The organism is Mycobacterium sp. 1245801.1, from assembly GCF_001673055.1.
GTDB lineage: Bacteria > Actinomycetota > Actinomycetes > Mycobacteriales > Mycobacteriaceae > Mycobacterium > Mycobacterium europaeum_A.
The window spans coordinates 1-44610 of sequence record NZ_LZKY01000153.1; the positions used below are offsets into that span (position 1 = coordinate 1).

A 44610-nucleotide genomic window follows, 5' to 3' on the forward strand; every position below is an offset into this window, starting at 1 on the left:
GGGTGCGGGACCGCCGCGAGTTGACCGTGCTCGGCTGGATGCGTCCGGCGTCGATCATCACCGACTCGATCGGCGCGATGTCGCCGTTGTCGACGTCGGCGAGGTCCCAACCCTGCGCCATCGTCGGCCCGCTGAACGCCGAGGTGTCCACCTGCACCGCGGTCGGCGTCACGCCGCTGCGCCGGATCTGCTCGACGAGGTCGCTGATCCGCGCCGATCCCCGGTACCAGGTGGGCACGTCGGGCGGCGCCGCCGATAACGCCGGATCGCCCGCTCCCACCAGCACGACGGGGCCCTGGGCGTTCTGGCTGCCCGCCACCACCCGGGTGCTGATCCGCGCCTGGCGGTCCAGCGTCAGCAACGCCGCGGCCGCCGTGAGCACCTTATTGGTGGACGCGGGCACCAGCGGCAGGTCGTCGGCCACCTGCCACAGCTCTTTCCCGGTGATGGCGTCGGTGACCCGGCCGCCGAGGCGGCCCAGGTTGGGGTCGCCCGCCACCGGCGCCAGCATGGCGGCCACACCGGGTCCGCTGGGCAGCTCGGCGGTGTCGCTCACCGGGACCATGCCCGGCTTCACCGTCGGCGCGTGCGGCGGCGGGATCAGGGCATGCGCGCTGTTGGCGCCGTGCCCGGCCGTGGTGAAAAACGCTGCCGCCACCACGACGGCGACGACAAACGCCAGCACGCCCAACCCGATGAACACTGGGGTGGATTTTTGCCAGCGAGTACGGGCCATGACTCTCCTGACTGTCTGCGACCCATTCTGCCGAATCGGCGCCGAGGCGCTCGACTAGGGTGTAGCAGAGCAAAATTGGCCTGCCTAATCAGACAAGGAGCCGACGCGGTGGAATTCGACGTGACCATCGAGATTCAAAAAGGCCAGCGGAACAAGTACGAGGTCGACCACGAGACCGGTCGGCTACGTCTGGACCGCTACCTCTACACCGCGATGGCCTACCCGACCGACTACGGCTTCATCGAGGACACCCTCGGCGAGGACGGCGACCCGTTGGACGCGATGGTGCTGCTGCCGCAGTCGGTGTTCCCCGGCGTGATCGTGGAGGCCCGCCCGGTGGGGATGTTCCGGATGACCGACGAAAAGGGCGGCGACGACAAGGTTTTGTGCGTGCCGGCCGGCGACCACCGCTGGGACCACATCCAGGACATCGGCGACGTTCCCGAGTTCGAGCTGGACGTGATCAAGCACTTCTTCGTGCACTACAAGGACCTGGAGCCGGGCAAGTTCGTCAAGGCCGCGGACTGGGTCGGCCGCGAGGACGCCGAGGCGGAGATTCAGCGCTCGATCGAGCGGTTCAAGGACCAGGGGCACTGACGCGCGGAGGCGCGCACTGATCACGCTGGGCGCTGGCGACGCGCCGATTGCGCAGGATGCTCCAGCCCAGCGCGGCCGCGATGAACACCACCCCGACCGAGCCGGTGATCGCCTCGGGGATCTCGAACCGCGGCTCGATCGAGGCCAGCATGATCACCGCCAGCGCCCCGATCGCCCAGTGCGCGCCGTGTTCCAGGTACACGTACCGGCCCAGCGCTTCCTGACGAACCAGGTAGATGGTGATCGACCGGACGAACATCGAGCCCACCAGGCCCAGCCCGAGCGCGATGACGACGGGGTCCGAGGTGATGGCGAACGCCCCGGTGACACCGTCGAATGAGAAGGCGGCGTCGAGGACTTCCAGGTAGAGGAACAGCGTGAGGCCGGCCCAGCCGGTCGCGGGGCTGGGGGCGGTGCCGGCCTCGGGGTCGGACGGCCGAAAGGCTCGGCTCAATCCGTTCACCACCAGGTAGGTCACCATGCCCAGCAGCCCGGCGGTCAGCACCGTCGCCGCCTCGTCCGCCGAGTGCGTCAGCCGCGTGCCCACCGTGACCAGCGCCAGTCCGGTGACCACCAGCGACACCTGCCCCAGCCGGCCGATGCGTGCGAACGGGATCTCAATCCATTTGAGCCACTTGAGGTCTCGGTCATAAAACAGGAAATCCAGGAACAGCATCAACAGGAAGATTCCGCCGAACGCCGCGATCTGCGGGTGAGCCGCGATGACGAGCTTTTCGTAGCTGGGCGACCCGTCCGCGAACTCCAGCGCGCCGTGCGGCGGTGGATGCAGCGCCAACGACATCGCCCGCACCGGATCCAGGCCAGCGGTCGCCCACACGATGAGCAGCGGGAAGAGCAGCCGCATGCCGAACACGGCGACGAGGATCCCGATGGTCAGGAACATCCGCTGCCAGAAGCGGCTCATCCGCTTCAGGATCGAGGCGTTGATGACCGCGTTGTCGAACGACAACGACACCTCGAGGGCGGCCAGCACCAGCAGCAGGTAAAGACCCTTGAAGCCGCCGTAGGCGTATCCGAGGCCGAGTGCCGCCGCGGTGACCAACAGCGAGACCCCGAAGGTGCGCAAAGCGGACATGGATCCTTTCCGGCCGCCGCCCACACTAGCCAACCGGATCGTCGCGGCCGGCGTCCACTGCGGGCCGCATAGAATTTTCAAATTGTGGCGAAAAATCGGGGCAGTCGGCCGAAAGCGCCGCCGCCCCGATGACCGAGATCAGCGCCTCGCAGGGGCCGGTGGCGCGCGGCAGCATGGCCAGGGTCGGCACCGCCACCGCCGTGACCGCGCTGTGCGGTTACGCGGTGATCTACCTGGCCGCTCGTGACCTGGCGCCGAGCGGCTTTTCGATATTCGGGGTGTTCTGGGGGGCGTTCGGGCTGGTCACCGGCGCCGCCAATGGCCTGCTGCAGGAGACCACCCGCGAGGTCCGCTCCACCCCCTATGTCAGCGACCTGGCCGCGCTGCCGGTGCCCGGCGAACCGCGCACCCACCCGATGCGGGTCGCCATGCTGGTGGGCGTGGCCGCGGCCGTCGTGATCGCCGGCAGTTCGCCGTTGTGGAGCGGGCGGGTGTTCGTCGAGGCGCGGCTGCTGTCGGTGGCGCTGCTGTCGGTCGGCCTCGCCGGATTCTGCGTGCACGCCACCCTGCTGGGCATGCTGGCCGGCACCAACCAGTGGACCCGCTACGGCGCGCTGATGGTGACCGACGCCGTCATCCGGGTGGCGGTGGCCACGGCCACCGTGGCGCTCGGGTGGCGGTTGGTCGGCTTCCTGTGGGCGACGGTGGCGGGGGCGGTCGCCTGGCTGATCTTGCTGGTGGCCTCGCCGGCCACCAGGGCCACCGCCCGGCTGCTCACCCCGGGCGGGACGGCGACCTTCCTACGGGGAGCGGCACATTCGATCACCGCGGCCGGCGCCAGCGCCATCCTGGTGATGGGATTTCCGGTGCTGCTGAAGCTGACCAGCGCCGAGCTCGGCGCGCAGGGCGGGGTGATCATCCTGGCCGTCACGCTGACCCGCGCGCCGCTGCTGGTTCCGCTGACGGCCATGCAGGGCAACCTGATTGCGCATTTCGTCGACGAGCGCAGCGATCGGATTCGCGCGCTGCTCGCCCCGGCCGCGATCGTCGGGGCGATCGGCGCGGTCGGCGTGGCCGCCGCGGGCGTGCTGGGCCCCTGGCTGTTGCGGGTGGCCTTCGGGCCGCAGTACCACGCCAGCAGCGCGCTGCTGGCGTGGCTGACCGCGGCGGCGGTGGCGATCGCCATGCTGACGCTGACCGGGGCTGCGGCGGTGGCCGCCGCGCTGCACCGGGCCTACTCGCTGGGCTGGGTGAGCGCCACGGTCGCCTCGGGGCTGCTGCTGTTGCTGCCGTTGTCCCTGCAGACCCGGACCGTGGTCGGGTTGCTGTGCGGCCCGGTGGTGGGCATCGGCGTCCATCTGGTGGCGCTGTCGCGCGCCGCGCGCTCTACCGGCTGATTCGGCCTGCACCAGCGTGTACCTTGTGGGCTTAGATGGGTACTGAAACGCATTATTCGGTCGTCTGGGTCGTCATTCCCGCCTTCAACGAAGCAGCTGTCATCGGCGAGGTGGTGGCCGATGTGCGCTCGGTATTCGACAACGTCGTCTGCGTGGACGACGGCAGCGCCGACGACACCGGTGAGATCGCCCGGCGGGCCGGGGCTCACCTGGTGCGCCACCCGATCAACCTCGGGCAGGGCGCGGCCATCCAGACCGGCGTGGAGTACGCCCGCAGGCAGCCGGGCGCCCAGATCTTCGCCACGTTCGATGCCGACGGCCAGCACCGCGTCAAGGACCTGGCGACCATGGTCGACCGGTTGCGCGCCGGGGACGTCGACGTCGTGATCGGCACCCGGTTCGGCACGCAGCAGGGGGCCCGGCCGCCGCTGGTGAAACGGATCGTGCTGCAGACCGCCGCGCGGCTGAGCCGGCGCGGCCGCCGACTTGGCCTGACCGACACCAACAACGGGCTGCGGGTGTTCAACAAGAAGGTCGCCGACGGGCTGGACATCACCATGAGCGGCATGAGCCACGCCAACGAATTCGTCATGCTGATCGACGAAAACCATTGGCGCGTCGCCGAAGAGCCGATCGAGGTGCTCTACACCGAGTACTCGAGGTCCAAGGGGCAGCCCCTGCTCAACGGTGTCAACATCATTTTCGACGGATTCCTGCGAGGGAGGACTCCATGAACTGGATTCAGGTGCTGCTGATCGGGTCGATCGTCGCGCTGCTGGTCTATCTGCTGCGCTCGCGGCGTAATTCGCGGTCAAAGGCCTGGGTGAAGGTCGGCTACGTGGTGTTCGTGCTGGGCGGCATCTATGCGGTGCTGCGCCCCGACGACACCACGGTGGTGGCCCAGTGGTTCGGGGTGCGCCGCGGCACCGACCTGATGCTCTACGCGCTGATCATGGCGTTCTGCTTCACCACGCTCAGCACGTACATGCGGTTCAAGGACTTGGAGCTGCGCTACGCGCGGCTGGCCCGTGCGGTGGCTCTGGAATCCGCGCAGGCTCCCGAAACGACCTAGCGGGCCTGCGCCCGGCGGAAGTACTCCACCGTGCGGGCCACCCCGTCGGACAGCTCGACCTTCGGCTTCCACCCCAAAACCTCTGCGGCAGAAGCGATGTCGAGGCAGGACCGCTTGAGGTCACCCAGCCGCGGCGGCGCGAACTCCGGGTCGTCGGGCGCCCCGACGGCGGCCGCCACCGCCGAATGCAGTTGGCGGTCTGAGGTTTCGATGCCGGTGCCGACGTTGAAGCGCTGCCCGCCGCCGGCGTCACCGGAGGCCTTGACGAAGGCGTCCACGACGTCGTCGACGAAGACGTAGTCGCGGGTGTTGCCGCCGTCGCCGAAAACCTTGGTGGGCTTGCCCGATAGCAGCGCCTGGGCGAAGATCGCCACCACCCCGGCCTCACCGTGCGGATCCTGGCGCGGCCCATAGACATTGGCCGGCGCGATGTGCGAGCAGTCCAGGCCGTAGAGGTGCCGGAAGGTGTTCAGGTAGATCTCGCCCGCCACCTTACCCGCGGCATACGGCGACGCCGGGTCGGTCGGCACGCTCTCGGGAGTCGGGTAGCGCGGCGGGATGCCGTAGATGGACCCGCCCGAGGAGGTGTGCACGATCTTGCGCACCTGCGCCCGGCGAGCGGCCTCGGCCAGGCGCACGGTGCCGATCACGTTGACCGACGCGTCGAACTGCGGGTCGGCCACCGAGTGCCGCACGTCGATCTGGGCCGCCAGGTGGAACACCACCTCCGGGCGGTGCTCGTCGAGGATTGCCTGCAGGTCGGCGGTCACGATGTCGGCCTCGACGAAGACGTGGGCCGGGTTGTCGGCCAGATGCTCGAGGTTGGTCGCGCGGCCCGAGGCGAAGTTGTCCAGCCCCACCACCGCATGACCGTCGGCTAACAGACGGTCGACTAGCGTCGAGCCGATGAATCCGGCTGCCCCGGTAACCAGTGCACGCACCGGCCCACCATACATAGCGGTCGTGGCGGTCGCGCTCATCGCGGTGCAGCTGGCCGTGCGCGCGGTGCTGGCCTTCGGCGGCTACTTCTACTGGGACGACCTGATCCTCATCGGCAAGGCCGGCACCCACCACCTGCTGGCGCCGTCGTACCTGTTCGACGACCACGACGGGCACGTCATGCCCGGGGCATTTCTGCTCGCGGGCACCATCATCCGGCTCGCGCCACTGGACTGGACCTGGCCGGCGGTCAGCCTGCTGGTGCTGCAACTGCTGGCCTCGCTGGCGTTGTTGCGCGCGCTGCACGTCATCTTGGGCTGGCGGCCGGTGCTGCTGATCCCGTTGACGTTCGGGTTGTCCATCCCGTTGGCGGTGCCCGGCTTCGCGTGGTGGGCGGCCGCGCTGAATTCGTTGCCGATGCTGGCCGCGCTGGCCTGGGTGAGCGCCGACGCCGTCGCACTGGTGCGCACCGGCAAACAGCGCTACGCGGTGACCGGCGTGCTGGTCTACCTCGGTGGGCTGTTGTTCTTCGAGAAGGCCGCGGTGATCCCGTTCGTCGCGTTCGCGGTGGCCGCGCTGCTGGGCCACGTGACCGGCGATCGCAGCCTGGGATCGGCGGTGGCGACGGTGTGGCGGGCCGGCCTGCGCTTGTGGATCGCCGCGCTGGCGCTCACCGCCGCCTGGATCGCGCTCTATCTGGCCGTGGTTAATCAGCAGCGGTGGAGTTCGGACCTGTCGATGACGGGCCGGCTGCTGGCGCGGTCGATCACGCACGGCATCGTGCCGGGGCTGGCCGGCGGGCCGTGGCACTGGGACCGTTGGGCGCCCGCCTCGCCCTGGGCCACGCCCCCGCCGTCGGTGATGGCGCTGGGGTGGCTGGTGCTGGCCGCGACGCTGGCGGTGTCGCTGGTGCGCAAGGAGCGCATCGGGCCGGTGTGGGCGATCGCCGTCGGCTACGCCGTGGCCTGCCAGGTGCCGATCTATTTGATGCGGTCGTCGAAGCAAACCGCGCTCGAGCTGGCGCAGACGCTGCGCTACCTGCCCGATCTGGTCGTGGTGCTGGCGCTGCTGGCCGCGGTGGCGTTGTGCGCGCCCAACCGGCAGGCCGGGCCGCGCTGGCTCGACGCTTCACCGAAACGCGCCGCGGCGGTCGCGGTTTTGGCGGTGCTGTTCGTGGCCAGCAGCCTGTACTCGACGGCCACGTTCCTGACCAGCTGGCGCGACAACCCGGCCCAGCCCTATCTGCGCAACGCCCGGGCGTCGCTGGCCGCGGCCCACGCGGCCTCGGACGCGCCGCTGCTGGATCAGGAGGTCGACCCGTTCGTGTTGCAGCGGGTGGCCGCGCCGGAGAATCTGGCCAGCCACCTGTTCGCCCTGCTGCGGGACAGGCCCGAATTCGCGCCGGCCACAACACAATTGCGCATGTTCGACCCCTCGGGGCGGCTGATCAAGGCGCGGGTGACCTGGGTCCGGACCATCGCGCCCGGGCCGATGCCCCAGTGCGGTTACTTCGCCCAGCCGGACCGCCCGGCGCGCCTGGCCCTCGACGGCCCGCTGCTGCCCGCCGACTGGACGGTCGAACTGAACTACCTGGCCAACAGCGACGGCTCGATGACGTTGTCGATGACGCAGGGTCCCGAGGTCAAGGTGCCGGTGCATCCCGGACTCAACCGGGTCTTCGCGCGGCTGCCGGGCGCCGGCGACGCGATCACGGTGCGCGCCAACACGACCGCGCTGGCGTTGTGCCTCGCGTCGGGCCCGGTGGGGTTCGTCGCGCCGGCGTGAACGCGTCGGGTGAAAAGATGGAGCCGCCTGGGGGAATCGAACCCCCGACCTATTCATTACGAGTGAATCGCTCTACCGACTGAGCTAAGGCGGCATACCCGCACGCCGGGCGGCACGAGTCTACGGCAGGCGGGCGGGCAGACCCAAGCCAGGCGGTTAGTCGCGCAGTTGCTGGCCGATGGTGGCGACCATGGCGTCGACGGCGAACTTGGGCTTGACGTTGATCGCCAGCGCCTCGCGGCACTCCAGCACCGCTTCGATGCAGCGCAGCAGCCGCGCGGGCGGGGCGTGGGCGGCCAGCGCGGCCACCCGCTCGGCCATGTCCGGGTGGTTGGCCCGCACCGCGGCTCCCCCTTGCAGGGCGGAGGCCATCAGCGCGTCGCGGAAGTAGGTCGCCAGGTCGATCAGCGCGCGGTCCAGCGCATCGCGCGAGGCCCGGGTCTGACGCGACTTCTGGCGTCGCTCAAGGTCCTTCATCGCCCCGGCCGCGCCGCGCATGGCGCCCGCGGTGCCCTTGCCGGTGCCGCCCGCGCCCAGGGCCGTGCGCAGCTCTTCGGTCTCGGCCTCGGCGCGGTCGGCGGTCAGCACAACGGCCTCGGCCTCGGCCGCCGCCACCAGCTCCTCGGCTGCGGCGTAGGCCCGCGACGGGGTCGCGGCGTCGCGCACCAGCGTCAACGACCGCTCCCGGCGCGCCCGGGCCTCGGGATCGGTGGCCAGCCGTCGCGCCCGGCCCACGTGCCCGCCGCTGACCGACGCCGCCCAGTTCGCCGTGTCGGGGGTCAGGCCGTCGCTGTCGACCAGCACCCGCGCGATCGCCTCGGCCGAGGGCGTCACCAGCGCCACATGCCGGCACCGGGAACGCAACGTGATCGCGATGTCCTCGGGATCCACCGACGGCGCGCACAGCAGGAACACCGTCGACGGCGGCGGTTCCTCGACCACCTTCAGCAGGGCGTTGGCGGCGCCCTCGGTCAGCCGGTCGGCATCTTCGATCACCACGATTTGCCAGTGCCCGGTGGCCGGGCGCCGCGACGCGATCTGCACGATCGCGCGCATCTCGTCGACGCCGATGGACAGGCCCTCGGGGATCACCCGCCGCACGTCGGCGTGGGTGCCGGCCATGGTCGTCGTGCACGCGTGGCAGCGCCCACAGCCCGGCTCGCCGTCGTCAGAGGCCGACGTGCATTGCAGGGCGGCCGCGAAGCACAGCGCCGCCACCGAGCGCCCGGAGCCCGGCGGGCCGGTGATCAGCCACGCGTGTGTCATAGTCCCGGCGCCAGACCCACTGTGGTCGGCGTCACCACGGGCGGCTCGGGCGGCGGCCAGCAGCTCGGCCGTCACCGCGTCCTGGCCTACCAGCCGCGTAAACACCCCGGACATCACCGGTAACAGTAGTGGCGGTGCCGACAGATACCGAACGGCCACCGTACCGCGACCATTCCGTTATCTTCGGCGCCGGTTGGGCATCGCGGGCGACCTGCCGAGATCGCTATTAAGTTTCCGAGACGTCGCCGCCGCCCGATACGGTGGGTAAGTGACTACGGCGGCGGCACTACCGGGGCGGATCAGCGCATTCGTCCGCTGGGTGATGCGCACGCCGTGGCCGCTGTTCTCGCTCAGCATGCTGCAGGCCGACATCATCGGCGCCCTGTTCGTGCTCGGCTTCCTGCGCTACGCGCTGCCGCCCGAGGACCGCATCCAGTTACAGGACCTGCCGGTGCTGAACGTGGCGATCTTCGCCACCGCGCTGGTCGTCGTGTTCCTCACCGGTTTGGCCGTCACGCTGCGGCTGCTGCTGCCCGTGTTCCGGTGGCAGCGCCGCGACAACATGCTCGCCGAGGCCGACCCCGCCGCCACCGAACTGGCCCGCAGCCGCGCGCTGCGAATGCCGTTCTACCGCACCCTGATCAGCATCGTGGCCTGGGCCATCGGCAGCGTGGTGTTCATCATCGCCAGCTGGTCGGTGGCGCGATACGCCGCGCCCGTGGTGGCGGTGGCCACCGGGCTGGGCGCCGCGGCCACCTCGATCATCGGCTACCTGCAGTCCGAACGGGTGCTGCGGCCCGTGGCGGTGGCCGCCCTGCGCAGCGGGGTGCCCGAAAACGTCAAGGCGCCCGGCGTCATCCTGCGCCAGATCCTGACGTGGATGCTGTCCACCGCCGTGCCGGTGCTGGCGATCGTGTTGGCGGTGGTGGCCGACAAGACCTCGCTGCTGCACGCCACACCGGAGAAGCTGTTCACCCCCATCCTGTTGCTGGCGGTGGCGGCGCTGGGCATCGGCGGAGTCAGCACGCTGCTGGTGGCCATGTCGATCGCCGACCCGCTGCGCCAGCTGCGCTGGGCGCTTTCCGAAGTGCAGCGCGGAAACTACAACGCGCACATGCAGATCTACGACGCCAGCGAGCTCGGCCTGCTGCAGGCGGGCTTCAACGACATGGTGCGCGACCTGTCCGAGCGGCAGCGGCTGCGGGACCTGTTCGGCCGCTATGTCGGTGAGGACGTGGCCCGCCGGGCGCTGGAGCGCGGCACCGAGCTGGGCGGCCAGGAGCGCGACGTCGCGGTGCTGTTCGTCGACCTGGTCGGGTCCACCCAGCTGGCCTCCACCCGGCCACCCGCCGAGGTCGTCCACCTGCTCAACGAGTTCTTCCGGGTGGTGGTGGAAACCGTTGGCAAGCATGGCGGTTTCGTCAACAAGTTCCAGGGTGACGCCGCGCTGGCCATCTTCGGCGCGCCGATCGAACACCCCGACTCGCCCGGCGGAGCGCTGGCCGCGGCCCGGGAATTGCACGACGCGCTGCTGCCGGTGATCGGTTCGGCGGAGTTCGGCATCGGGGTGTCCTCCGGGCGGGCCATCGCCGGTCACATCGGCGCGCAGGCCCGCTTCGAGTACACGGTGATCGGCGACCCGGTCAACGAGGCCGCCCGGCTGACCGAACTGGCCAAGCTCGAGCCCGGCCACGTGCTCGCGTCGGCGATCGCGGTCAGCGGCGCGCTGGACGCCGAGGCCCTGTGCTGGGACGTCGGCGAGGTGGTCGAGCTGCGCGGCCGCCGCGCGCCCACCCAGCTGGCACGCCCGGTGCACCTGGCCGGAACGACCGACCCCGCGCCCACCCGGCCGCGGACCGAGGAGATGTCCGGCGAGGCCATCGGCCCGGGCTACTGAGAGCCGGGCTCAGCTGCGCTTGGCGGCCTTCTTCGCCGGCGCCTTCTTGGCCGGCGCTTTGCGGGTCGTCTTCTTGGCCGGACGCTTGGCCGGGCCACGAGCCCGGCGATCGGCCAGCAGTTCGGCGGCGCGCTCGTCGGTGATCGATGCGACGTCGTCACCCTTGCGCAGGCTGGCGTTGGTCTCACCGTCGGTGACGTACGGACCGAACCGGCCGTCCTTGATCACCATCGGCTTGCCCGTCGCCGGATCGGCGCCCAGCTCACGCAGCGGGGGCGCGGCGGCACCCTGTCGGCCGCGGCGCTTGGGCTCGGCGTAGATCTTCAGCGCTTCCTCGAGGGTGATGTCGAACATCTGCTCCTCGGTCGCCAGCGAGCGAGAATCGGTGCCGCGCTTGAGGTATGGGCCATACCGGCCGTTCTGCGCGGTGATCTCCTCGCCGGTGGCGGGGTCCACACCGACCACGCGCGGCAGCGACAGCAGCCGCAGCGCGTCCTCGAGCGTGACCGTCTGCAGGTCCATCGTGCGCAGCAGCGAACCGGTGCGGGGCTTGGGGCCGGTCGGCTTCTTGCCCTTCTTGGCCGGCGCGGCGCTGCCGTCGTCGTCGGGCGGCGGCTCCGGCAGGACCTCGGAAACGTAAGGGCCGTACCGGCCGTCCTTGGCGACGATCTCGTGTCCGGTTTCCGGGTCCACCCCCAGCACGCGGCCCTCCTGCGGCGTGGCGAACAGCTGCTCGGCCACCTCCAGCGTGAGCTCGTCGGGGGTCAGCGAGTCGTTGAGGTTGGCCCGCTGCGGCTTGGGCTCGCCGTCATCACCGGTCACCATGCGTTCCAGGTAAGGCCCGTTCTTGCCCACCCGGACGTAGACCGGCCGGCCCTGTTCGTCATCAAATAGCCTGATGGAGTTGACTTCTCGGGCGTCGATGCCTTCCAGGTTGACGCCGACGAGCTTCTTCAGGCCGCCGGAGCGGGCCACCGAGTCGGCCACCCCGTGCTCGCCGCCGAAGTAGAAGTTGTTGAGCCAGTCGGTGCGTCGCTCCTGCCCCGAGGCGATCGCGTCGAGCTCGTCTTCCATCGCCGCGGTGAAGTCGTAATCGACCAGGCGGCCGAAATGCTGTTCCAGCAAACCGGTTACGGCGAACGCCACCCAGGACGGCACCAGGGCGCTGCCCTTCTTGTGCACGTAGCCGCGGTCCTGGATGGTCTTGATGATCGACGAGTACGTCGACGGGCGGCCGATGCCCAGCTCTTCGAGCGCCTTGACCAGTGACGCCTCGGTGTAACGCGCCGGGGGATTGGTGGCGTGGCCGTCGGGGGTGAGTTCGATGGCGTCCAGCCGCTGGCCCTTGGTCAGCTGCGGCAGCCGGCTCTCGGCGTCGTCGGCCTCGCCGCCGGCCAATTCGTCCACCGTCTCCACATAGGCCTTCAGGAAACCCGCGAAGGTGATGGTGCGACCGCTGGCCGAGAACGTGACGTCGCGGCCCGCCGACTGACCGTTGATCCGCAGGCTCAGCGTGGTGCCGCGGGCGTCGGCCATCTGCGAGGCCACCGTGCGCTGCCAGATCAGCTCGTAGATGCGGAATTCGTCGCCGTCGAGCTCGCGGCGCACCGCGTCCGGGGTCGCGAAGGTCTCGCCCGCGGGGCGGATCGCCTCGTGCGCCTCCTGGGCGTTCTTGACCTTGCGCGTGTACTGCCGCGGCGACGGGGACACGTATTCCGCGCCGTAGAGCTGGCGGGCCTGCGTGCGGGCGGCGTTGATCGCGGACTCCGACAGCGTGGTGGAGTCGGTACGCATATAGGTGATGTAGCCGTTTTCGTAGAGCCGCTGGGCGATGCTCATGGTGCGCTCGGAGGAGAACCGCAACTTGCGGCCGGCCTCCTGCTGCAGCGTCGAGGTCATGAACGGCGCGTAGGGGCGCCGCGTGTAGGGCTTCTCCTCCACCGACGCGACGGACAGCTGCGCCCCGCGCAGGCCCGCGGCCAGCTGCGTGGCGCTCGCCTTGTCAAGAACGGTCACCTCGTCGGCTTTGCGCAGCTGACCCAGCGAGTCGAAGTCGCGGCCGGAGGCCACGCGCAGGCCGTCGACGCCGGTCAGGCGGGCGGTGAAGGTGGGCGGCGAGGCCTGCGGGTCGGACACGCTCGCGTCCAGCTGGGCCACGATGTCCCAGTAGGAGGCGCTGCGGAACGCCATGCGGTCGCGTTCGCGCTGCACGATGATCCGGGTGGCCACCGACTGGACCCGGCCCGCCGACAGCTTGGGCGCGACCTTCTTCCACAGCACGGGGCTGACCTCGTAGCCGTACAGCCGGTCCAGGATGCGCCGGGTTTCCTGCGCGTCGACCAGATCGATGTCCAGGTCGCGCGGGTTTTCGGCGGCCTCGAGGATGGCCGGCTCGGTGATCTCGTGGAACACCATCCGCTTGACCGGGATGTTCGGCTTGAGGGTTTCCAGCAGGTGCCAGGCGATGGCTTCGCCCTCGCGGTCACCATCCGTGGCCAGGTAGAGCTCGTCGACCTCCTTGAGCAGGCCCTTGAGTTCGGTGACCGTGCTCTTCTTCTCGGGGCTGATGATGTACAGCGGTTCGAAGTCCGCGTCGACGTTGACCCCGAGGCGGGCCCAGGGCTCCGACTTGAACTTCGCCGGCACGTCGGCGGCGGCCCGGGGCAGGTCGCGGATGTGGCCGCGCGAGGACTCGACGATGTACCTGGAGCCCAGGTAGCCGGCCAGTTTGCGCGCCTTGGTGGGCGACTCGACAATCACGAGTCGCCGGCGGCTGCCATTCCCGCCGCTACTGGTGTCCTTTAGTTTCGGGTCAGCCAACTGCCCTTACGCTCCATCCGTGATTGGTCCCCCCTGCGAGACCACCTGCAGGAAGAATGACAGGTCGGCATCGAAAATTCCGGTGAAATTCAGGTACGCGACCGTTCCTTCGCCCTGCGGCACCTGACAATTTCGCACCCTTGGGCGGGCCTGCGCAAACTGACCTTCGCGAAAACGGCGGAATTTCGGCCGCCATCCGCCGGCTAGACGCGCGGCCAGCGGGCGGACGCGTCGGCGCCGTCGGGCGGTTCCCCCACGTTTTCTACCAGGCGCGATAGCCTGCGGCGTCCGCTGATCCGCAACGCCGGGCGCCCGCCGCGGGTGCCGATCAGGGTGGGCGCGATCCCCACGCGCATCAACGCCGACGCCAGCGGCGAGTGCGTGTCCGGCGCGTGCGGGTCCAATGCCAGCAGGTAATGCTCGCCCTCCGGGTTTCCGGCCGCCAGCGTCCACGCCCGCAGCTCGCGCGGGCCGGGCAGCCAGCGCGGCGGCACGGTCTTGACCGCCCCGCGCGTCCATTCGGCGGCCAGCGTGCTCAGCGAGGGGTCCACGGCGGTGCGTACCAACGGGGTGTCCTCGTCGGTACGGCCGATCTCGGCGACCAGGCCCGCCTCCCGGATCATCTCGGCCAGCGCCGAGGCCCGCCAGGGCTGGTCCACGACCACCGACAGCCGAGCACCCGCAACGGCGTTTTCACCGGTGGCACCGACGGTGACGATCTGCCCGGACGCCGCCAGCACCCCGGAAAGATCGGCGACCGCAGGCGGCACCGACTCCGCTGTAAAGAAGGAAAGCTGGCTCACGCCACCGACAGTAGGCCAGGGGGCCCGCCCGCGTCTTGAGGCAACCGGCGCGCCGCGGGGCGTCGACGGGCATGCACGCCTGGTTGCCGCAGTAAAAGAGGAAACCCCCCGGCTGAACCCGCTTTGGGCGGGTCTGCACGGGGGGTATCCGTTCAGGTCTGCTCTCGTTTAGACGGAGCGGACTCCGGTGGCCTGGGGGCCCTTAGGGCTATGGCCGATCTCGAACTCGACCTTCTGGTTCTCTTCGAGGGTGCGGAAGCCCGAACCCTGGATCTCCGTGTAGTGGACAAACACATCCGCGGAACCGTCTTCAGGGGCGATGAACCCGAAGCCCTTCTCCGCATTGAACCACTTCACAGTTCCCTGTGGCATCTCTCGATCTTTCCTTTTCTTCTGGGTGCGGGGCATCGCTTTTCGATGCCCCGGGCCTGGTACGACCGCCATACCTCGCTGAGTCGCCGGAACTTCACCCGACCGATTAACCTCGCAGGAACCGCGGCCGCAACGTCGATCCTGCGAAAGTTTGACACGAACACAGAAGCTGCGACCGCAAATAGTCAACCATGTTCATCGCGTCGGCGACAGACTTGTGTCATCCGCCGATTCGAAGGCCGATTCGCAGGCCGATTTCACAATCGGATCCCGGAGGAAGTGAGATGGCGAGTTTCGGCAGCGAACTGCTGGCCGCCGCACTCGCCGGAACCGCGGCCGACGAACATCCGCTGCGTCACGTCGCCGAACTGCCGGCGCGCAGCGGCCGGCCGCACGATTGGCCGGACTGGGCCGAGTCCGACGTCATCGGCGCGTTCGCCGAACGCGGGATCAAATCACCGTGGTCGCATCAGTTCGCGGCCGCCGACCTGGCGTACTCGGGCCGTCATGTCGTGCTCAGCACCGGTACCGCCTCGGGAAAGTCACTGGCCTACCAGCTTCCGGTGCTCAACGCGCTGGCGACCGATCCGCGCGCCCGGGTGCTCTACCTGTCACCGACAAAAGCGTTGGGCCACGACCAATTGCGCGCCGCGCACGCGCTGACGGCGGCGGTTCCACGGTTGCACGATCCCGGTTTCGGGGTCGCCCCCACCGCGTACGACGGTGACAGCCCGACGGAGGTCCGCCGCTTCGCGCGGGAACGCTCGCGGTGGTTGTTCTCCAACCCCGACATGATCCACTTGTCGATCTTGCGCAACCACGCCCGCTGGGCCGTCCTGCTGCGTGGCCTGCGGTTCGTGGTGGTCGACGAATGCCATTACTACCGTGGGGTATTCGGCTCGAACGTGGCGATGGTGCTGCGCCGCCTGCTGCGGTTGTGTGCCCGCTATTCGTCGTCACCGACGGTTATCTTCGCCAGCGCCACAACGGATTCGCCGGGCGCGACGGCCGCCGAGCTGATCGGGCTGCCGGTCGAGGAGGTCACCGAGGACGGGTCACCGCAGGGCGCCAGGACCGTGGCGTTGTGGGAGCCCGCGCTGCGGGCCGACCTGACCGGCGAGAACGGGGCGCCGGTGCGTCGGTCCGCCGGTGCCGAGGCGGCGCGGGTGATGGCCGACCTGATCGCCGAGGGCGCTCAGACGCTGACGTTCGTGCGGTCCCGCCGCGCAGCGGAACTGACCGCGCTCGGCGCGCAGGCGAGGCTGGACGACATCGCTCCGGAGCTGTCCCGCACGGTCGCGTCGTATCGGGCCGGCTACCTTGCCGAGGACCGCACCGCGCTGGAGCGCGCGCTGGCCGAGGGCCGGCTGCGGGGGCTGGCCACCACCAACGCGCTGGAGCTGGGCGTGGACATCGCCGGCCTCGACGCGGTGGTGCTGGCCGGTTTCCCCGGCACGGTCGCCTCGTTCTGGCAGCAGGCCGGCCGGTCCGGGCGGCGCGGCCAGGGTGCGCTGGTGGTGCTCGTCGCCCGGGACGATCCGCTGGATACCTATCTGGTGCACAACCCCGCGGCGCTGCTGGACAAGCCGGTCGAACGGGTCGTGATCGACCCGGGCAATCCGTACATCCTGGGTCCGCAGCTGCTGTGCGCGGCAACCGAACTTCCGCTGGACGAGGCCGAGGTGCGCACCCTCGGCGCCACCGAGGTGGCCGACGGCCTGGTCGATGACGGGCTGCTGCGCCGGCGCAGCGGAAAGTACTTTCCGGTGCCCGGCCTGGAACCTCATGGCGCGGTGGACATCCGGGGCTCGGCGGGCGGCCAGATCGTCATCCTGGAGGCCGACACCGGAAGGTTGCTGGGCAGCGCCGACACGGGTCGGGCGCCGGCCACCGTCCACCCCGGCGCGGTGTACCTGCACCAGGGCGACAGCTACGTGGTCGACTCGCTGGACACCGAGGAAGGCATCGCGTTCGTGCACGCCGAGGACCCCGGTTACGCGACGTACGCACGGGAGATCACCGACATCGCCGTCACCGGCGCCGGCGAGCGCCTGACGTACGGGCCGGTCGCCCTGGGCCTGGTGCCGGTGCGCGTCACCCACCAGGTGGTGGGGTATCTGCGCCGCCGGCTCTCCGGGGAGGTGATCGATTTCATCGAACTCGACATGCCGGAGCACACCTTGGCCACCATGGCGGCGATGTACACCATCACCGAAGATGCGTTGCAGCGCAACGGTATTGAGGCGATCCGGATCCCGGGCGCCTTGCACGCCGCCGAACACGCGGCGATCGGGTTGCTGCCGCTGGTGGCCAGTTGCGATCGCGGCGACATCGGCGGCCTGTCCACGGCCGTCGGGCCCGATCCCCTTGGCCTGCCCAGCGTCTTCGTCTACGACGGCTATCCCGGCGGCGCGGGTTTCGCCGAACGGGGCTTTCGCCAGGCCCGCACCTGGCTGGGCGCAACGGCCGCCGCCATCGAGGCGTGCGAGTGCCCCAGGGGATGCCCGTCGTGTGTGCAGTCCCCCAAGTGCGGCAACGGCAACGACCCCCTCGACAAGGCGGGCGCGGTGCTGGTGCTGAAGCTGGTTCTCGCGGAACTGGCGCGGGGGCCACGGAAGGGCGAGCCCGGCGGGTGACGACCGCCCCCGGGTGATGTGGCGAAGCCCGCACTCCCACTGATCCATGCCCTCACCGTAAAATCGGCCGCATGGCCCACGACTGGTTGCTCGTGGAGACACTCGGGGGTGATCCCACCGTTGTGGCGCAGGGCCGCCAACTCAAGAATCTCGTCCCCATCACCACGTTCCTGCGCCGAAGTCCCTATCTGGCCGCGGTGCGCACCGCGATCGCGGAGTCGGTGCAGACCGGCCAGGCGCTGACCAGCATCACGCCCAAGCGAGACCGCATCATTCGCACCGAACCGGTGGTGATGTCGGACGGATTCATCCACGGCGTGCATGTCTGGACCGGCCCCGCCGACGCCGAACCACCCGAGCGGCCGGTCCCGGGGCCGTTGAAATGGGACCTGACGCTCGGCGTGGCCACCGATACCCGCGAATCGCTGATCAACAGCGGCAAGAACCCCGAGGTCGAGGTCACCTTCGGCAGGGCGTTCGCCGAGGACCTGCCGTCGCGGGAACTCAACCCGAACGAAACCAAAGTCCTGGCCATGGCGGTCAAAGCCAAGCCGGACCAAACCCTGTGCAGCACCTGGGATCTCACCGACTGGCGGGGAGAGTCGATCCGGATCGGTTTTGTCGCGCGCACGGTTCTGGAACCGGGGCCCGACGGCCGGGAGCATTTAGTGGCGAGGGCCATCAACTGGCAATCCGAACTCAAGGGCCCGGAGGTGTCGACCGACGATCTCGCGCAGCGAATCCTCAGCGGCCTGGCCCAGGCCGGGGTGCACCGCGCGCTGATCGATCTCAACACCTGGTCGCTGCTGAAATGGCTCGACGAGCCCTGCACCTTCTACGACTGGCGCAGCAGCGAGACGGGCAAGCCCCGGGTGCACCCCGACGACCAGGACCTGATGTCCACCATGACAAGGGAATTCAGCGGCGGTGCCACCAGCCGGGTGTTGCGGATGCCCGGGCACGACGGGGATTGGGTGCCGGTGCACGTCACCGTCAACCGGGTGGAACTGGAACCGGATACCTACGCCGGACTGGTCTCCCTGCGACTGCCCACCGACGACGAGCTGGCCTCCGCGGGATTGTCGCCGACGCCGGACGCCGCGCCCTAGTCGGATCCCCCGGCCGCGGGCCCCGCCCGTGCGGCGGCCTTCGCCGCGCCGCCGAGCGCGACCGCCACCCGCGCAGTGACGACGACATCGAGACCGTCGACCACACAGCCGATGTCGTCGACCCGCATCCGGTGGGCCAGCACGCTGGCGCCCGCGCACGCCGTGTCCGCTCCCGAGCTCAGCCTTGCCGCCGCGGCCAAGGCGGCCAGGTCGGCCACCGCCTGCGCGCGGTGGCGGGCCACCACCGCCGAGCCCAGGTACACACCCGCGCCGGTCGCCGTCAGCAACACCACGATCATCCAGGCCGCGACCAGCGTGGCCGAGCCTCGATCACCGCGACGGCTCGGCCGCCGAGACCGCACTGGCCGCAATGTCGATGGCGGGCAACACCTTCGAATGAGCGACGACCGTGACCACCAGGAATTCCCCGTCGCGGCGCAGGTCCACTCGCGCACCGGCCGGCGCGAGCCGACGAGCGGCAGCCGCGGCGGAGCGTTCGTCGCCACGGGCCGCCAACCGGGCGGCCTCGCGGGCGGCGTCGATGCAACGAACCTGCATCGACACCGCGGTGACACCGGCCAGGCACAGCACCAGCACCACAACCAGGGCGGCGATGCCCAGTGCCGCCTCGACCGTGCTGGCACCGGCACTTCCGGTCAGACCTTGGTGTTGAGCGCGCGACCGATGATGTTGGTCAGCGCCGAGACGATGGAATCGCCGGTGACGACGGTGTACAGCACGGCGCCGAACGCGGCCGCCGCGATGGTGCCGATGGCGTATTCGACCGTCGACATGCCCGACTCGTCGGCGGCCAGCACGGCCAGCCGCGCGGAGATTTCGCGAAACAGGTTGAGTATCAATGACTTCCTCTCTTTTCATAGCAGACCCGATTGCAGAACCTGACCGGCCAGACCGGCCACCACCGGGACGATGCCCAGGCAGACGAACGCCGGCAAAAAGCACAGGCCCAACGGTCCGGCGATCAGTACGCCGGCCCGCTCGGCAGCCGCACTCGCCGCGTGCGCGGCGCCGTGGCGAGAGTCCTCGGCCAACTCGGCGACGCCACCGGCCAGCGCCGCACCCGAGGACGCCGAACGTCGGGCCAACCGCAGCAGCGCATCGATCTGCGGGTCGGTCGCATCCTGCGCGCCGGACGGAACGGACCATGCGACAGCGGGATCGGCGCCGAGCGCCAGCAGAGCGGCGGCGCGGCGCAGCACCCTGGCCAGATTCGGCGGCGCCGACGGGGCGGCGGCGGCCGCGGCGCTCGACACCGCCATGCCCGCTGCCAGGCACACGGCCAGCACGTCCAGACAGGAAGCGACGGCCAGCGGATCCGGGCCGCGCGGCGACCCGGTGCTTCGCCGCAGCCGACCGCCGCGCAGCGGCACTCCGGCGCGACCGCGCACCAGGGTTGGCCCGGGTCCGATCCACAGCGCCGCCGCCAGCAGCACCGCCGCCAGATTCATGCGCCGCCACCCGATCGGTTCACGACGCCACCCGATCGGCGATGCGGTCCGACCACAGCAGACCCACGCAGACCAGCGTCGAGCCGATGAGCAACAACCAGCCGCCCGCGCGCCCGCCCAGCAGGAAGCCCAGCGGCTCGGCCCCGATCAGCTGGCCCAACAGCACGCCGAGCGCGGGCAGCGCGGCCAGTATCGCCGCGGTCGCGCGGGCACCGGCCATGCTCGAGGTCACCCGGTCCGAGAACCGTTGCCGCTCAGCGATATCGCGTTGAGCGGCGCGCATCAGGGTGGCGATGCCCAACCCGTTGTCGCTGGCCAACCGCCAGCACAGTGCGAGCCGCTCCCAATGGCCGGGCAGCGCCGAGGCGCGGCCCGCCGCGACCAGACCGGCCGCGACGTCGGCGCCCAGGCGGGCGCGCGCCGCCACCGAACGCAGCGAAACCGCAACCGCGCCGGCGGTGTCGTCGGCGGCGACGCGGAACGCACGCACCGGATGCGAGCCGGCCCGCAATTCACCGACGAGCACCTCGAGCGCGGTCTGCAGCGCGCGGCCCTCGGCCGTCGCGCGCCGGATGCGCCGGCGGCGCCGATACCGCAGCAGCGCGGTCGCCCCGACGACCGCGCTGCACAGCACGGTGGTCGGCGGCAGCGCGATGGCGACGGCGCAGCCGATACCCGCGGCGGCGCAGCCCGCCGCACGAAGCCAGGCCGCCGGGAGCTGCCGGTGCCGGGACGTCGACAGTCGCCGTCGCGGCGAGGGCCCGGCGACGACGAGCGCCAGCGACAGCAGTAGCGCACCCGCGGCTGGGCCGTTCATGCCGGCATCCGGCTGCACACCAGGCGCTGCAGCTGCGGGGCGGCATCGGTCATGCCCCGGTCCGCATGCCAAACGGTGACCGCCCGCACCTGGCCCTGATCTTGTTGCAGCGCAGCGATTTCGCCGAGTCGCCGCCGCCCGGCGGGGCCGCGCTCGACGTGCAGCAGCACCTGCACGGCGGCGGCGAGCTGGCTGTGCAGCGCGGCCCGGTCCAGGCCGCCGAGCGCGCCCAATGCCTCGAGCCGGGCGGGAACCTCACCGGGCTTGTTGGCGTGCACGGTGCCCGCGCCGCCGTCATGGCCGGTGTTCAGCGCGGCCAGCAGGTCCACCACTTCGGCACCCCTGACCTCGCCGACCACGATGCGGTCGGGCCGCATCCGCAGCGCCTGCCGGACCAGCTGGCGGACCGGTACCTCGCCGACGCCTTCGATGTTGGCGCAGCGTGCGACCAACTTCACCAGATGGGGGTGCCGCGGCGCGAGCTCCGAGGCGTCCTCGACGCAGACGATCCGTTCGGCCGGCGACACCGCGCCCAGCATCGCGGCGAGCAGTGTCGTCTTGCCGGCGCCGGTGCCACCGCTGACCAGGAACGCCAGCCGGGCGTCGATGATGTCGGTGACCAGCGCGGCCGCCGGCGGCTCGATCGCCCCGGCGGCGATCAGCGCCGCCAAATCCTGGCTGGCCGGCCGCAGGACACGCAGCGAAATGCAGGTGCCCCCGGCCGCCACCGGCGGCAGCACGGCGTGCAGCCGCACCGCGAACCCGCCGGCGCCGACGCCGGTCAATTCGCCGTCCACCCAGGGCTGCGCGTCGTCCAGGCGGCGGCCGGCGGCCAACGCCAGCCGCTGCGCCAACCGCCGCACCGCCGCGTCGTCGGGGAAGCGAATCTCGGTGCGCCGCAGGCCGGTGCCGTCGTCAACCCACACCGCATCCGGGGCGGTGACCAGGACGTCGGTCGTCCCGTCGGCGCAGAGCAGCGGATCGAGGATGCCGGCACCGGTGAGCTCGGTCTGCAACACCCGCAGATTGGCCAACACTTCGGTGTCTCCGAGCATCCCGCCGGACTCGGCCCGGATGGCCGCGGCCACCACCGCCGGTCCGAGCGGGCCGGGCTCGCCGGCCAGTCGCTCACGGACGCGGTCGATCAGCGAACCGCTCACGCCGCCTTGCCCTTCGGCACGCCGGCCGCCGGCAGCACGCCGAGCACCTGGCCGGCCGCCGCGGCGAGCGGTGAGCGTCGCCCCAGCCGCAGGCCACTGCGGTCGGCCTGTTCGGCGAGTTGCGGCTGCGCTTTGACCGCGGCCAGCAACGGCACTCCGGCGAGATCGGCGATCTCGGCCGCCCGCAGTCCTCCCGGCGACGGGCCCCGCACCACCAGGCCGACGTTGGGGTTGACGGACGCCAGCACCGGGGCCAGCGCCCCGGTCGCCGCGCACGCGCGCACGTCACAGCGGGTCACGACGACCACCAGGTCGGCCGCGCTCAGCGCCGCTTGGGTCGCGTCGCTGAGACGACGGGGAAGGTCGCAGATGACGCTGACCGACCCACGCCGGCCGGCGTCGACGACGGCGTGCACCGGCGCGGCCTCCAGCTCGTAGCCGCGGCGAGTGCCCGACAGCACGCTGACTCCGCGGTGGCGTGGCAGCGCATCACGCACCGCCGACCAGGTGAGCCGCCCGCCCTGCAACGCGACGTCCGGCCAGCGCAACCCCGGAGTGGTCTCGCTGCCCAGCAACAAATCCAGGCCGCCACCCCACGGGTCGAGGTCCACCAGCAGCGCCTCGCCGGCGGTCCGGGCCAGGGCGACCGCCAGCGAGGAGGCACCCGCCCCACCGCAGCCGCCGATCACGGCGACCGCGTGGCCACGCGACCCGTCGTCGCGCGTGGATTCGGCGGCGTCGGCCAGCGCGCCGACCAACTCCGCTTCCTGCCCGGGTAGCCGCAACACGTGCGCGGCCCCGACCCCGACGGCGGCCGCCCACGTCGCCGTGTCGGGTTCGGCCGGGGTCAGCACCATCACGTAATCGCGACGCGGCAGCGCCCATCGCGCGCAGCGAGCGGCCGCCCCCGCGTCCAGCACGACGGCCGCGGCCGCGGCCCACGTCTTGCGGCTGACCGGAGACGCGTCGCCGGCGTGCACCACGCGAACGCCGGCGGCCGCGGCCACCCGATCCAACTCGGCGCGCAGGTCGGGGTCCGCCAGTACCGCCAACACTCCCGCCGAATCGGCCGCTCCGGAGACGCTGGTCATCCGACCACTGTGCGGGGCCGTGACCTTGGCACAACAGTCCCAAACGGGGATTTGTGGATAGAGACGCGAGTGTGCACAAACGCGTCGCGGGGCCATGCCGCCAGCGACGACGCACGCGCTTTCCCGCAACGCACGCAGAGCCGAGCCCGACGCCGCGAAGCGAGAAAACTGACCGTAGAAAAGGGACGACCCCCGCCAGGGGGGGAGGAGGCGAGGGTCGTCGTGCATCAGCCCCGGGGGGTCGGGCTGATACACCCTCGGCTCAAGGCCGAGTAATGCTTACTATACACATGACAAGCCGGAGTAACGCAAGAGATCATTTTCTGGAAAACCAGCTTGAGCCGCGTAAACACCGCTTCGCCCGCGTCCCGAACCCCCTGAGCGGCCATTTCCGGTGCGGGATGGCGGCCTTGCCGGACCCCCGACCTATGCTGGTTCCGTGACCGTCTTCGACCCCACCGCGGAGCAGTCGGCCTCGGATCATTCGGCGTCAACCACCGCTTCTCATGCCCGCACGGCGGCCTTCTTCGACCTGGACAAGACGATCATCGCCAAGTCCAGCACCCTGGCGTTCAGCAAACCGTTTTTCAACCAGGGCCTGCTCAACCGCCGCGCCGTGCTCAAGTCGAGCTACGCGCAGTTCATCTATCTGCTCTCCGGTGCTGATCATGACCAGATGGATCGGATGCGCGCCCACATGACCAACATGTGCACCGGCTGGGACGTCGAACAGGTCAAGTCGATCGTCAACGAGACGCTGCACGACATCGTGACTCCGCTGGTCTTCGCCGAAGCCGCCGACCTGATCGCGGCCCACAAGTTGTGCGGGCGCGACGTCGTGGTGGTGTCGGCCTCCGGGGAAGAAATCGTCGCGCCCATCGCCCGCGCGCTCGGCGCCACCCACGCGATGGCGACCCGGATGGTCGTCGAGGACGGTCGGTACACCGGCGAGATCGCGTTCTACTGCTACGGCGAGGGCAAGGTCCAGGCGATCCGCGAGCTGGCCGCGCGCGAGGGCTACCCGCTAGAGCACTGCTACGCCTATTCCGACTCGATCACCGACCTGCCGATGCTCGAGGCCGTCGGCCATCCCAGCGTGGTCAATCCCGACCGCGGGTTGCGCAGGGAGGCCGTGGAGCGCGGTTGGCCGGTGATCTCGTTCTCCCGGCCGGTGTCGTTGCGTGACCGCATCCCCGCGCCCTCCGGTGCCGCTATCGCCACGACGGCCGCGGTGGGCATCAGCGCGCTGGCCGCCGGCGCGGTGACGTATTCGTTGTTGCGCCGCTACGCCTTTTAGCGCGTTTTAGCGACCCAGCAAACGTGCGCCTGTCGCCATGGGATTTCCTTCGCAATTGGGCCTTGCTGTGCTAGGGGTCTAGTAGTACAAAGGAACCACGGAAGCCCGGTAAGGCCAAGGTCGAGCCGGAAGAGAAGGTTCGTTCTCCCGACCCGGGCGCCCAGCACGGTGCTCGGCACCCACGCGGAGTCATAGCCGCGAAGATGGCAGAAGTGTTGCGGGCCTGCGAAATTGCGAAAATGCGGAAGGTATCGACGGCCCTTTGGGTGGGGTTGCAACCATAAGCGTCGCGAGATCGCCGAGGCCAACCCACGCAGCCCCGAGATGCACGCTTGGTAACCGAGCCCCGTGCTAGCGGGCGGCGGACCGAACATTCGGAACGTCGCCCGCTCTACCTTTTTGTGCCCGTTTTCCCGGCGTCGGCAACCGGTTCAGCTACTTGTTCGACATCGCGTCGGCGATCGACACCGCCTCCTGCGCACCGGCTTTCATCGCCCGGCAACACAGCACCAGCCACGCCCCCACCCCCTCGGGCGTGCCGTCGGCGAATCCTTGCGCGGCGTCGCGATACGCGGCGGGCTGACGCATCCAGCTGACCTCGGGCACGCCCAGCCCGTGCGGGTCCAGCCCGCTGGCGATGGTCACCAACCTCGACACCGCGCGGGCCACCACACCGTCGGAGCTGCCGAACGGCTTCAGCGTCAGCAGCTCGCCGTGGGCGACCGCGGCCAGCACCGGCGCCGGCACCTGGGTGCGCCCGTTCACCAACTCGGCCAACAACTCCAGTCGCGGCCCCACCCCGGCATCGGTGCGCGGGCGGCCCAGCCGCTCGTCGTCGACCTGCTCGGCCGCGGCCAGCACGTGCAGGCGGGCCAGCGCCTGCAGCGGCGCCCGCCGCCAGATGGCGACGACGGGCCCTTCGCCACCCTCGAGCGCCTGGGCCACCCGAAGCGCCCCCGCGAACACCGGGTCGCTGATCTGCCCCGCGTCGGCGAGGTCCTCCAGCCGGACGGGGCCGCCGTCCAACACCGACGACGCGCGCGCGGCCCGCAGCGCCGCCTCGGCGGCGGTCACCGGCCAACCGCGCAGGTTGGCGCGGTGCCGGTGGGCACGGCCCAACGCTTCGCGGGCGCGGTCACTGGCCTCGGCGACGCCGGGCAGGTCCATCAGGGGGGCCAGCGGATCTGCTGTCACAACCTCACAACCTATCCCCGCCGGATTCACCGCAGCCGCGGGATGGCATCGAGCAACTGCTGGGTGTATTCGTGCTTGGGGTCGGTGAACAGTTCCTCGGTGGGCGCCTGCTCCACCACGCGGCCCGCCCGCATCACCAGGACGTCGTCGGCGATCTGCCGGATCACCGCCAGGTCATGGCTGATGAACAGATAGGCCAGCCCCAGTTCGGCCTGCAGCTCGGCCAGCAGGTCGAGTATCTGCGCCTGCACCAACACGTCGAGCGCCGACACCGCCTCGTCGCACACCAGCACGTCGGGCCGCAGCGCCAGCGCCCGGGCGATGGCCACCCGTTGCCGTTGGCCACCCGACAGCTCACGGGGCAACCGATCCAGCACCGACGACGGCAGCGCCACCTGGTCGACGAGGTCGTGCACCGCCTGGGCCCGTTGCCTGCGGTCGCCGACGCGGTGGATGCGCAGCGGTTCCTCGATCGCGCGAAACACCGAGTACATGGGATCCAGGCTGCTGTAAGGGTTTTGAAACACCGGCTGCACGCGGCGGCGGAAGGCCAGCTGTCGATCCCGGGGCATCGCGTCGTCGATCCGGGTGCCGTCGAAATCGACGGTGCCCGAGGTGGATTGGAGCAGGCCCAGCACCATGCGGGCCAGCGTCGATTTTCCCGAGCCCGATTCACCGGCGATGGCCAGCGTGCTCGCGCGGCGCAGCCGAAACGACACCGCGTCGACCGCACGGAATTCGCTGCGCCGCCACGGCGCCCCGTGTGACTCCCGGTAGACCTTGGTGAGATCCGAGGCGACGAGGATGTCCTCGGTCGGGGTGGCGGCCGGCCGGCTCCGGCGCGCCAGCGAAGGGGCCGCCGCCACCAGCCGCCGGGTGTACTCGTGTTGCGGCGCGCGCAGAATCGACCGTGCGGCACCGGATTCCACCACGACCCCGCGGTGGACGACGACCACGTGCTCGGCCCGTTCGGCGGCCAGCGCCAGATCGTGGGTGATCAGCAGCAGCGCGGTACCGAGTTCGGCGGTGAGCCGTTGCAGATGGTCGAGGACCTGGCGCTGCACCGTGACGTCGAGCGCGGACGTCGGCTCGTCGGCGATCAGCAGCCGCGGCCGGCCCGCCAGCCCGATCGCGATCAGCGCGCGTTGACACATGCCGCCGGACAGCTGATGCGGGTAGCGGGCCGCCTGCCGGGCCGGATCCGGCATGCCCGCCGCGGCGAGCAATTCCACCGCCCGCCCCCGCGTCCCCCGATCGCTCGTGTTGGCGCGCAGGGCTTCCCGGATCTGGAACCCGACCTTCCACACCGGGTTGAGGTTGGTCATCGGGTCTTGCGGGATATAGCCGATGTGCCGCCCCCTGATCGAGCGCAGCGCTCGGCGATCGGCGGTCGAGATGTCGACGCCGTCGAACATGATGCGCCCGCCCGTGATTCGGCCTCCCGGCGGTAGCAGCCCGAGAATCGCGGCGGCGGTGGTGGATTTGCCCGATCCCGATTCGCCGACCACCGCGACGGTCTGGCCGGGCAGCACGCGCAGATCCACCCCGCACACCGCGGCGTGCTCACCGAAGCTGACCTCCAGGCCCTCGACCGACAGCAGCGGGGACGCCGCGCCGCTCACTTTGCGCCGCTCTCCCCCGCAAGCGGGAGGTGCCCCCGCCTCATCGCCGCGCTCTACATCGTCGCCGGCGGTCACGCCCGCCACGCCCTCGAGGCCGGATCGAGCGCGTCGCGCAGCGCGTCGCCCATCATCATGAATGCCAGCACGGTCATGGCCAGCGCGCCGGCGGGGTAGAACAGGATGGGTGAGCCGGCCCGCAGCCGGGTCTGAGCGAGGTTGATGTCGCCACCCCACGACACCACCGACGGCGGCAATCCGACGCCGAGGTAGGACAGCGTCGCCTCGGTGACGATGAACAGGCCCAGGGCAATCGTGGCCACCGCGATCACCGGCCCCAGCGCGTTGGGCAGCGCGTGCCGCAGCAGGATCTGAAACCTGCTCATTCCCAACGCTTTAGCGGCGAGCACGTAGTCGCTGCCCCGCACCGCCAGCACCGCACCGCGGGCGATCCTGGCCACCTGCGGCCAGCCGAACAACGCGAGGATGGCGATCACCGTCCACACCGTGCGGTGGTGCAACACCTGCATGAGGACGATGGCGGCCAGCAACAGCGGCAGGCCGAAGAAGACATCGGTGAGGCGGGAGACCACTGCGTCGATCCAGCCGCCGTAGAAACCGGCCAGCGCACCCAGCGCGCCGCCGACGACGAAGACCAGCAGCGTCGCGCCCAGCCCGACCGTCACCGAGGCGCGCGCCCCGTAGACGGTGCGTGCGTAGATGTCGTGGCCCTGCAGGTCGGTGCCGAACCAGTGCGCGACCGACGGGCTGCGCAGGCTTTGGCTCGGGTCGGCGTAGCCGGGGTCGGCGTGAGTGAACAACGCGGGAAACAGCGCAACCGCAAGGATGAGGAGGATCAGCGCGGCGGCGATGACGAACTTCGGACGCCGGTGCAGTATGCGCCAGGTCTCGCCCCAGAAGCCGGAGTGCTCAGCCATAGCGGATCCGAGGGTCCAGCGCCGCGTAGAGCAGGTCCACCATCAGATTGGTGATCAGATAGATGAGCACCAGCACGGTCACGATCGAGACCACCGTGGGAGCCTCCTGCCGGGTGACGGCTTGATAGAGCACGCCGCCGACGCCGTGAATGTTGAAGATGCCCTCGGTCACGATGGCGCCGCCCATCAGCGCCCCCAGGTCCGCGCCCAGGAAGGTCACCACCGGGATCAGCGAGTTGCGCAGGATGTGCACGGTCACCACCCGCGGCCGTGACAACCCCTTGGCGGTGGCGGTGCGCACATGGTCGGCGTGCGCGTTGGCGGCCACCGCGGATCGGGTCAACCGCACCACGTAGGCGAATGACACCGAGCCCAGCACGATTCCGGGTAGCAACAGCCGCGCGAAGGTCGCCCGCTCCCCGACCGTCACCGGCGCGATGCCCAACCGCACCCCGAACACGAACTGCGCCAGGAAGCCCAGCACGAAGATGGGGATCGCGATGATGACCAGACCGGTGATCAGCACGCCCGCGTCGAAGAGGCCGCCCTGGCGCAGCCCGGCGATCACCCCGAATCCGATTCCCAGCACCGCCTCGACGACCAGGGCGATCACCGAGAGCCGCAGGGTGACCGGAAAGGCATGTGCGAGAACGTCTCTGACCGGAAGCCCGGAATAGGCGCGGCCCAGGTCGCCGTGCAGGACGCCGCCGAGGTAGCGCAGGTACTGCACGATGAACGGATCATCCAGGTGGTACCGGGCGCGCAGCGCCGCGGCCACGGCCGGCGTCAGCGGCCGGTCCCCCGCGATGGCGGCCAGCGGGTCGCCTGGCAGCAGGAACACCATGCCGTAGATCAGCAACGTGGCACCCAGGAAGACGGGCACCATGACGGCGATCCGACGTGCGATGTACCAGCCCATGTTCAAGCCTTGACGAGATTCTCGTAGTCGGGCAACCCGTTCCAGCTGACCTTGACGGCGCTGACCTGAGGCGACCATCCGAGCACGGCGATGTAATACCACAGCGGCACGGCGGGCATGTCGTGCAACAGGATTCGTTGCGCGACGTTGACCAGCGCGTCGGCCTGCCGCAGGTCGGCGGCCGCCTCGGCGGCGGCCAGGCCGGCGTCGAACTCGCGGCTGGAATAGCCGACGTCATTGGATCCCGCGCCGGTGGCGTACAGCGGGGCGAGAAACTCGATCATCGACGGGTAGTCACCGATCCAGCCGGCCCGGAACGCGGTGTCGATCGTGCGGTTGGTGATCTGGGTGCGGAATCCGGCGAAGGTGGGCTGCGGCGCGCCGACGGCATCGATGCCCAGCACGTTCTTGATGCTGTTGGCCACCGCGTCAACCCACTCCTGATGGCCGCTGTCGGCGTTGTAGGCGATGGCGTAGCGCCCGCTCCACGGCGAGATCGCGTCGGCGTGGGCCCAGAGTTGGCGCGCCCGTTCAGGATTGAAGTCCAACGCGTCGCTGCCGGCGATGTTGGGATCGAATCCCGGCAGCGAGCTGGCGGTGAAGTCGCGGGCCGGACTGCGGGTGTTGTTGAAGATCTGCCGACAGATCTGCGGACGGTTGATGGCCGCCGACAACGCCAACCGGCGTAGCCGGCCTTCCTCACCGCCGAAGTGGGGCAACCGCAATGGCGTGTCGAGCGATTGACTGACGGCGACGGGCCCGCTGGCGGAGTTGCCGCCCAGGTCGCGCTGATAGATCGTCAACGCGCTGGACGGAATGGTGTCCAGGACATCGAGGTTGCCGGAGAGCAGGTCGGCGTAGGCGGTGTCCAGGTTGGCGTAGAACTCGAACCTGAGCCCCTTGTTGCGTGGCTTGCGGTTGCCGTGGTAACCGGGGTTGGGCCGCAGATCGATTCGGACGTTGTGCTCCCATGCGGGCCCGCCTGGACCGTCGGCGAGTTGGTAGGGGCCGTTGCCGATTGGGTGCTGCCCGAACGCGCCCATGTCCCGAAAGGCCTTCTGCGGCAAGGGATAGAACGCGCTGTGGCCCAGCCGCAACTTGAAGTCGATGGTGGGGACCTTAAGCCGGACGGTGAACTCCCGGTCGTTGAGCACCCGCAGGCCGGACATGGTGGTGGCCGCCGGTTTTCCGTCACCGGCCGGGCCGGCGAGGGCATCGAAGCCGTCGATCGGGCTGAAGAAGCTTTGCTGCAGTTGGGCGTTGGTGCTCGACGCTCCATAGTTCCACGCGTCGACGAACGAATTGGCCGTCACCGGTGAGCCGTCGGTGAACGTCCAGCCGGGCTTGAGGACGATGCGGTAGTTGACGTTGTCGGTGGTGTCGACCGATTGGGCGACCTCCGGCGACGGGTTGCCGGCGGCGTCGTAGGACATCAGCCCGGCGAAGAGCCGATCGAGGATCCGGCCGCCCAGGCTGTCGTTGGTCCCTGTGGGGATCAGTGGGTTCGGCGGTTCCCCGCCGTTGACCACCACCAGATCCGGGCTGAGCACGCCGCCACCGCATCCGGCCAGCGAGGCGACCACGAGCACCGCGACGACGACCGGGGCCAGCAAGGCCAACGCGGTCCGCATCGCACGCATGACACCCGACCCTAGGGCCTGAAGCCGTGCGGCGGTGAAGTGCCCGGGCCGGCCCGCACGACTTAAACTCGGGCGGTGACCGTCGCCTCCCTGGCCTCCGAGGGGGCCGCCTATGAGGCGGGCCGTCTGGTGGCGGCGCTCGGCATCCCCGCGATCGGTTTGCTCTGCCTGATCATCGGGCTGGTGACGCGCTCGCGCGGCCGCCGGCGGCCGCCGGCTTACCCGCAATACCCACCGAGCTTCCCCGCCGGCCCCGGCTACCCCTACCCGCCGCCGGGTTACCCCGCGCCGCCCTATCCGGCTTATCCGGGCTACGCGCCGCGACCGCGGACGCCCAAGTCGGCCACCACCCTCATCACCATCGGCGCCGTGCTACTGGCGTTCGGGATCTTCGGGAACCTCGCCGTCACCGCCGCGAGGCTGGGTAAGTCGCACCGGGCCGACACGTCCCTGCGGGTTGGCGATTGCATCACCGAAAGCGACTATAAGGCACAGCGTTTCGATTCAACCCCGAGTCGCGGCTGCGCCGACCCGGCGGCGACCTATGAACTCGCCTTCAAGGGCGGCGCCTCGGACAGTTGCCCCGACGGCAAACGAGAACACTCCGTCTATGACCGCTTCACCACCGACACGAGGATCCTGTGTTTTGCCGTCAACCTGAAAGAGGGCCAGTGCTATTTGATGCTCAGTGATGGTGAAGCGATGACGATCAGGTTGGGCGACTGCGGCAGGTCGAACAGGGTGCAGGTCAGAGTGAGTCGGCGCATCGACGGCAGCACCGACAGAACCCAATGCGCGACGGACGAAAAGGGCGTCGGCTACCCCGTTCCCGCGCGGGTCTATTGCCTCGTCAGAGCCGATTGACCCCCGCTCAGACCGCGGTGATGGGATGCACCTGCAATTCGCAGGCGTCGATGGTGGCCGCCACCGTCAGCACCCTTTCGGTGTCGGGTGGGTTGACGCGCAGGTCGGTGTAGGTAGGGCACGCGCCGCCACTGCCGTCCAGCGCCATCCCCTCAACGATGGCCTGCCCCTGCGCCGATATCGACAGCGGCACGGTCGGCGGGACGTCGGTGCCGGCCGGCAGCCCGCCCAAGTAGCCGCGCGGCGTGGGCCGCGCGTGAATCAGTGGGCCCCCCGCGCCCGAATCGACCCAGGCGTATCCGGTGAGCGTGCACGGTTCGGCGCCGCCGGCGAGGGTGAACAGCAGCGTCACCGCGCGATGACCCACCGCCCCTTCCGCCGGCGAGGCGGTCACGGCGACCTGCTCCGACCGGCACGGCGTGGCCTGGTCGCCGCTCTCCAGCGGCATGGCCGACGCGGGCCAACCCGGCACGGCGGCCACCGCGTAAATCGTTGCGGCCGTGGCAAAGCTGGCAAGTAGTCGGCGGCTGCCCCGCTCATGACCCGGCACAGGAGGTGATTATCCGGCACGGGCGCACTTTTGACCCCGGATTCGCGCGCACGGCTACCACTCGCACAGCTACGCCTCACCCGGCTAGGCTCGCACTCGGCCACCAGCGCACGGCCGCCGAACGGCGAAGTCTCGACTACAGGAGAGAACTTAGTGACCGCCACCAATTCCGCAGGCCCCTCGTCCTATCCGCCGCCGGCGCAGTTCGCCGAGCAGGCCAACGCGGGTGAGGAGCTGTACCGCGAAGCCGAGCAGGACCGGCTGGCGTTCTGGGCCAAGCAGGCCAATCGGCTGTCGTGGGAGACGCCGTTCACCGAGGTGCTGGACTGGTCGCAGGCGCCGTTCGCCAAGTGGTTCGCCGACGGCAAGCTCAACGTCGCCTACAACTGCGTGGACCGCCACGTCGAGGCCGGCCACGGGGATCGGGTCGCCATCCACTGGGAGGGCGAACCCGTCGGCGATCACCGCAGCCTGACCTACGCCGAACTGCACGCCGAGGTGTGCAAGGCCGCCAACGCGCTGACCGACCTCGGTCTGGTCGCCGGTGATCGGGTCGCGATCTACCTGCCGCTGATTCCCGAAGCGGTGATCGCGATGTTGGCCTGTGCGCGCCTGGGTTTGATGCACAGCGTGGTGTTCGCCGGCTTCACCGCCAAGGCGCTGGCGGCCCGCATCGCCGACGCTTCGGCCAAGCTGCTGATCACCAGCGACGGCCAGTTCCGCCGCGGCAAGCCGGCCCCGCTGAAAGACGCCGCCGACGAGGCCGTCGCGCCCGGTCCCGACGGGGACAGCCCCATCGAGCACGTACTTGTGGTGCGGCGCACCGGAATTGACGTGTCCTGGAACGACGACCGCGACCTGTGGTGGCACGACGTCGTCGACGCCGCATCCGCCGAGCACACCCCGGAGCCCTTCCACGCCGAGCAGCCCCTGTTCCTGCTGTACACCTCGGGAACCACCGGCAAACCCAAGGGCATCGTGCACACCAGCGGCGGCTACCTGACCCATGCCGCCTACACGCACTACTACGTCTTCGACATCAAGGCCGAGACCGACGTGTTCTGGTGCACCGCCGACATCGGCTGGGTCACCGGGCACACCTACGGCGTGTACGGTCCGCTGGCCAACGGCGTCACCGAGGTCCTGTACGAGGGCACGCCCGACTCGCCCAGCCAGCACCGGCACTTCGAGATCATCGAAAAGTACGGCGTGACAATCTATTACACCGCGCCCACGCTGATTCGCACGTTCATGAAGTGGGGCCGAGAGATTCCCGACGCGCACGACCTGTCCAGCCTGCGGCTGCTGGGTTCGGTCGGCGAACCGATCAATCCCGAAGCGTGGCGCTGGTATCGCAAGGTGATCGGAGCCGACCGCCTTCCCATCGTCGACACCTGGTGGCAGACCGAGACCGGCGCCACGATGATCTCGCCGCTGCCCGGAGTCGCTGCGGCCAAACCGGGTTCGGCGATGCGGGCGCTGCCGGGCATCTCGGCAAAGATCGTCGACGACCATGGCGAGCAATTGGTCCCGGGCATCCACCAGGGTGAGCACGTCACCGGCTACCTGGTGCTCGACCAGCCGTGGCCGTCCATGCTGCGCGGCATCTGGGGTGACCCCGAGCGGTACGTCGAGACCTACTGGTCCCGGTTCGCCGAGCACGGCTGGTATTTCGCCGGCGACAGCGCCTATTACGACCGCGACGGCGCCATCTGGGTGGTGGGCCGCATCGACGACGTCATGAACGTCTCGGGGCACCGGCTGTCCACGGCCGAGGTGGAGTCGGCGCTGGTCGGCCACGCCTCGGTCGCCGAGGCGGCGGTGGTCGGGGCGACCGACGCGACCACCGGCCAGGCCATCTGCGCGTTCGTCGTCCTGCGCTCCGATTCCCAAGTGCACGACGGGATCGTCGACGAATTGCGCGTCGAGGTGGCCCGGGAGATCTCACCGATCGCCCGCCCGCGCGAGGTCCACGTCGTACCCGAGCTACCCAAGACGCGCAGCGGCAAGATCATGCGCAGGCTGCTGCGGGACATCGCCGAAAACCGCGAACTGGGCGACACCTCGACGCTGCTCGATCCCGGCGTGTTCGACGCGATCAGGGCGGCGAAGTAGTCGCCGCAGTTCAGCCCGGCAGCGGGCTGAACCCCGCGCCGGGCCGGTGTTTGGAGTTGATGTCGGCCAGGATCGCGTTGAACGACTGGACCACGGCCGGCGTGTGCAGCGGAATGTACTTGATGACGCAGGTCGGCAGGTTGTCGCTGAAGGCCCCGTGGATCATGCCGACCAACTGATTGTTGACGGTGACCGGCGCACCGGAGTCGCCCGGTTGACCACAGACCTGCATGACGATGGTGCCCGGCGCCTGGCCCATGCCCCAGGTGACGCCGCACGAATTGCCGGTCGTGCGGCCCTGTTTGCAGGCGATCTCGCCGAAGGCGGGGTCCGGCCCGATGCCGCTGATCAAGAAGCCGTTGAAGTTGGCCACCGGCGTCACCTTGGCGGGGTCGAACTTGATCACCGCGTAGTCGAGGTTGTCGTTGCCGGCGACCATGGTGCCCAGCACGCCGGCGTTTTCCGCGCCCTCGGCGGTGACCTGGGCGCCCGGGCCGCCGCAATGCGCGGAGGTGAAACCGATCAGCTCGCCGGCGGCGTCGCCGCCGATCGTGGTCAGGGTGCACATGGTGTCGCCGTTGATGACAATGCCGGCCCCGCCACCGATCGGAATCCGAACGTCAGCGGCGGCGGCGCGGACAGGCGAACCCAGCACAGCCGCGAGCAGGGCGACCATCGCCAGTAAGAAGCATCGGTGCGCCCTCCGCACGGCCCCACTCCCATCGGTCGGCCGGACATCGCGACCGGCTTGGCCGAGTCTAATCGGCAACCATGTGATGGTCGCTTTGCAAAGCGCGTCGCCCGCGCGGCGTCGCCGACCGCCTTCTGTGCGAAGCGAACTGGCCTCGGCACTCCCGAACCCCGCGCCGCAGTGCCCGGCCGGCCTCGTCTGGCTTCTCCTGTACAGGCACCGCATGGCAACATGAACCGCGACGACAGCGAGCCGGGCAACGACGAAAGAGGACCGTCTGTGAGCAAAGCCGATGGCAAGAACGGTGTGCCCAGCACCCTGACCACCATTCCGTTGACCGACCCGCACGCCAAATCCGCCGAGCCGTCGATCGGTGACCTGATCAAAGACGCCACCACCCAGGTGTCCACGCTGGTGCGCGCCGAAGTCGAACTGGCGCGCGCCGAAATTACCCGGGACGTCAAAAAGGGGCTGACCGGGAGCGTCTTCTTCATCGCCGCGCTGGTGGTGCTGTTCTACTCCACCTTCTTTTTCTTCTTCTTCATCGCCGAGCTGCTCGACACCTGGCTGTGGCGCTGGGCGGCGTACCTCATCGTGTTCGGCGTGATGGTGGTGGTCGGCGCCCTGTTGGCGCTGCTGGGCTTCCTCAAGGTCCGCCGGATCCGTGGACCGCGCCAGACGATCGAATCGGTCAAGGAGACGCGCACCGCGCTCACCCCGGGCCACGACAAGGCCCCCGGCGGTGCCCGGCAGCTCCCCGAGTCGCAAGGCAAGCACGCGAAGCCCGCAAACGGCGCCGCCGCCGATCCATCGGGTTGGTAGATGGCGCCGCCCGATCCGTCGGTAACCCGCATCGACGGGCCGTGGCGCCATCACGATGTGCACGCCAACGGCATCCGCTTCCACGTCGTCGAGGCCTCAGGCGATGCCGACGCCCGGCCGGCGACGTCGCGCCCGCTGGTGATGCTGCTGCACGGTTTCGGATCGTTCTGGTGGTCGTGGCGTCATCAGCTGCGCGGACTGCGCGGGGCGCGGGTGGTGGCCGTCGACCTGCGGGGTTATGGGGGCAGCGATAAGCCGCCCCGCGGCTACGACGGCTGGACGATGGCCGGCGACGCGGCCGGACTCATCCGGGCGCTGGGCCACTCCTCGGCGACTTTGGTGGGCCACGCCGACGGCGGGCTGGGCTGCTGGGCCACCGCCCTGCTGCATCCGCGGCTGGTGTCGGCGATCGCGCTGATCAGTTCGCCGCACCCGGCGGCGTTGCGGCGATCGACGTTGACGCGACGCGACCAGGGTTACGCGCTGTTGCCGACGCTGCTGCAATACCAGATACCGTTGTGGCCCGAGCGCCTGTTGACCCGCGACGACGCCGCCGAGATCGAGCGCCTGGTCCGCAGCCGCAGCTGCGCCAAATGGCTTGCCTCCGAAGACTTTTCCGAAACAATCGGCCACCTGCGCACGGCCATCCAGATCCCGGGGGCCGCGCACAGCGCACTGGAATATCAGCGCTGGGCCGTCCGCAGCCAGCTGCGCGACGAGGGCCGGCGCTTCATGAGATCGATGAGCCAGCAGCTCAGCGTTCCGCTGTTACACCTGCGCGGCGACGCCGATCCCTACGTGCTGGCCGACCCGGTCGACCGAACGCAGCGCTACGCACCTCAGGGACGCTACGTATCCATCTCCGGCGCAGGGCATTTCAGCCACGAAGAGGCGCCCGAGGAAATCAACAGGCACCTGACGAAGTTCCTCGAACAGGTGCACCCGACCCGGGCGAGGTGAGCGCGGTGGCTCAGCCGACGCAGGACCCGGTGCCCACCAGCTGGGTATCGCCGACCCGGGCAAGCTGACTGGCCACCTCGTCGGCGGTAAGCACGAAGCCGGTGTCGGGGTCGTCTACCGCCGCGCCGAACACCACCCCGAGCACATGCCCGTCGAGATCGATCAGCGGCCCACCCGAATTACCTTGCTCCACACTGGCTCTGATCGTGTAGACGTCACGGGTGACCGGCGCCGGATCGCGGTAGATGTCGGGACCGCTGAGCTTGATCAGCTCGCGGATCCGGGCCGGGGTCGCGGTGAAGTTCCCACCACCGGGATACCCCAGGACCACGACGCTGGCGCCGGTCTTCGCGTCGCCCTGGGCGAAAGTCAACGGCGGCGGGGGCAGGTTGGGAACGGACAGGATCGCGATGTCGACCGCCGGATCGTAGGACACCACCGTGGCGTCCAGCGGATTGCCGCTGGCGTAGATCTGAACGCTGTTGGAACCGGCCACCACGTGCGCGTTGGTCATCACCCGGTCGGGCGCGATGACAAAACCACTGCCCTCCAACACTTTCTGGCAGCTGGGGGCCAGGCTGCGCACCTTGACCACGCTGGGCGCGGTGGCCTGCACCACCGGGTTGCCGGCCAGCTCGGGATCGGGCGAGGCGACCGGGATGACGGGGGTGCGGCTGAACGGCTCCAGCACCGCGGGCAGACCGGAGGTGTTCAGCAGCGCCGAAAGCCGCTTGGGCACCGTCTTGAGCCAGGGCGGCGCTACATCGTTGACCTGAGCCAACACTCGCGAGCCGCGGACCGCCGCGGCCAGTTCCGGCTGGTCTTTGGACTGGGTCAACGGCGTGGCCAGCAACCATGCCGCGGTCAACACCACGACCAGCTGGACCGCCACCCCGATGACCGAGTCGACCGTCCGGATGGAACGGCTGCGGATCGCGCCCCGGACGGCGCGTCCCAGCACCACACCAGCGACCTCACCGATGACCACCAGCGCGAGGATCAGGAACAGTGCGGCAAACAATTTCGCGCGCGGGGCGGCGATGTGGCTGACCAGATGCGGCGCCAGCAGCACCCCCGCGATGGCGCCCAGCAACACCCCCACGAACGACAGCAACGAGCCCAACGCGCCCGACCGCCAGCCCGAGACCGCCGCGATGAACGCGACCGCCAGCACGGCGACATCCAGCCACTGCGACGGGGTCATCGAATTCACCGCGACCCGCCCCCCTCGCCGACCAACGCCATCGCGGCGTCCAACTCCCGCTCGTCGGTGGTGTCCCACGGCTGGGCCCAGCCCGCGACGTCGAGCAGCGCAGAAATCACCTGGCCAGTGAATCCCCAGACCAGCATCTCGTTGAGCAGAAACGCCGGGCCGGCCCACCGGCGGCCGAGATCGCCGCGGTACACCATCAGCCGGTTTTCCGGGTTGACGAAGGCGCGCAACGGAACTCGCGCCACGATCGCCGTTTCGGCCTCGTTGACGACGGCCACCGGACCGGGATCCGGCGAATAGGCCAGCACCGGGACGACGTGGAACTGCGACGGCGCGATGAACATCTTCTCCATCGTCGCCAGGGGATAGAGCCGGCTGACGTCGATCCCCGTTTCCTCGCGGGCCTCGCGCAGCGCGGTGTCCACCGGGCCATCGTCGGTGGGATCGGAGGCGCCGCCGGGAAACGCCGCCTGGCCGGCGTGGTGGCGCAGGGTCGAGGCCCGCACGGTGACCAGCAGGTCGGCGTCGTCGGGGAAACCACCATCGGGCGGGCCGGATTCCGAACCGGAGAACAACACCAGCACTGCGGCTTCCCGGCCGCCGCCGCGCAGGGCCGTCACCGCGGACGCGGCCTTGCTGGTGATCATCGCCAGCACATCGGCCGGCAGTCGGCGCCGGGCCGCATCGGGAACGTCATCGACATGGTCGAGCAGCGGACGCAGCCAGGACGGGCAGGCGTCAGGCCGCAACGGAACGGCCCCGCGCGCCGGGGCGGGGTCCCCATTCCGCAGGGGCGAACCCCCAGCACTCACGGCCCCTCCAGTCGGTTCAATTTTTCCGCTTATCCCCTGTCTTTGCCGATCGCGGCCGCGATCTCATCGGCAGTGGTGAAAGCTCGTGGCAGCGTCTGGGCAACGCTACCGTCCGGCCGCAGGACCACCGTCGCGGGCATCACATTAACCACCCGCAGCGCGGCCGCGACCCGGCGACGACCGTCCTGCAGGGTCGGCAGGCGCACCCCGAGCTCGGCCAGCCGCAGCAGGGCGGCCGTCTCGTTCTCGTCTTGATGCACCGTCACCACCGTCACGTCCGAACCGGCCCGACGTTGATACTCGGCCATCGCGGGCAGTTCGGCGGCGCACGGCGCGCACCAATACGCCCACAAGTTGAGGACCACCCGGCGTCCGGCCACCGCGCGGCCGACGTCGACAACCGAACCGTCGGCGGCGCACTCCGCCGTCACACCGCGCAGCGCCTCGGGGCCGGGACCGTTTCCGGCGCCGGGGCACGGCGACAGGTTGGCGCGCTGCCGCGGCCCCGCCAACGCGGCGGGCGTATCGGCGTCGCGGTGTTCCCGGTCGGCCACCGGCCGGTTGCCCGCGGGCGTGGCAGTCCTGTCGGAGTCGTCGCGCAGCTGGGCGACCAGCGCCGCGATCAGCGCCACCACCACCGCCAGGATCGCGATGTGCCAGCGGGCCCTGCGGGTCAGCGTCGGCCTCCAGGTAGGCATTGCGTCCCTGCGCGTAGGTCGCGGACCGGCTTACAGCCCGGCCAGGGCGAGCAGGTGCTCGGTTTCCGGCCCCTTCACCAGCGGCGCGGCCAGCGCCGCCTCGGTGGGCCCCAGGCCGAAGGACGGGCAGTCTTTGGCGATCAGGCAGACGCCGCACGCCGGTTTGCGCGCGTGACACACCCGGCGGCCGTGAAAGATCACCCGGTGGCTCAGCATGGTCCACTCACCGCGTTCGATGAGCTCGCCCACGGCGTGCTCGATTTTGACCGGGTCCTTGTCGGCGGTCCAGCGCCACCTGTGCACCAGCCGCGCGAAATGGGTGTCGACGGTGATGCCGGGGATCCCGAAGGCGTTGCCCAGGATGACGTTGGCGGTCTTGCGTCCCACCCCCGGCAGCGTGACCAGTTCCGCCATGGTCGACGGCACCTCGCCGTCGAAGCGTTCGACCAGGGCCTGCCCCAAACCGATCAACGAGGAGGCCTTGTTGCGAAAGAAACCGGTCGGGCGGATCAGGTTCTCCAGTTCGGCACGGTCGGCTTGCGCGTAGTCCAGCGCCGAGCGGTACCGCTTGAACAGCGCCGGAGTGGTCAGGTTGACCCGCTTGTCCGTGCTCTGCGCCGACAGGATGGTGGCGACGGTCAGCTCCAGCGGCGTCGTGAAATCCAGCTCGCAGTGCGCATCCGGAAACGCTTGCGCCAGAGCACGATTCATCCGTCGCGCCCTTCGCACCAGGCCCACCCGGGTTTCCTGCGACCACCGTCGCGCATCGGCGCCGCCGGACGGGGCCGGAGCCGATTTCGAACGCCCGGACGACTTCGCCGCTGTCACCTACGACAGAGTACTGATTTCGTGATCTGGCCGAGACCCCGTGTTGATTCAAGGCCATGTTTACTCTTCGTGTGTCGTGGTTGCTGGTGGCCGGCGTTCCGGTGCTGCTGATGCTGGCGGCGCTGGGTCTTGGGCGGCTCGAATCGGAGCTCGCCCCCCACGCCACGGCGGTGGCCGACGTCGACGAATTCCTCGAGCTTGCCGGCGGAGTGGACATGCACACGCTGGCGTCCGAAGGCATGCCGGAGGCGTTGGAATACCTGCATCGGCGCGAGCTCGCGCAGCTGCCCACGGCCCCGACGAGCGGGCGCACCGGCGGCCCGCGTCACGCCGCGCCGTCGTTCGCCGTCGGCTTCGTCGATCGCGACGAGATGACATTACCGACGCGGATACACGGCCATTCGCACGTCAATCCGCAGTTTAGGGCACCTCGACACGCCAATCGTGTGTAGCGTTGGCACGTTGGACACAACGGCGTACCTCTAGACTCGTCACGCGAGCAAGGGGTTAGCCTGCCCGTATCACATTAATTTTCTGGGAAAGTTGAAGAGGCAACGTGGACGAGATCCTGGCAAGGGCAGGAATCTTCCAAGGGGTTGAACCCGGCGCAGTCACAGCACTGACCAAGCAGCTGCAACCCGTCGACTTCCCCCGCGGACACACGGTCTTCGCCGAGGGGGAACCCGGTGATCGGCTGTACATCATCGTCTCGGGGAAGGTGAAGATCGGCCGCCGTTCCCCCGATGGACGCGAGAACCTGCTGACGATCATGGGCCCGTCGGACATGTTCGGCGAATTGTCGATCTTCGACCCGGGGCCTCGAACGTCCAGCGCCACCACCATCACCGAGGTGCGGGCGGTGTCGATGGACCGTGACGCGCTGCGGGCGTGGATCGCCGACCGCCCCGAGATCGCCGAACAGCTGCTGCGGGTGCTGGCCCGACGCCTGCGCCGCACCAACAACAACCTGGCTGACCTCATCTTCACCGACGTGCCCGGCCGGGTGGCCAAGCAACTGCTGCAGCTCGCCCAGCGGTTTGGCACCCAGGAGGGTGGCGCGATGCGGGTCACCCACGACCTGACGCAGGAAGAGATCGCGCAGCTGGTGGGGGCGTCCCGCGAGACGGTGAACAAGGCGCTGGCCGACTTCGCCCACCGCGGCTGGATCCGCCTGGAGGGCAAGAGCGTGCTGATCTCGGACTCCGAACGGCTCGCGCGCCGAGCCCGCTAATCCGCGCGGCGCTTCACCGTTCCCCGCCTCACCAGCCCCATGGGCACCGTCTGGGCACCATGCGGTTACTTCACAACGTGTTAGCGCCGGCGCTATCGCATTTCAGAAAAACTGTGCGCTCCCAGAGCCGGAACCGATGCGGCGGTAGTGACTGGCGGGGACGCCCTACGCCGACGACTCGGCGCGCAGGAAATTGAGCTGCACCTGCACCGACCATTCGGCGGCATCCCAGAGCTTCTCGTCGACATCGACATAGACGCGTTCGACGATGCGGCGGGCGCTGGCGTCCTCCCCCAGCTCCCGCAACGCAGAACGCACCTGATCGAGGCGCTCCCGCCGGTGCGCGAGATAGCCCTCGGCGACGCTCGCCAGGTCGGTCAGCTCGGGGCCGTGTCCGGGCAGTACTCCCCGTCGGCCCAGCCCGCGCAGGCGGCGCAGGGATTCCAGGTAGTCCGTCAGGCTGCCGTCCTCCTTGTCGAGAACGGCGGTCCCGCGGCCCAGCACGGTATCGGCGGTCAGCACGGCATCCTCGAGCAGGAACGACAGCGAATCGGCGGTGTGGCCGGGCGTCGCCATGACCTTGATCTTGAGGCCGGCGGCGTCGATCACCTCGCCGTCGGTCAGCTCGCCGCCCAGGCCGCGCAGAAAACCGCTCCCCGCCGAGCGCACGGTCGCGCCGGTCAGCTCGACCAGCTTGTCGATGCCGTCGGTGTGATCGCTGTGCCGGTGGCTGATCAGGACCAGGGCGATACGGCCCAGCGCGGCGACCCGCGCGATGTGGTCGTCGTCGTCGGGCCCGGGATCCACGATGACCAGTTCGTCGCTGCGCGGGCCGCGCAACACCCAGGTGTTGGTGCCCTCGAGCGTCAGCAGACCGGGGTTGTCGGCCAACAGGACCGACGCGGTGTCGGTGACCGCCCGCAGCTTGGCGTACGCGGGGTGGGTCAGCGACTCGGCGGCCTCGGTCACGGGCGTCAGCCGACCTCGACGATCAGCTCCACTTCCACCGGCGCATCCAGTGGCAGCTCGGAGACGCCGACCGCCGACCGCGCGTGCGCGCCATGCTCGCCGAACACCTCGCCGAGCAGTTCGGAGGCCCCGTTGATGACGCCGGGCTGGCCGTTGAACCCCGGGGCCGACGCCACGAACCCGACGACTTTCACCACCCGGGTCACCGCGTCGATGCCCACCAGCGAGTTGACGGCCGCCAGCGCATTGAGCGCGCAGATCCGCGCCAGCGCCTTGCCGTCGTCGGGGCTGACGTCGGCGCCGACCTTGCCGGTTCCCAACAGCTTTCCGGCCTGCATCGGCAACTGCCCGGAGGTGTAGATCAGGTTGCCGGTGCGCACCGCCGGGACGTAGGCGGCCAGCGGCGCGACCACCTCCGGAAGCTCGAGGCCGAGCTCCCCGAGCCGGGCCTTCCAGGAAGGCTGAGCGCTCATCGAGAAAGGCCTTACTTGGGGCGCTTCAGGTACGCGACGTGCTGCTCGCCGGTCGGCCCTTGCAGCACGGACACCAACTCCCAGCCGTCGGCACCCCACTGGTCGAGGATCTGTTTGGTGGCATGCGTCAGCAGCGGGACCGTGACGTACTCCCATGCGGTCGGTTGGCTCATGCCGCGAGCTTATCGGGTCGGGCTAGCATGCGAAGGTGGCAACCACATCGAGCGGCGGAGCTGCCGTCGGCTGGCCTGCGCGCTTGACGAAGGCCCGTTTACATTTCGTGACCGGCAAAGGCGGTACGGGCAAGTCGACCATCGCGGCGGCGCTGGCACTGACGCTCGCCGCCGGGGGCCGCAAGGTCTTGCTCGTGGAAGTCGAAGGCCGCCAAGGGATTGCGCAACTCTTCGACGTCCCGCCGCTGCCATACCAAGAGGTGAAGATCGCGACCGCCGAACGCGGCGGTCAGGTCAACGCCCTGGCGATCGACATCGAGGCCGCCTTCCTGGAATACCTCGACATGTTCTACAACCTGGGCATTGCGGGTCGCGCGATGCGCCGCATCGGCGCGATCGAGTTCGCGACGACGATCGCGCCCGGCCTGCGTGACGTGCTGCTGACCGGCAAGATCAAGGAGACGGTGATCCGCGTCGACAAGAACCGGCTGCCGGTTTACGACGCGATCGTCGTCGACGCCCCGCCGACCGGACGGATCGCGCGCTTCCTCGACGTCACCAAAGCCGTGTCCGATCTGGCCAAGGGCGGCCCGGTGCATTCGCAGGCCGACGGCGTGGTGAGGTTGCTGCACTCCGAGCAGACGGCCATTCACTTAGTCACCCTGTTGGAGGCGTTGCCGGTCCAGGAAACGCTGGAAGCCATCGAGGAGCTCGCCGAGATGCAGCTGCCGATCGGCAGCGTGATCGTGAACCGCAACATTCCGTCTTATCTGCAGCCTGCCGACCTGGCGAAGGCCGCCGAGGGTGACGTTGATGCGGACTCGGTGCGGGCCGGATTGGAAAAGTCCGGAATCAGCTTGAACGACAAGGACTTCGCCGGTCTGCTGACCGAGACCATCGAGCACGCGACGGTCGTCGCGACCCGCGCCGAGATCGCACAACAGCTCGAGGCGCTGAAGATGGCGCGACTGGAACTACCGGCCATCTCCGACGGGGTCGACCTCGGTAGCCTCTACGAGCTGTCGGAATCACTTGCGCAGCAGGGGGTTCGATGAGCACCACGCCCAAACAGCTTGACATGGCCGCCATCCTGGCCGACACCACCAACCGTGTGGTGGTGTGCTGCGGCGCCGGCGGGGTGGGCAAGACCACCACCGCGGCCGCGATCGCGCTGCGTGCCGCCGAATACGGGCGCAACGTCTGCGTTTTGACGATCGATCCGGCCAGGCGGCTGGCCCAGGCGCTGGGGGTCAGCGACCTCGGCAACACGCCGCAACGCGTCCCGCTGGCGGCGGAGGTTCCCGGCGAGCTGCACGCGATGATGCTCGACATGCGCCGTACCTTCGACGAGATGGTGGTCCAGTACTCGGGACCCGGTCGCGCGCAGGCGATTCTGGACAACCAGTTTTATCAGACCGTCGCCAGTTCGCTTGCCGGCACGCAGGAGTACATGGCGATGGAGAAGCTGGGCCAGTTGCTGGCCGAGGATCGCTGGGATTTGGTGGTCGTGGATACGCCGCCGTCGCGCAACGCCCTGGACTT

45 protein-coding genes and 1 tRNA gene are annotated in these 44610 nt (G+C 69.7%); 17 read left to right on the forward strand and 29 right to left on the reverse strand.

Annotated features, from left to right (window positions below; translation table 11 throughout):
* Positions 1-736: D-alanyl-D-alanine carboxypeptidase/D-alanyl-D-alanine-endopeptidase (gene dacB / locus A5622_RS09285; protein WP_156752901.1), on the reverse strand; the 736-nt coding region annotated here is incomplete at its 3' end.
* A 108-nt stretch (positions 737-844) separates the two neighbouring features.
* Between dacB and A5622_RS09290 the strand changes: the two genes are divergently transcribed.
* Complete coding sequence (locus A5622_RS09290) at positions 845-1333, forward strand: inorganic diphosphatase (protein ID WP_066878057.1); 489 nt, start codon at positions 845-847, stop codon at positions 1331-1333.
* On the opposite strand, the gene A5622_RS09295 is transcribed toward A5622_RS09290, so the two are convergent.
* Positions 1314-2429: a DUF475 domain-containing protein gene (locus tag A5622_RS09295; protein WP_066878059.1), complete on the reverse strand. Its 1116-nt coding sequence runs from the start codon at positions 2427-2429 to the stop codon at positions 1314-1316. The genes A5622_RS09290 and A5622_RS09295 overlap by 20 nt on opposite strands.
* A 128-nt stretch (positions 2430-2557) precedes the next feature.
* Here A5622_RS09295 and A5622_RS09300 point away from each other — a divergent pair, with 128 nt between their 5' ends.
* From A5622_RS09300 to A5622_RS09310, 3 genes are read left to right on the forward strand one after another with little or no spacing between them, the layout of a single operon-like run.
* Entirely contained in the window at positions 2558-3826 is a 1269-nt protein-coding gene (locus A5622_RS09300) for a hypothetical protein (protein WP_066878061.1), read from the forward strand.
* A gap of 35 nt (positions 3827-3861) precedes the next feature.
* Entirely contained in the window at positions 3862-4560 is a 699-nt protein-coding gene (locus tag A5622_RS09305) for a glycosyltransferase family 2 protein (protein ID WP_066878063.1), read from the forward strand.
* Entirely contained in the window at positions 4557-4898 is a 342-nt protein-coding gene (locus A5622_RS09310; RefSeq protein WP_066867579.1) for a DUF2304 domain-containing protein, read from the forward strand. The genes A5622_RS09305 and A5622_RS09310 overlap by 4 nt, the downstream gene beginning before the upstream one ends.
* Here the strand turns inward: A5622_RS09310 and A5622_RS09315 are convergent.
* On the reverse strand, positions 4895-5839 hold the full coding sequence (locus A5622_RS09315) for an NAD-dependent epimerase/dehydratase family protein (protein WP_156749032.1): 945 nt from the start codon (positions 5837-5839) through the stop codon (positions 4895-4897). The genes A5622_RS09310 and A5622_RS09315 overlap by 4 nt on opposite strands.
* Between A5622_RS09315 and A5622_RS09320 the strand changes: the two genes are divergently transcribed.
* On the forward strand, positions 5805-7622 hold the full coding sequence (locus A5622_RS09320; RefSeq protein ID WP_156752902.1) for a hypothetical protein: 1818 nt from the start codon (positions 5805-5807) through the stop codon (positions 7620-7622). The two genes, A5622_RS09315 and A5622_RS09320, sit on opposite strands and share 35 nt — an antisense overlap.
* Before the next feature lie 18 nt (positions 7623-7640).
* On the opposite strand, the gene A5622_RS09325 is transcribed toward A5622_RS09320, so the two are convergent.
* Both A5622_RS09325 and A5622_RS09330 read right to left on the reverse strand, forming a co-directional pair.
* Positions 7641-7716, reverse strand: a tRNA-Thr gene (locus tag A5622_RS09325).
* Positions 7717-7778: 62 nt separating this feature from the next.
* Complete coding sequence (locus A5622_RS09330; RefSeq protein WP_066878065.1) at positions 7779-9002, reverse strand: DNA polymerase III subunit delta'; 1224 nt, start codon at positions 9000-9002, stop codon at positions 7779-7781.
* A 208-nt stretch (positions 9003-9210) separates the two neighbouring features.
* Here A5622_RS09330 and A5622_RS09335 point away from each other — a divergent pair, with 208 nt between their 5' ends.
* On the forward strand, positions 9211-10785 hold the full coding sequence (locus tag A5622_RS09335) for an adenylate/guanylate cyclase domain-containing protein (RefSeq protein ID WP_231998023.1): 1575 nt from the start codon (positions 9211-9213) through the stop codon (positions 10783-10785).
* 9 nt (positions 10786-10794) lie between these two features.
* Here the strand turns inward: A5622_RS09335 and topA are convergent, their stop codons facing one another.
* From topA to cspA, 3 genes are all read right to left on the reverse strand, one after another.
* A complete protein-coding gene (topA, locus tag A5622_RS09340) occupies positions 10795-13605 on the reverse strand; it encodes a type I DNA topoisomerase (protein ID WP_066878067.1) in 2811 nt (936 codons plus the stop codon).
* A 203-nt stretch (positions 13606-13808) separates the two neighbouring features.
* Positions 13809-14408, reverse strand: coding sequence for a hypothetical protein (locus A5622_RS09345; protein WP_066878069.1), 600 nt, complete (start codon positions 14406-14408; stop codon positions 13809-13811).
* Between the two features lie 168 nt (positions 14409-14576).
* On the reverse strand, positions 14577-14780 hold the full coding sequence (gene cspA, locus A5622_RS09350; protein WP_007166602.1) for a cold shock protein CspA: 204 nt from the start codon (positions 14778-14780) through the stop codon (positions 14577-14579).
* A gap of 284 nt (positions 14781-15064) precedes the next feature.
* Between cspA and A5622_RS09355 the strand changes: the two genes are divergently transcribed.
* Together A5622_RS09355 and A5622_RS09360 are read left to right on the forward strand one after the other, a co-directional pair.
* On the forward strand, positions 15065-17416 hold the full coding sequence (locus A5622_RS09355) for a DEAD/DEAH box helicase (protein ID WP_066878071.1): 2352 nt from the start codon (positions 15065-15067) through the stop codon (positions 17414-17416).
* A gap of 71 nt (positions 17417-17487) precedes the next feature.
* Complete coding sequence (locus A5622_RS09360) at positions 17488-18525, forward strand: PAS domain-containing protein (protein WP_066867597.1); 1038 nt, start codon at positions 17488-17490, stop codon at positions 18523-18525.
* On the opposite strand, the gene A5622_RS09365 is transcribed toward A5622_RS09360, so the two are convergent.
* From A5622_RS09365 to ssd, 7 genes are read right to left on the reverse strand one after another with little or no spacing between them, the layout of a single operon-like run.
* Positions 18522-18887 carry an Rv3654c family TadE-like protein gene (locus A5622_RS09365; protein WP_369829230.1) on the reverse strand — a complete coding sequence of 122 codons (366 nt, stop codon included), beginning with the start codon at positions 18885-18887 and terminating at the stop codon, positions 18522-18524. The genes A5622_RS09360 and A5622_RS09365 overlap by 4 nt on opposite strands.
* Entirely contained in the window at positions 18856-19185 is a 330-nt protein-coding gene (locus tag A5622_RS29055; RefSeq protein ID WP_197498239.1) for a TadE family type IV pilus minor pilin, read from the reverse strand. The genes A5622_RS09365 and A5622_RS29055 overlap by 32 nt, the downstream gene beginning before the upstream one ends.
* Positions 19182-19382: a DUF4244 domain-containing protein gene (locus A5622_RS09375; protein WP_066867734.1), complete on the reverse strand. Its 201-nt coding sequence runs from the start codon at positions 19380-19382 to the stop codon at positions 19182-19184. The genes A5622_RS29055 and A5622_RS09375 overlap by 4 nt, the downstream gene beginning before the upstream one ends.
* An 18-nt stretch (positions 19383-19400) precedes the next feature.
* On the reverse strand, positions 19401-19994 hold the full coding sequence (locus tag A5622_RS09380) for a type II secretion system F family protein (RefSeq protein ID WP_197499354.1): 594 nt from the start codon (positions 19992-19994) through the stop codon (positions 19401-19403).
* Positions 19995-20013: 19 nt separating this feature from the next.
* The gene (locus A5622_RS09385; RefSeq protein WP_066878104.1) at positions 20014-20811 is read right to left on the reverse strand and encodes a type II secretion system F family protein; all 798 of its coding nucleotides are present in this window, start codon (positions 20809-20811) and stop codon (positions 20014-20016) included.
* Positions 20808-21971 (reverse strand): TadA family conjugal transfer-associated ATPase, encoded by a 1164-nt coding sequence (locus A5622_RS09390; RefSeq protein WP_066878073.1) that lies wholly within the window; start codon positions 21969-21971, stop codon positions 20808-20810. The genes A5622_RS09385 and A5622_RS09390 overlap by 4 nt, the downstream gene beginning before the upstream one ends.
* On the reverse strand, positions 21968-23062 hold the full coding sequence (gene ssd, locus A5622_RS09395; protein WP_066878075.1) for a septum site-determining protein Ssd: 1095 nt from the start codon (positions 23060-23062) through the stop codon (positions 21968-21970). The genes A5622_RS09390 and ssd overlap by 4 nt, the downstream gene beginning before the upstream one ends.
* Positions 23063-23501: 439 nt before the next feature.
* On the opposite strand from ssd, the gene A5622_RS09400 reads away from it, so the two are divergent.
* Positions 23502-24359, forward strand: coding sequence for an HAD-IB family hydrolase (locus A5622_RS09400; RefSeq protein ID WP_066878077.1), 858 nt, complete (start codon positions 23502-23504; stop codon positions 24357-24359).
* 435 nt (positions 24360-24794) lie between these two features.
* Here the strand turns inward: A5622_RS09400 and A5622_RS09405 are convergent, their stop codons facing one another.
* The 5 genes from A5622_RS09405 to A5622_RS09425 form a co-directional block, all read right to left on the reverse strand.
* Positions 24795-25553, reverse strand: a complete 759-nt coding sequence (locus tag A5622_RS09405; protein WP_066867614.1) for an oxidoreductase — start codon at positions 25551-25553, stop codon at positions 24795-24797.
* 26 nt (positions 25554-25579) lie between these two features.
* A complete protein-coding gene (locus tag A5622_RS09410; RefSeq protein ID WP_066878079.1) occupies positions 25580-27175 on the reverse strand; it encodes an ABC transporter ATP-binding protein in 1596 nt (531 codons plus the stop codon).
* Positions 27176-27246: 71 nt separating this feature from the next.
* Entirely contained in the window at positions 27247-28110 is an 864-nt protein-coding gene (locus A5622_RS09415; protein WP_066878081.1) for an ABC transporter permease, read from the reverse strand.
* Complete coding sequence (locus tag A5622_RS09420; protein ID WP_066878083.1) at positions 28103-29029, reverse strand: ABC transporter permease; 927 nt, start codon at positions 29027-29029, stop codon at positions 28103-28105. The genes A5622_RS09415 and A5622_RS09420 overlap by 8 nt, the downstream gene beginning before the upstream one ends.
* A gap of 2 nt (positions 29030-29031) precedes the next feature.
* Entirely contained in the window at positions 29032-30660 is a 1629-nt protein-coding gene (locus A5622_RS09425) for an ABC transporter substrate-binding protein (protein ID WP_197507981.1), read from the reverse strand.
* Positions 30661-30744: 84 nt separating this feature from the next.
* Here A5622_RS09425 and A5622_RS09430 point away from each other — a divergent pair, with 84 nt between their 5' ends.
* A complete protein-coding gene (locus A5622_RS09430) occupies positions 30745-31533 on the forward strand; it encodes a hypothetical protein (RefSeq protein ID WP_066867629.1) in 789 nt (262 codons plus the stop codon).
* 7 nt (positions 31534-31540) lie between these two features.
* Here the strand turns inward: A5622_RS09430 and A5622_RS09435 are convergent, their stop codons facing one another.
* On the reverse strand, positions 31541-32083 hold the full coding sequence (locus A5622_RS09435) for a DUF4232 domain-containing protein (RefSeq protein ID WP_197507982.1): 543 nt from the start codon (positions 32081-32083) through the stop codon (positions 31541-31543).
* A 153-nt stretch (positions 32084-32236) separates the two neighbouring features.
* Between A5622_RS09435 and acs the strand changes: the two genes are divergently transcribed.
* Positions 32237-34198, forward strand: a complete 1962-nt coding sequence (gene acs / locus A5622_RS09440) for an acetate--CoA ligase (RefSeq protein WP_066878087.1) — start codon at positions 32237-32239, stop codon at positions 34196-34198.
* A gap of 10 nt (positions 34199-34208) precedes the next feature.
* On the opposite strand, the gene A5622_RS09445 is transcribed toward acs, so the two are convergent.
* The gene (locus A5622_RS09445) at positions 34209-34907 is read right to left on the reverse strand and encodes a serine protease (RefSeq protein ID WP_156749396.1); all 699 of its coding nucleotides are present in this window, start codon (positions 34905-34907) and stop codon (positions 34209-34211) included.
* A 261-nt stretch (positions 34908-35168) separates the two neighbouring features.
* Between A5622_RS09445 and A5622_RS09450 the strand changes: the two genes are divergently transcribed.
* Complete coding sequence (locus A5622_RS09450; RefSeq protein ID WP_066878111.1) at positions 35169-35711, forward strand: phage holin family protein; 543 nt, start codon at positions 35169-35171, stop codon at positions 35709-35711.
* Positions 35712-36671, forward strand: coding sequence for an alpha/beta fold hydrolase (locus A5622_RS09455; protein ID WP_066878089.1), 960 nt, complete (start codon positions 35712-35714; stop codon positions 36669-36671). It begins immediately after the preceding gene.
* 10 nt (positions 36672-36681) lie between these two features.
* Here the strand turns inward: A5622_RS09455 and marP are convergent, their stop codons facing one another.
* The 4 genes from marP to nth are packed head-to-tail and all read right to left on the reverse strand — an operon-like array spanning position 36682 to position 40105.
* Positions 36682-37875, reverse strand: a complete 1194-nt coding sequence (marP, locus tag A5622_RS09460) for an acid resistance serine protease MarP (RefSeq protein WP_066867749.1) — start codon at positions 37873-37875, stop codon at positions 36682-36684.
* A gap of 5 nt (positions 37876-37880) precedes the next feature.
* Positions 37881-38696, reverse strand: a complete 816-nt coding sequence (locus A5622_RS09465) for a CoA pyrophosphatase (RefSeq protein ID WP_066878091.1) — start codon at positions 38694-38696, stop codon at positions 37881-37883.
* 29 nt (positions 38697-38725) lie between these two features.
* Positions 38726-39394 carry a TlpA disulfide reductase family protein gene (locus tag A5622_RS09470; protein ID WP_066878092.1) on the reverse strand — a complete coding sequence of 223 codons (669 nt, stop codon included), beginning with the start codon at positions 39392-39394 and terminating at the stop codon, positions 38726-38728.
* 30 nt (positions 39395-39424) lie between these two features.
* Positions 39425-40105 (reverse strand): endonuclease III, encoded by a 681-nt coding sequence (gene nth, locus A5622_RS09475; protein ID WP_066867642.1) that lies wholly within the window; start codon positions 40103-40105, stop codon positions 39425-39427.
* Between the two features lie 173 nt (positions 40106-40278).
* Here nth and A5622_RS09480 point away from each other — a divergent pair, with 173 nt between their 5' ends.
* Both A5622_RS09480 and crp read left to right on the forward strand, forming a co-directional pair.
* Positions 40279-40674 (forward strand): hypothetical protein, encoded by a 396-nt coding sequence (locus A5622_RS09480; RefSeq protein WP_231997961.1) that lies wholly within the window; start codon positions 40279-40281, stop codon positions 40672-40674.
* Positions 40675-40778: 104 nt separating this feature from the next.
* Entirely contained in the window at positions 40779-41453 is a 675-nt protein-coding gene (gene crp, locus A5622_RS09485) for a cAMP-activated global transcriptional regulator CRP (protein ID WP_036465140.1), read from the forward strand.
* A 165-nt stretch (positions 41454-41618) separates the two neighbouring features.
* On the opposite strand, the gene A5622_RS09490 is transcribed toward crp, so the two are convergent.
* The 3 genes from A5622_RS09490 to A5622_RS29060 are packed head-to-tail and all read right to left on the reverse strand — an operon-like array spanning position 41619 to position 43068.
* Positions 41619-42422 (reverse strand): MBL fold metallo-hydrolase, encoded by an 804-nt coding sequence (locus A5622_RS09490; protein WP_066878097.1) that lies wholly within the window; start codon positions 42420-42422, stop codon positions 41619-41621.
* Positions 42423-42427: 5 nt separating this feature from the next.
* Positions 42428-42895: a RidA family protein gene (locus tag A5622_RS09495; protein ID WP_066867651.1), complete on the reverse strand. Its 468-nt coding sequence runs from the start codon at positions 42893-42895 to the stop codon at positions 42428-42430.
* Between the two features lie 11 nt (positions 42896-42906).
* On the reverse strand, positions 42907-43068 hold the full coding sequence (locus tag A5622_RS29060) for a DUF4177 domain-containing protein (RefSeq protein ID WP_007772224.1): 162 nt from the start codon (positions 43066-43068) through the stop codon (positions 42907-42909).
* 35 nt (positions 43069-43103) lie between these two features.
* On the opposite strand from A5622_RS29060, the gene A5622_RS09500 reads away from it, so the two are divergent.
* Both A5622_RS09500 and A5622_RS09505 read left to right on the forward strand, forming a co-directional pair.
* Positions 43104-44123 carry an ArsA-related P-loop ATPase gene (locus A5622_RS09500; protein ID WP_066878099.1) on the forward strand — a complete coding sequence of 340 codons (1020 nt, stop codon included), beginning with the start codon at positions 43104-43106 and terminating at the stop codon, positions 44121-44123.
* Positions 44120-44610: ArsA-related P-loop ATPase (locus A5622_RS09505; protein ID WP_156749303.1), on the forward strand; the 491-nt coding region annotated here is incomplete at its 3' end. The genes A5622_RS09500 and A5622_RS09505, both read left to right, overlap by 4 nt.

Bases quoted from the DNA above. Each gene is read 5' to 3' on its own strand.
- A5622_RS09335 (WP_231998023.1), top strand. From the start codon at position 9,211: ATGCGCACGCCGTGGCCGCTGTTCTCGCTCAGCATGCTGCAGGCCGAC.
- A5622_RS09355 (WP_066878071.1), top strand. From the start codon at position 15,065: ATGGCGAGTTTCGGCAGCGAACTGCTGGCCGCCGCACTCGCCGGAACC.
- cspA (WP_007166602.1), bottom strand. From the start codon at position 14,780: ATGCCACAGGGAACTGTGAAGTGGTTCAATGCGGAGAAGGGCTTCGGG.
- A5622_RS29060 (WP_007772224.1), bottom strand. From the start codon at position 43,068: ATGAGCCAACCGACCGCATGGGAGTACGTCACGGTCCCGCTGCTGACG.
- A5622_RS09380 (WP_197499354.1), bottom strand. From the start codon at position 19,994: ATGAATCTGGCGGCGGTGCTGCTGGCGGCGGCGCTGTGGATCGGACCC.
- A5622_RS09415 (WP_066878081.1), bottom strand. From the start codon at position 28,110: ATGGCTGAGCACTCCGGCTTCTGGGGCGAGACCTGGCGCATACTGCAC.
- A5622_RS09495 (WP_066867651.1), bottom strand. From the start codon at position 42,895: ATGAGCGCTCAGCCTTCCTGGAAGGCCCGGCTCGGGGAGCTCGGCCTC.
- A5622_RS09480 (WP_231997961.1), top strand. From the start codon at position 40,279: ATGTTTACTCTTCGTGTGTCGTGGTTGCTGGTGGCCGGCGTTCCGGTG.
- A5622_RS09305 (WP_066878063.1), top strand. From the start codon at position 3,862: ATGGGTACTGAAACGCATTATTCGGTCGTCTGGGTCGTCATTCCCGCC.
- nth (WP_066867642.1), bottom strand. From the start codon at position 40,105: ATGAATCGTGCTCTGGCGCAAGCGTTTCCGGATGCGCACTGCGAGCTG.
- A5622_RS09360 (WP_066867597.1), top strand. From the start codon at position 17,488: ATGGCCCACGACTGGTTGCTCGTGGAGACACTCGGGGGTGATCCCACC.
- A5622_RS09330 (WP_066878065.1), bottom strand. From the start codon at position 9,002: ATGTCCGGGGTGTTTACGCGGCTGGTAGGCCAGGACGCGGTGACGGCC.
- A5622_RS09420 (WP_066878083.1), bottom strand. From the start codon at position 29,029: ATGGGCTGGTACATCGCACGTCGGATCGCCGTCATGGTGCCCGTCTTC.
- A5622_RS09320 (WP_156752902.1), top strand. From the start codon at position 5,805: ATGAATCCGGCTGCCCCGGTAACCAGTGCACGCACCGGCCCACCATAC.
- A5622_RS09470 (WP_066878092.1), bottom strand. From the start codon at position 39,394: ATGCCTACCTGGAGGCCGACGCTGACCCGCAGGGCCCGCTGGCACATC.
- A5622_RS09425 (WP_197507981.1), bottom strand. From the start codon at position 30,660: ATGCGGACCGCGTTGGCCTTGCTGGCCCCGGTCGTCGTCGCGGTGCTC.
- A5622_RS09310 (WP_066867579.1), top strand. From the start codon at position 4,557: ATGAACTGGATTCAGGTGCTGCTGATCGGGTCGATCGTCGCGCTGCTG.
- A5622_RS09295 (WP_066878059.1), bottom strand. From the start codon at position 2,429: ATGTCCGCTTTGCGCACCTTCGGGGTCTCGCTGTTGGTCACCGCGGCG.
- marP (WP_066867749.1), bottom strand. From the start codon at position 37,875: ATGACCCCGTCGCAGTGGCTGGATGTCGCCGTGCTGGCGGTCGCGTTC.
- A5622_RS09300 (WP_066878061.1), top strand. From the start codon at position 2,558: ATGACCGAGATCAGCGCCTCGCAGGGGCCGGTGGCGCGCGGCAGCATG.
- A5622_RS09385 (WP_066878104.1), bottom strand. From the start codon at position 20,811: ATGAACGGCCCAGCCGCGGGTGCGCTACTGCTGTCGCTGGCGCTCGTC.
- ssd (WP_066878075.1), bottom strand. From the start codon at position 23,062: ATGACCAGCGTCTCCGGAGCGGCCGATTCGGCGGGAGTGTTGGCGGTA.
- A5622_RS09455 (WP_066878089.1), top strand. From the start codon at position 35,712: ATGGCGCCGCCCGATCCGTCGGTAACCCGCATCGACGGGCCGTGGCGC.